A 55,316-nucleotide genomic window follows, 5' to 3' on the forward strand; every position below is an offset into this window, starting at 1 on the left:
GAATCTCTTCCCACAGCTCGGCCTCGGCGCCGACGGGGGTGCTGCTCTGCAAGCGCACGCCGTAGTACAGCACGACAGCCAGCAGCATGTGCATGAAGAGCGCGAACAGGAAGGAACGCAGGGTTCCCCGCTCCTTGACCGGCTGGTAGGGATAGGCGGCGACGGTCTTCATCAGGCGCAACGGCAATCAGATAGGCGCTTCAATGCGTCAGGAGGTCTTGGACTTGACCATCAGGCCGACGCGCTTGACGCCGTCGGCTTTCAGGATCGACATCACGTCCAGCACCGCCTCGTACTTGACCGCGCGGTCGGCGGCAATCACCACCGGCTGGTCGGGATTCTCGTTCTGGCGCTGGTGCACGAAGTCGAGCAGGCCCTGCTTGTCGAGCTTGCGCTCGAAGGCATTGCCGGCGCTGTCCTTGCCGCGCGCGGTCAGCTGGCCGCTCTCGTGCACGGTGACCACGATCGGCGGCGCCTTCTGCTGCGGCGTGGCGTTGGCCACGGTGGGCAGGTCGACGGTGGCGGGGCTCACGATCGGCGCCGCCACCATGAAGATGACCAGCAGCACGAGCATGACGTCGATGTACGGCACGACATTGATGTCGGCGCTGGCCCGGCGGCGCGAGCCGCCGCGGCGCTGAATGGCTGCCATTGCAGGACTCCTGGAAACGCCGGCCCGGGCTTGCGCCCGGACCGTCTGGATTAGATTCGATACGTTGCAGTTAACGCGCCTGCCGTTGCAGGATGTTCAGGAACTCCTCCATGAAGCTCTCGAACCGGATCGCCAGGCGGTCGATCTCCGTGGCATAGCGGTTGTAGGCGATCACGGCAGGAATGGCAGCAAACAGGCCGATCGCGGTCGCCACCAGCGCCTCGGCAATCCCGGGGGCCACCGATGCGAGCGTCGCCTGCTGCACATTCGACAGGCCGCGGAAAGCGTTCATGATCCCCCAGACCGTGCCGAACAGGCCGATATACGGGCTCACCGAACCCACCGACGCCAGGAACGGCAGATGCGATTCCAGCACATCCATCTCGCGCTGGTAGGCCGCGCGCATCGCGCGCCGGGCCGCATCGAGCAGCGCGCCGGCTTCGTTGCCGCGCTCGCGCGCCTTCAGGAACTCGCCCATGCCGGATTCAAAGATCCGCTCCAGCGCGCCGGTGTTGTGGCGGTTGTTGACGGCACTGTTATATAGCGCCTGCAGGTCGCCGCCGGCCCAGAAGTCGCGTTCGAACCCCTCGGTCTGGGTGCGCGCCGAGCGCAGCGCCAGGTGCTTGCGGAAGATATAGGTCCACGAAAACAGCGACATGACGAGCAACAGCGCCATGACGGCCTGTGCCAGCAGGCTGGCGTGGAGCACCAGCGTTACGATCGACATGTCTTGCGTGACGGTCACGGGATTCATCGTGCGGACTTGATGGTAGCTAGAACGGGGTCGGGAATCGGGGCGGGACGGAAAGTGCTTCGATCGACACACCCAACACGGATCGCGCCAGAGGCCAGCATCAGCTCGCCACGCCAGGCTTCCTGGGTGAACTGGACCGACGCCGGGCCGACCCGGTCGATGCGCGTGCGGATTTCGAGCTGGTCATCCAGCCGGGCGGGCGCATTGTAGTCCACCGCCGTGCTGCGGACGATAAAGACCACGCCCGCCTCGTCGGCGAGCGATTGCTGCTCGATGCCGAGCGCACGCAGCCACTCGGTGCGGGCGCGCTCGAAGAACTTCAGGTAGTTGGCGTAGAACACTACGCCGCCCGCGTCGGTGTCTTCCCAGTACACCCGCAGGGTCCAGACAAAGTTTGTCATGGCCGCGATTGTAACGGAGAGCGATAGCGGTTTCGTGTAAACCCGCATGACGACTTTGCAACAGCAAGTTGCTGGCCAGCCCTTGCCAGTGCTTGCCTGGCGGGGCCGACGGCTTGCGGCGGGCGCCCGCCTCGCGCTACACTGCGCGCAACCATTCCATCTTGCGCGACTGGCGAAGTCAGTGGGCACTACCACGAGGAAGCGCAAGTTCTCTGGCGTGACGTTCATTGCGCGTTCGCGTAACGTTCAGCACGCCTAGGCGTGAAGTTGCTTGCGCCTGCCGCTCGCCTGGGCAGCGAATGGGAAGCAGGGTGCGCCCTGCACCGACGGTTACAACGAGCCGCCGGTGCTGGTCGCCGCTAGCCTTCCCCGCGCGCCCTATCCCCGATGCGTGAATCGGATTCCCTATTTTTCAGACGAGTTTCGCCATGTTCGAACGCAGCCGTTTTACGATCGACCAGATCGACCCCGAGGTCTTTGCCGCCATCCAGCAGGAGAACCAGCGCCAGGAAGACCACATCGAGCTGATCGCCTCCGAGAACTACACCTCGCCGGCCGTGATGGCCGCCCAGGGTTCGCAGCTGACCAACAAGTACGCCGAGGGCTACCCCGGCAAGCGCTACTACGGCGGTTGCGAGTACGTCGACGTCGTCGAGCAGCTGGCCATTGACCGCGTCAAGCAGCTGTTCGGCGCCGAAGCCGCCAACGTGCAGCCCAACTCGGGCTCGCAGGCCAACCAGGGCGTGTACTTCGCCGTGCTCAAGCCGGGCGACACCATCATGGGCATGAGCCTGGCCGAAGGCGGCCACCTGACCCACGGCATGGCCCTGAACATGAGCGGCAAGTGGTTCAACGTGGTCAGCTACGGCCTGAACGCCCAGGAAGACATCGACTACGACGCGCTGGAAAAGCTGGCCCAGGAGAAGAAGCCCAAGCTGATCATCGCCGGCGCCTCGGCCTTCGCGCTGCGCATCGACTTCGAGCGCATCAGCAAGGTTGCCAAGTCGATCGGCGCTTACTTCATGGTCGACATGGCCCACTACGCCGGCCTGATCGCCGCGGGCGTCTACCCGAACCCGGTGCCGCACGCCGACTTCGTCACCACCACCACGCACAAGAGCCTGCGCGGCCCGCGCGGCGGCGTGATCCTGATGAAGGCCGAGCACGAGAAGGCCATCAACTCGGCCATCTTCCCCGGCATCCAGGGCGGCCCGCTGATGCACGTGATCGCCGGCAAAGCCGTCGCCTTCAAGGAAGCGCTGACGCCCGAGTTCAAGGAATACCAGCAGCAAGTGGTGAAGAACGCCGCCGTGCTGGCCGAGACCCTGATCGCGCGCGGCCTGCGCATCGTCTCGGGCCGCACCGAAAGCCACGTGATGCTGGTCGACCTGCGCGCCAAGAACATCACCGGCAAGGAAGCCGAGCGCATCCTGGGCGAGGCGCATATCACCGTCAACAAGAACGCCATCCCCAACGATCCGGAAAAGCCGTTCGTGACCTCGGGCATCCGCCTGGGCTCGCCGGCCATGACCACGCGCGGCTTTAAGGAAGAAGAAGCCCGCATCGTCGGCAACCTGATCGCCGACGTGCTGGACAACCCGCACGACGCCGCCAATATCGCCAGCGTGCGCGAGCAGGCGGCAGCCCTGACCAAGCGTTTCCCGGTCTACGGCTGATGCATCGAGGCCGCCCATGCGGATTTCGCATGAGCGGCCGGCAGCTCCGCAAGCCGGCGTCCTCGGGCACCGGCCTGCGGGCCTCGCCAACCCGCCCCGCCTCCGCAGAACGACAACACGGACAAGGCGACGGGGTTCAACTGAAGGTGGTCCGGCATGAAATGCCCCTTTTGCGGTCATTCCAATACCCAGGTACTCGACACGCGCATGTCGGAAGACGGCGATGCCGTGCGCCGGCGCCGCCGCTGCGAAGCCTGCGACCGCCGCTTCACCACCTATGAGCGGATCGAGCTGTTCTTCCCCGCCATCGTCAAGAAAAACGGCTCGCGCGTGGACTACACCCGCGCCAAGCTGAAGGACTCCATGCGCCTGGCGCTGCGCAAGCGCCCGGTCTCGGCCGAAGCCATCGACGAAGCCATCACCCGCATCGAAGAAAAGCTGCTGGCACTGGGAGAGAAAGAAATCCCAAGCAGCCAGGTCGGCGAACTGGTGATGCGCGAATTGCGCAAGCTCGACAAGATCGCGTATATCCGCTTTGCTTCGGTGTACCGGAGCTTTGAGGACGTGTCGGAATTCCGCGACGTGCTGGATGAGTTTGCGGCGTCCACCCCTCGGAAGGGGTAGCAAAAGTAACAAAATCGTTGTTTAATCCCCGTTGCATTTCCGCAAGGCCCGCTGTCGCATATTAAAAGGGCCCGGGATTGCAGACCAAAAAAAAGAAGTTAACGAAGTCGGACGTCTTTTGACGGGGGTCAGAATGGGTCAACGCTGCCGCGGGGCAGCCGGCTTTGCCATGCTCGAAGCATTGGTGGCAATTGTCGTTCTGGCGGTTGGCGTGCTCGGCGTCGCCAGCCTGCTGCTGAATTCATCCCGCTTCACGCAACAAGCTTCCTACGACACCACTGCCATGCAGCTGGCCACCGAGATGGCCGAGCGCATGCGTGCCAATCCGGCCGTCTCGCAAACCGGCGCGGCGGCGGAAGCCATCACCCCGAACCGCTACTTCATCGACACGGCCAGCGGGCAGCCGCCTGCGCTCACGGCGGCAAACAGCCCGTACGCTGTCGCCTGCCCGGGCACGGCGGCCGGGTGCGCACAGCAACTGGCGGATTTCGATGTCGCCGAGTTCTGGGAACGTGTCAGCACAGGCCTGCCTGGCGGACGCGCCGTGATTTGCCGGGACATGGTCGCCTACGACCAGGCCACCGGCTTCTCATGGGGATGCACGCCCTCGGCCACTGGCCGCGCGGACGACGCCCCGATAGTCATCAAGATCGGCTGGATCTCCCGGCTTGCAGCCAAAACAGTCGCGGCACGGGTCGACATGTCCGATATGGGCACGCGCCCCCAGGTGGTCATCGTGGCCACGCAGGGTACGGTGAACTGACATGCGCAACGCCAGGACGTATCCCAACGCCGGTCGGCATCGTCAACTGGGGCTGTCGCTGGTGGAGCTGATGGTGGCGATGACGCTGAGCCTGCTCCTGATCATGGCTGCCGCGGCGCTCTACCTGACCGGGCGAGCCAACTACAACAGCATCGACGACACCACTGCGCTGGATGAGAAAGGCCGCTTTGCGGTGGATACCGTGGTGCGGATCGTGCGCCAGGCCGCCTGGAGCAACTATGCGGGCAACAGCGCCGCGGCCTCGCCCGGCGCCAGCGGGCCACCGGCGCCCAGCCCTGGAGGCGTCATGCTCACCACCACGAGCCTGTCGCCGACCATCAGTGGGCTCGACAGCTGCGGCGCCCCCACGCAAGACCTCGGCAATCCGGCGCAAAACCTCGCGTGTCCAGCCCAGGCGGGCGCCGTGAACAAGAGCGACGTGCTGCAGGTCCGCTTCTTCGGCTCCGGCACACAGCAGGACCGCACCGTTCCGGACAACAGCATGATCGACTGCTCCGGCAATGGCGTCGCCGAGCCGCAGGCCTGGGAAGACGCAGACCTCGCGCGCGGCATGGCGGTCTTCTATGTCAGCAACGATGCCAGCGGCATGCCTCAGCTGATGTGTGGCTATCGTCCACGGGACGCCGCCAACAAGGAAATCCTCACGGCCGGCACGGCATATCAGGCTGTTTCGCTGATCTCAGGCGTCGAAGTCTTCCAGGTGCTCTACGGCGTGGATACGAATTTCGACCAGACCCCGGACCGCTTCCTGTCGGCCACCGAGGTGCTGGCCCTGCCCACCACCTGGCAGAACGTCGTCGCCATAAAGATGGCCATGGTGCTGATGGGCGATACCGCCAGCGCATCGCCTCGGGATCCACCAACCTTTCGCCTGTTCGGGCGCTTGTTCCCGGGCTCACCGGGCAACGACACGTCCTTCACGCCGGCCACGCAACTGCAGCGGATGCGGCGCCTGTACACCGTCACCGTACAGCTCCGGAACATGGCCACCTGCACCACCTGCTCGCCGACATGAACGTCCGCACCGCGCACCCCAGCCCACGTGGCATCGCGCTGATCACCGCCCTGGTGATGCTGCTGATCATCAGCGTCATCGCCATCGCCGGTGCCCGGCTGGCCATTGGCAGCAAGCGCATGGCATCGAACCAGCGCGACCGGGACCTGGCTCAGCAAGCGGCCGAGGCAGCCTTGCTGGATGCAGAAATCGACATCCAGGGTGTTTCCGCCCCAACCAGCCGGTCGGCCATCTTCTCCGGCACCACGATGAATGTGCTGCCGTTCGTGGCGGGCTGCAATACGGGCGTGACCGGCGCCTCACCCTTCCAGGGATTGTGCGACCCGGTGCTCGACGGCACGCCGAACTGGCTTGCCGTTGACTTCAGCCAGACGGGCGCCAACGCACGCACCACCGCCTACGGCACCTTCACCGGCCGCAGGTTCCCGACCGCGACAGGCGGGCTGCTGCCTGCGGCCTTGCCGCGCTACATCATCGAGCCGATCAGCGACATGTCGCCAGGCGCGAGCGAGGGCGCATACATCTTCCGCGTCACGGCCGTCGGCTTTGGCGCTAACCCGGCGACCCGGGTCATGTTGCAGTCGTACTACCGGAAGGGGGAATGAATGGCAACGTCCATGCCTGTCGCGGAGCACGGCAAATGAGCCGCATCCGGAAATTCATTTTCGCGGCAATGGCTGCGCTTCTCAGCCTGCCCGCGGGCCCGCTGCTTGCCGCAACGGAACAGAGCAGCCTCGCGACCGTCAAGATCGCGCAGGCGCCGCTGTACGGCCGCAACCAGAATATCCATCCCAACCTGCTGCTGACGCTCTCGGTGGAGTTCCCCACGGTTGGGGCAGCCTATCGCTCCGGCTCGTATTCGCCGACCACCGAATACATTGGCTACTTCAATCCGCTCAAGTGCTACACCTACAGCGGAAGCGCCAGCAATGGCTATTTTGTCATTGCCGGCGACGCCAACACGGCCGATCACACATGCGCGGGCCAGTTCAGCGGCAACTTCATGAACTGGGCCACGGCCTCGGCCATCGATATGCTGCGCTACGCGCTGACCGGGGGCGACCGCGTCGTTGACACCGCCACGCAGACCATCCTGCAACGTGCTGTGCTGCAGGAGAGTTTTTTCAACAGCAACTCCTACTTCCCCCGCAAGACCTACGACAAGGCGTCCTCGGTCACGCCTTTCAGCAGCAGGACCTTGTACATCACCTCATGTGGCAACAAGGTGTTCTTTGGGGACAGCACCGAATCCGGCGCCAGCTGCTCGAGCCCCGGCAAGTACAGGAACCAGGGCACCTACCTGGTACGGGTGCAAGTCTGCGACGCAAGCGAAGCCAGGTCCCGCACCGATCTCTGCAAGCTGTATCGCACCGGGTACAAGCCGGTTGGCGAAATGCAGCGCAATGCCGACAAGGTCCGCTTTGGCGCGTTTGGCTACCTGAACGACAGCGCCAATACCCGTTATGGCGGTGTCCTGCGGGCGCCCCTGAAGTATGTGGGGCCGAACACCGTCGACAGCAATTTCAACCAAGCCAGCAACCTGCGCCGGGAATGGGATGACGACGGCGTATTCATCCAGAACCCCGAGAGCGCGTCAGAGAATATCAGCGGCGTCATCAATTACCTGAATCAGTTCGGGCGTTCCGGCGCCTACAAGTCATTGGATCCGGTCGGCGAACTCTACTACGAGAGCATCCGCTACCTGCAAGGCCGGCAACCAACGCCCGAAGCCATCGACAATGCCAGCGCCTACAAGGATGGATTCCCGGTCTACACGCAATGGACAGACCCCATCCTTGCCAGCTGCCAGAAGAACTACGTCCTTGCCATTGCCGATATCAATACGCACTGGGACCGATACATCCCAGGCAACATCAGGACGACCTACCTCTCCGGTGGCAAGCCGGTCTCTGCCAACGATTCGGCCCGGCCAGCTGACGCGATATCGAAATACAGCAAGTACAGCTTCGATGTCACGACCTGGACGCAGGCGGTGGCCGATCTCGAGAGTTCGGGAACATCCGGCAACAGCCGCCCCGACAGCTCGCTCGCCAACCTGGCTGGCGCCGACACCGGCTCCGGCGGGCACGGCACCTACTATATGGCCGGCGTCGCGTATTGGGCGCATACCTACGGCTTCCGCCCGGATATGCCGGAATTGCGCGTCACCACGTTCAGCATCGACGTCAATGAGAACGGGAACGGCAGCGTCGGCGACGAACAGCGCCGCAGCCAGATGTACCTGGCGGCAAAGTACGGCGGCTTTGACGACCAGAACGGTGATGGCAATCCGTTCCGCACCAAGGGGGCCAGCGGCGCCACCGTCACCAGCAATGCCGAATGGGAATCGTCGGGCGGATCCAACGTCCCCGCCAATTGGTTCCTGGCCGGGCAGCCGGCCGCCATGATCGCTTCCATCAAGAGGGTCTTCGCGCAAATCGTCAACGCGGCCGGCACATTGTCTGGCGTGGCACTGACCTCTTCCCAGGTGGCGAGCGACACCCTCTTGTTCACTCCCGGATTCGACCAGCGATGGAACGGGCGCCTGTCGGCACTGGCGGTGATCAATGATCCCAATACCGGCGTTCAGATCTCCAATACCGAAACCTGGGAGGCCGGCAAGGTGCTGACTGCCCGCACCGCTGCCCGCAATCTGCTGACCTGGGTCCCGTCGGGCACGGCCGACAATGCGGGAACCGGCGCGGGTGCGGGCGCCACCTTCGAGTGGAAATCCCTCAACGCCGCGCAGAAGGCCGCACTGAAGCTCGCGCCGACAGAGACTGACACCGTGGCCCAGGGCCGGCTCAGCTATTTGCGCGGCGAACGCAGCCAGGAGCAATCCACCGGCAGCACGGGGACCATGCGCTTGCGCGACTCACTGCTGGGCGACATCGTCAACTCGGGCCCCGTCTACATGGCGGCCCCGTCCAGCACCATCGCCGAACGCGACTACACCGCCTTCTACAAGGCCCACAGCCAGCGTACCGCCGCCGTTTATATCGGCGCCAACGATGGCATGCTCCACGCATTCAATGCCGCCAATGGCTCTGAACTGTTTGCCTACGTGCCAAACGCGGTGTTCGCCAGCCTGGCCCAGCTGACCTCGCCGAGCTATATCCATCGTCCGTACGTGGACGCCACGCCTGCCGTGGCGGAAGCCCGGGTCGGCAACGCCTGGCAGACCGTGCTGGTTTCTGGCATGGGTGGCGGCGCGCAAGGCCTCTTTGCGCTGAATGTCAGCGATCCCGCCAGCGTCGGAAGCGGCAATGTCTTGTGGGAGTTCACGGACAAGGATGATGCCGACATGGGCAACGTCATGTCGCCGCCCCAGATCGTCAAGCTGTTTGCCGGCAAGGACTCCGACAACAAGCCTGTGTACAAGTGGTTTGCCATGACGGGCAACGGCCTGAATGCCAACGATGCGGATGGCGCGAGCAATCCGGCCGCGCCTTCGGTGCTGTTCATCGTGGCACTGGACAAGCCGGCCGGGACGCCGTGGCAACTGGGCGTCAATTACTGGAAGATCTCGATGGCGGCGGACGCCACCGCAGGCATTGCCAACGGGCTGAGCTCGCCGGCGCTGGTGCGGCTTACCGACGGACAGACCGTCGCCGCCTACGCCGGCGACCTCCAGGGCCGCCTCTGGAAGTTCATCCTCAATGGCGGCCCATCCACCTGGAACGCTGCCGGGGCCCTGCCCTACTACGGCGGCGGCAACTACGGCCGGCCGCTGTTCCAGGCTCGCGATGCCAGCGGAAAACCGCAGCCGATCACGGTCCAGCCCAAGTGGGTCTACGCGCCCGGCGGCTACATGGTGGTGTTCGGCACCGGGAAGTACCTGGAGCCTGCCGACACCATCACCACCGGCACGCTGACCCGGAACGCCATGTACGGCATCTACGATGCGGGGGGCTCCCAGTCGATCGCAGACCGCAGCATGCTGAACCCGGTCACCCTGACCCGCAACAGCAAGGGCGCTTACGAATATTCGTCACGCAGCTATAGCCTCGGCTCAAAGACTGGGCAGAAAGCGGGGTGGTACTTTGATTTCCCGGGCAACGGAGAACGCCAGGTCACCGCGCTCGTGCCAGCCTACGGAAAGATCTGGTTCAACTCGCTAATGACCGGCGATGACCTTTGCGGTGCCTCCAGCAACAGCGGCCGCTACCAGATCAATGCGCTGACCGGCATGCCCGCCACGGGGACATCGACCGGCGATCTCTCCACCTTCGGCATCCTGGGAGCGCCGGTGCTGATCCAGACCAAGACCACGGTGGATCCACAGCGCAATGCAGTCGGCCAGATCACCACGCTGAAGTTCATCGACGTGTTTTCGTTCGGTGCATCGGGTGGCGGCCGCAGCGGAGGCGCGTCGTTGTCCAGCAGGCCGCTTGTGTCCGGCAACACAGCCACCGACGGGGGGCACCCCGCCACCGGGCGCCTTGGCTGGCGCGAGATTCGTAATTTCGGAGCCGCAAAATGACGCTCTGCCACCGTGACCGGCGTCGCCACGCCAGCGGCTTCACGCTGATGGAGATGCTGATTGCCATCGCCATCCTTGGCATCCTCGCCGGCATTGCCTATCCCAGCTACGCCGAACATGTTGCCCGCGGGCGCCGCACCGAAGCCAAGGCCGCATTGATGACGGCCATGCAGGCACTGGAGCGTCGGTATGCACAGGCCAACTCCTATGTCGACCCCGCCGACAGCACGCGCGCCTGGCGCGGCTTCCCGCAAGCCTCGGAAAGCGGCAACTACACGATCGCATCCGGCGCGTGCGCAGGCCTGGCATTCAACGAATGCGTGCAGGTCAGCGCCACGCCCGCCATCGCCGACAACCGGTGCGGCACGCTGCTGCTGCGCAGCACCGGCGAGCGCGGCGTGCTGATCAACAATGTCGCCGCCTTCGCGAACCTGCCCCAGGAGTGCTGGTGATGCGCGCCCAAGCCCCCCGACCCCAGACCGGGTTCACGCTGATCGAACTGCTGGTCACGCTGGTCGTGCTGGTCATCCTCGCCGGCATGGCGGCACCCGCCTACACCTCCTTCATTCAGCGCAACACGCTTGCCACTGAAGCAGACGCGCTGGCTTCCTCGCTTTCCCTGGCACGGGCCAATGCGCTATCGCGCAATAGCTGGGTTACCGTGGCGCCGGTCAGTAATGACTGGCGCAACGGCTGGACTGTCTGCCTGAACCCAAATCGAAGCGCGGACTGCACGGGCCAAACCGTGCTGGTTCAGCATGTACCCTCCGCCCAGGGATTGACCGTAGCATTCTCCAGCACGCCGCAGTCGGGGGTCCTCTCCTACTCGCCCGTAGGCTATACCCGCACGCTGGCAGATGCGATGCAGTCTGCCCAGGTGCTGATGGGACTGGGCACCGGCAACCAGAAACTCATCGATATCAGCCAGTTGGGCAGGGTCCGCGTATGCGCGCCCGTGCCGACACAAGCCACGGTGTGCCAGTAAGCGAGGCTGCCTGGTAGCTGTTCCCAGGAAGACCGAAACAACATTCTGCAAATCCTCCACGCTTAGGCACGTATTCGCCTGCTCGCGACAGCTAGTCTGACGGTCCCTGCCAGTCTCGGTGACCGCCCATGCCGGATCTTCGCAAGCCAGCACATCAACCTGCCCGCCCGCGCCGCAGACCGCGCTGCGCCGGCCGCCCCGCGGGATTCGCGCTGCATGAAACGCTGTGCGCGCTGATCGTCCTTGGTGCCGGGCTGATGCCAATGATGGGGCTGGCGCCGAAGGCGCTGGCCCAGCTGCGCGAACTCGACGCGCTGGCCCGGTCCGCCCGCCTTGCCGTGGAGATAGCAGAGCTGGATACAGCGCAGCCGGCACTGCAAAGCGGGCGACCAGACCTCTGGTCGAGCCGGTGCGGGAACAACCCGGCGTTTCCGTGCCCGGAAGATTCGCCACTGATCATGGCAGGATGGCTTGGCGGGCAGGCCGGCATACCCGCGATCGCCTTGTGGAGGCAGCCATGAGGCGGGACGCATCCAGGGCATTCTCGCTGGTCGAGCTGCTGGTCGGAATGATACTCGGCCTGATCGTCACCGCGGCAGCCGTTGCGGCATTCCATGCCACTCGTACCGCCTACCTCACCGCCACCGACCGCATCCTGCTCGAAGAACGCGGCCAGCGCGCCCTGACGATCATCGCCGCGCTGCTGCGCCAGTCCGGCTGGCCGGGCGAGCCCCTTTCCGCCACCTCCTACCCTGCGCTACCGGCCGTCAGCGGCGCCGACGACTGCGGCCAGCCTGCCATCGGTGCGGTGCCGTCCTGCGGCAGGGCCGGCGTCGGCCGCAGCGATGCGCTGCTGGCCCGCTTCAGCGGCAGCGGCCTGCCGGCGGCGCCGTCGCAGCCCGATGAAACCATGACCGACTGCAGCGGCTACGCCGTCGCCGCGCGCGTGGCCAGTGCTGACGCGCGCAGTGGCTACGTCGCAGCCAACCTGATCTATGTCGCGGCGGGCAGCGATGGCGTGCCGCAGCTGCTGTGCCGCTACCCGGCACGCCGCGGTGGCGTGATCGACGGCACTGGCTGGACCTCCGGCGCGCTGGTCCGCGGCGTTGAATCACTGCAAGTGCGCTACGGCCTGGATACGGACCGCGACGGCCGGGCCGACCGCTTCGAGACGGCATCCGCGATCCACTCGCTGGATGAATCCGCCTGGCATCGCGTGGTGGCCGTGCAGATTGCCATTGCCGTGCGCGGCGAACGCCCGGGTTCGGCGGCGGCGGCAAGCCCGGGCAAAGGCGACGACCCGTTGCCAGCACCCGGCACCGCCGCCGGCGATCTGGCGCCGGTGCCGCCGTCGCAGGCCAGCACCGCCCGCCGCGTCTTCGCCACCACGGTGCGGCTGCGCAATGCGCCACGCTGCCAGGAGACGCTGTGCTAGCCCGCCGCCTTCCACGTCGCCACAATGCAGGCGCCGTCACGCTGCTGCTCTGCGCCACGATGCTGCTGCTGATAGTGCTGACCGCTGCCGGCACGCTGCACATGCTGCTGTCCGCGCGGCAACTTGCCGTCATGCAGCTCGAACGCGAAATCGCATTCCGGGCCGCCGAGGTCACGTTGCTTGATGCCGAGTCGGACCTGCTTGCGGCCGCCATATCGCAAGACATGATGGGCCGGCTTGGCATCTGGCCGGCACCGGGACACTGCGGCAGCGGCCAACAGGCTGGCGTGTGCCGGCCAGCGGTGACCGGCCCGCCCGTGTGGCAGCCCTGGCTGCTGGCCGACACCAGCGCGGACACCGTCGGCGTGCCATTCGGCCGCTTCACCGGTGCGACGCTGCCGGTGCTGCCCGCGGGTGCCGCCGGCACGCGCGAACTGCCGCGGTATGTCGCCGAGATTCTGGAAGAGCCACCGTCCGGCTACAGCGCTCCGGATGTCCCTTCCGCTACCACACCGGCACCACGGATCCGGATCACGGCCATCGGCTTCGGCCGCAGCCGTGCGACACGTGCCGTGGTACAGAGCGTGATCCAGCCGTGAATCGCCTCGTTGCCTTTGCCCTCGCCTGCCTGGCCATCGCCATTGCACCAGCGTCCGCCGCCACCGGATCCGAAACAGGCCGGCTGCCCCTGGCTTACCGGACCGCGGCGGGCGCATATCCATGGACCGGGCGCTTGTTCGCTGTCGGCTGGCAAGGACCGGCGCCAGTGCTGTCGCCTTATCTATGGGAGGCCGGCGCAAGCCTCGACCATCGGCCTGTCGGATCGCGTCGCATATTCACGTCGTCAGCGCCGCCGCAGCGCGTCATCGCGCTGCAATGGGATGCCATCGATGCCGCCTTCCGGAATACGGATAGCGCCGACATGCTTGGCCGCCTTGACCGCGCTCACCTCGAATGGCTGCGCGGCGACCGCACCGAGGCGGCCCTGCGCCAGCGCGACACGCGACTCGGCAATGCCGCAGGCGCGCGCGTGCGGGTGGTGGCGCCTCCGGCCTGGGCGCCTGGCAAACCCGGGCACGCCGGCTTTCGCACGCGCTACAGCCTGCGCCCGCATGTCGTCTGGCTGGGCACCAACGACGGCCTGCTGCACGGGTTCGACGCCGTGACCGGCGAGGAGCGCGCCGCCTATCTGCCCGGCGTGCTGTTGCCCCATGCCGCCGCCACGCCGGCGAACGACGCGCCGCTGGCGCCCGCGCCCTGCCCTCGCCCCGAAGCGCAGGATGTGACGATCCATGGCGAGTGGCGCACGGTCTTGCTGTGCGGCATCCCTGGCAGCGCCAGGACCGGCAACCCCGCTGCGGCATTCGCGCTAGACATCTCGGATCCCGACGGTCCGATGCCCTTTGCATTGCTGTGGGAGATCGCCGCCGCGGACACATTGCCACTATCAGCGCGCGGCCCGGTGCGTGCCGCCGGCATTCCCGGCCAGGACGGATTGCGCTGGTACGCAGTCGTGACGCTGGCTGCCTCGACCCATGACAAGTCGGAGGCAGCCCGCTCCGGCCTTGCGCTGCTGCCATTGGACAAGCCTGCCGGCGCGGCATGGGCCGGGCAGTACGCCGTCCGCACCTTGCCATTGCCGGAGCACGACTGCCTGGGCCGGCCGGCAAGCGGCAACCTGGTGGCGGCCAGCGTGCTGTCTGACATGACAGGCACGGCACGCGCTGCCTATGCGACGGACGATGCCGGCCAGCTATGGCGCTTCCCCCTCACGGAGGCGCCCCAGCCGGGCGGTGCGCCCGCGGTGTCATGCCTCCACCGGATGCAGGCGTCGGCGCAACCGCTCATGCCCGAAGCGCCCGTGCTGCTCGGATCGCCGACTGCGCCGGTCGTGGTCTATGGCGCGGGCAACGAACTTGCAGCGGTGCCCGACCTGTCGTCCACGCGCGCCGCCACGGCGGGCCCGTTGGTGGAAGTCGCGGCGCAGGCCGCAGATGGCGGGCACATCCTGCGCGCGCAGCCTGCCGGCGCCGGTGATGCCGGCTGGCATCTGACCCTGCCCCATGCCGGCGAACAGGTGGTGGAGGTCCAGCCGGTCTTCCCCGGCCATCTGCTGTTCGTGACGCGCACGCCCGATGGCGCGCAACGCAGCTACCTGGTGCTGGCGGCAACCGGGGAATCGGTCAGCCAGAGCGGAACCGGCGAACGCCTGCACGTGGCCACCGGCCAGTTGCTGCCTCCAGGCGCCAGCGTGTTCGTGACCGCTGCCGAATTGCCCGCCGCACCGGTGCAGCCGGGCCGCACCGCGCACCAGGCTTATGAGCTGTCGCTGTGGGCTGTCGATGGCAACTCGGTCACGCGGGTGTCGCAAACCATGGCCAGCCGGCGCACCGGGCGCCTGCGCTGGCGCGAGCTCGTCGGACCGGCACGGGAGGATTTGCCATGACTGCCGCGGCGCCTGCCTCCCGGCCCCGGGCCGGGTTCAGCCTGGTCGAGCTTGCGGTTGCGCTGGCCGTCCTCGCCATCCTCGCGGCCGTCGCCGTGCCCGCTTGGCACGGCCACCTGATGCGGGGATGGCGGGCGCAGGCGCGTACCGCGCTGACCGAGGGAATGCTGCAACTGGAACGCCATGCCGTCGGCGCCATGACGTTTGCCGCCGAACCCGGTGCCGGAGTGGCCGCCGGGGAATGGCCACTTCCCGTACCGGACACCGGGACCGTGCGTCATGTCGTGACAGCTGCGGCATGCCCCCAGGCCGGCCTGGATACCTGTGTTGAATTGCGTGCCGTGCCGCAGCGGCCCGATCCGGAGTGCGGCGTGCTGATCCTGCGCAGCACCGGACAGTGGCTGACGCTGCCCGAAGGTGAAGCCGTGCCACGGCCGCTTCCGTCCCATTGCTGAAGGCGCGATGAACAGCCACGCACCCCGCCGCAACCATGGCCTGACCCTGGCCGAACTGCTCGCCGGCCTGGCCATCCTGGCACTGCTGGCGGCGGCATCCTATCCGGTGTTCAGCGGCCTGCTCGCCCGGCAGCAGGTCACACTGGCGGCCGACCGGCTGGCGGCATCGCTGGCGCTGGCGCGGGCCACCGCACTGGCGCGCCGCCTCGAGGTGACGCTGCAGCCGCTGCCGGGCGAGGCCACGCTGGGCCCTGGCTGGCAACTGGTCGCGGCAGACGGCGACCCGGAGCGCCGCGCGGTGCTGGCCGTGGTCGAACCGGCCATGCCCTGCCTGTGGGTGACGCTGCGCCAGACCGCCCGCGGCACGAATGTGCTGAAATTCCTGCCTGTGGGATACTCTCGTTCTGAGCAGGGCGGTTTCCAGGCCGCCACTTTCACGCTCGGCTGCCGTGGCGAGCAGCGGCAAGTCAGGCTGGGCGCGCAGGGACGTATCCGACTCTGCACCCCCGGCCGCGACGCTGACTGCGATGCGACGGAGTCCTCCGGACCACCATAACCCGGCAGCCCTGTATTCCAGATCGCTGCGCCAAGGCAAACGCAACCGCCGAATGTTTTCCGATACCGACCACGCCGCCATGGAACAGGCCCTCGCGCTCGCCGCGCGGGGCATGTTCATCACCACGCCCAACCCGCGCGTCGGCTGCGTGCTCGTCAAGGATGGCCAGGTCATCGGCCAGGGGTTCACCCAGCCGGCCGGGCAGGACCATGCCGAGATCCAGGCGATGAAGGACGCGCTGGCGCGCGGGCTGGACCCGGCCGGCTCCACCGCCTATGTCACGCTGGAGCCGTGCAGCCATTTCGGACGCACGCCGCCGTGCGCCGAAGCGCTGGTGCGCGCGGGCGTGGCGCGCGTGGTGGCGGCCATGGAAGATCCCAACCCGTCGGTATCCGGGCGCGGCCTGCAGCGGTTGCGCGAGGCCGGCGTCGACGTGCGCTGCGGCCTGCTGGAGAAGGAAGCGCGCGACCTGAATATCGGCTTCGTCTCGCGCATGACGCGCGGGCTGCCGTGGGTGCGCGTCAAGGTGGCGGCATCGATGGATGGCGGCACCGCGCTGCATGACGGCACCAGCCAGTGGATCACCGGCCAGGCCGCGCGCGACGACGGCCATGCCTGGCGCGCACGTGCGTGCGCGATCCTGACCGGCATCGGCACCGTGCGCGACGACAACCCCGCGCTGACGGTGCGGGCCATCGCCACGCCGCGCCAGCCCCAGCGGGTGCTGGTCGATTCGCGGCTGGAGGTCCCGCTGGACGCGCAGATCCTGACGCCGGACACCGGCGAGTTCGCCAAGCCGGTGCTGGTGTTCTGCGCGGTGGAGGACCGGGAACGCCAGCGCGCACTGGAAGGCCGCGGCGCCGAAGTCGTGGTCCTGCCCAACCCGCACGGCAAGGTCGAGTTGCGCCGCATGCTGGAAGAACTCGGCCGGCGCGGCATCAATGAGCTGCACGTGGAAGCCGGCTTCAAGCTCAACGGTTCGCTGGTGCGCGAGAATTGCGCCGACGAGCTGCTGATCTACCTCGCACCCAAGCTGCTGGGCGATGCCCAGGGCATGTTCAACCTGCCGCCGCTGGCGCGGCTGCAGGACGCCGCGCAGTTCCGCTGGCATGAGATCCGGCAGATCGGCGACGACCTGCGCCTGATTGCCCGGCGCAACGACGCGTAGCGCGCCACCCACCGGCACCGCGTATCCAGATTCCAAATACCCAAAGCAGAAGACACCACCATGTTTACAGGCATTGTCGCGGCAGTCGGCCGCATTGATTCCGTAACCCCGCTGGGCGCCGCCGATGCCGGCGTGCGCTTGCATATCGCCGCGGGCGGGCTGGACCTGTCGGACGTCATCATCGGCGACAGCATTGCCATCCAGGGCGCCTGCATGACCGTGATCGCCATGGCGCCCGACAGTTTCGACGTCGAGGTCTCGCGCGAGTCGCTGGACAAGACCGTGGGGCTGGAGAGCACCGGCCGCGTCAACCTGGAAAAGGCACTGCGCCTGGCCGACCGCCTGGGCGGCCACCTGGTGTCCGGGCACGTCGACGGCCTGGGCGAAGTTGTGCACTTCGCGCCGGTGGGCGAATCGCATGAACTGCGCATCCGCGCCCCGCGCGAGCTGGCGCGCTACCTGGCCTACAAGGGCTCGGTCGTGGTCAACGGCGTGTCGCTGACCGTCAACCGCGTCAATGACGAAGCCGACGGCTGCGTGTTCTCCATCAACCTGATCCCCCACACCGTGGAAGTCACCACGCTGCAGGAACTGAAGCCGGGCGCGCGCGTGAACCTGGAGATCGACCTGATCGCCCGCTATGTGGAGCGGATGCTGTCGACCGCGCAGGCCCCCGCGTAATAGCGCGGGCTACCTGCCCTCGTCGGGCACGTTATAGGCCTCGCGCAGCTTGTCGGTGAAGGGGCGCAGCGCTTCCACGCAGGCGCTGCTGTTGCCGCCTTCCATCGTGGACAGGCTCCAGTTGCAGCCGCCGGCGTCCGGCGCGTGCCAGACCACGTCGCCAAAGCAGGCGCCCTCGCAAGCGGCGAACTTCGATTGCTCGGCGCGTACCAGGGCACGCAGTTCGGCCTTGTGCTTGATCTGCCTCGACATGGTTGTCTCCCTTTGTAGTGCAAAGTCCGCGGGCGCGATCGGGCCGGCGCCCTGATTTGAAGTCCGGGCCGCCGCTTGCCAGCACGGCGGCATTCAGGGCGGGGCGTGCCCTTTTGTCGCGAGCATACGCTGACAAACCCCTCCTGTGGCAATTTGCTTGCACCGCCGGCCCCCTGGGAGGTGCGCCGCGCGGGGCCTGGCAGCTTTGTTGTAAGTCAGCTGGTGCCTGCAGCGCCCGAAGCCTAGAATGGTTGAGCAGCGCTTGCAGTCCATGTATGCCCACAGGCGCTCGCCACTCGTTCCCGGGCCTCCCCCCTCGACAACGTCTAGCACCGGTGACTGCTGAAGTCACTCACGGGGACCACCTGGACCTTCATGCTCCCCTGCCCGCCGCGCCGCGCGCTCGTCCGCGAGCTGGCGCTCCCGCCGTTGCTTTCAACTGCCGGCCGGATTGCTGCCCGGCACCCATGAAGGAACTCACTGTGCCCGATCCCACCGCCAGAATCCTGTATCAGCGACTTCCGGCCACGCGCCTGCTGCGTGACCGGCATCCCACTGCGCCGATGCGCGCGCGCCTGGGCTTTGTGCGCCTGGCCGCGACCCACCTGCACCGTGCCGCAACGCTGCTGATCGACTGGGACCAGGCCGTGGGCAACGGATGGCCGCGGCTGCAGCCGCCGTCCTCCCCCCTGGCGAAGACATTCCGGCGCCCAGGCGCCCGGCGCTTCGCAGGCTTTCCGTGGTCCAGCGGCAAATGGACCTGACACCAAGCGAGGCATGACCATGCTCACCCTGTTGTATTTCCGGCTGAACGACATTGCCGCGGCAAGGCACGCGCACGCGCAGCTTGGCGAGCTGGCCGCGACTCCCGCACGCATCGACGGGCCATGGTTCTTCCAGCGCGACAACCAGCCGGCCGAAGGCCTGCCCGCGCCCCACGCGGCGCAGATCACCTATCGCAATGAAGTCGCGGCGGCCGGCATGGCCGCCGGCGCGCTGCTGGTGGCCTGGATCGTGTTCCGCTACGGCACGCCGGTCAACGCGGCCACGGGCTTCATGGCCTACCTCGGCGGCATGGCGCTGGGCGCCGTGGTCGGCCGGTGGCTGGGCAGCGTGATCGGCGCCGGCATCATGCGCGCCGGCCTGAGGCGGCAGAAGCGACAAATGACCGCAGGCCAGCTGATGATGATCTGCGCATGCGACCCGCACGCAAAGGGGCGGCTCCGCGAGATCGCCCAGGATGCCGGCGCCGCCGCCATCGACCCACAGGATGGCCGGCTGCCCCTGCGCGGCTGGCTGACAGACCGCCACTGGCCCGCATGGCTTGCAGGCCATGGCCAGCGCGCTGTCCCACACAGGAAACAAGCATGAGCGAGAGTTTTTTCTATCAGCATTGCCACGTTGTCGTGACACTGGCCGAGGTCACCTTCGGCAAGTGGGAATGGACCTATGCGCTGGATGCGCATGCCAGGTTCACCAAACCCAACGCCGGCTTCCTCACGCGCGAGCTCGCGCTGGCTGACGCGACCCGCGCGGCCAGGGCGCGCATCGCCAGGACCTCGCGGCTGCGTGCCGCAGGCCACGACGGCACCGCGCTGGCCGCCGCCGCATAGCCCCGGCCGGGCCAGGCGCCGGCACCCTGCCGGCAACGGGGCGGCCCATGCAGCACCGCGCTCCCCACCCGCTTCAGGCAGGCGCCGTACTTTCCGGCGCCGTCGCCTCACGCCTTGCCTGCCTTGGCGTACAATACCCGGCTTGACTGGGCAACCTGCCGGGCGTATATGGCCTGGCCGGCCCGGCCCGACGCCCCGCCTCAGTCCGGCCGCTTTCAACCGCGGCCATGTTTCCTGCCCCAGCTATTCGCCGGTTTTTCGCTCGATTCGCCCCAATTTGCCGTTCAGCACGCCATGAAAATCGCCCGTACCGAAGACATCATTGCCGACATCCGCGCCGGCCGCATGGTCATCCTCGTCGATGAGGAAGACCGCGAAAATGAAGGCGACCTGGTGCTGGCTGCCGATTTCGTCACACCGGAAGCGATCAACTTCATGGCCAAGCACGGCCGCGGGCTGATCTGCCTGACCCTGACCGCCGAGCGCTGCCGCCAGCTGGACCTGCACCCGATGGTCAGCCGCAACGGCACCCAGCACGGCACCAACTTCACCGTGTCGATCGAGGCTGCCGAGGGCGTGACCACCGGCATTTCCGCCGCCGACCGCGCCCGCACCGTGCAGGCCGCCGTCGCCCGCGACGCCAGGCCGGCCGACCTGGTCCAGCCCGGCCATATCTTCCCGCTGACGGCCCAGCCCGGCGGCGTGCTGATCCGCGCCGGCCATACCGAGGCCGGCTGCGACCTGGGCGCGCTGGCAGGCCTGACGCCGGCGGCTGTGATCTGCGAGATCATGAAGGACGACGGCACCATGGCGCGCCTGCCGGACCTGATCGAGTTCGCGCAGGAACATGACCTGAAGATCGGCACCATTGCCGACCTGATCCACTACCGCAGCCGCACCGAGAGCATTATCGAGCGTGTGGGCGAGCGCGCCATGCAGACCCCCTACGGCACCTTCCACAGCATCGCCTACCGCGACAAGCCCACCGGCCAGGCGCACCTGGCGCTGGTCAAGGGTTCGCCCGCGCCGGACCAGGAAACGCTGGTGCGCGTGCATGAGCCCTTCTCGGTGCTGGACCTGCTGGAAGTGAAGTGCACCACGCATTCCTGGAGCATTCCGGCGGCAATGAAAGCCATCGCCGAGGCCGACAGCGGCGTGATCGTGCTGCTTAACTGTGGCGACTCGGCCGACCAGCTGTTCACGCAGTTCAGCGCGCTGGACGCGCCGCAGTCGCGCCCGCGCCGCAAGCCGGACCTGCGCACCTACGGCATGGGCGCGCAGATCCTGAAGGACGTGGGCGTGGGCAGGATGCGCGTGCTGGCGTCGCCGCAGCGCATGCCCAGCATGACCGGGTTCGACCTTGAAGTCACCGGCTACCAACCCATGAACGGCCAGGCCGACTGAGCCTGCGCCACCCGGACACCCCGGCAGCGCGCACCAGCGCCGTTGCCGCCCCCGAAAACTGGAGAACTGAACAATGGATCACGGCTTCTACCCCAGCAACCTCGACGGTGAAGGCCTGCGTATCGGCATCGTGCAGGCCCGCTTCAACGAGCCGGTCTGCGCCGAACTGCTCGAAGCCTGCGTGGCCGAGCTGGAAAAGCTCGGCGTCGAGGGCGAAGACACCCTGGTGGTGACCGTCCCCGGCGCGCTGGAAATCCCGCTGGCGCTGCAGAAGATGTGCGAGAGCGGCCAGTTCGACGCCCTGGTCGCCCTGGGCGCCGTGGTGCGCGGCGAGACCTACCACTTCGAGCTGGTCTCGAACGAGTCGGGCGCCGGCATCACCCGCGTCGGCCTGGACTTCAATGTGCCGATCGCCAATGGCATCCTGACCGTGGATACCGACGAGCAGGCCCACGCCCGCACCCGCGAGAAGGGCCGCGACTGCGCCCGCGCCGCGGTGGAGATGGCCAACCTGGTCGCCGCGCTCGATTCGCTGCGCGGCCAGGAAGATGAAGACGAGGACGACGATGAGTGATACGTCGAACACCCCCGACAACGACGGCGTCAAGGCAGCCGGCGGCAAGCCCGCCGCAGCCCGCACCGAGGCCAAGGCACCGCCCAAGAGCGCGCGCCGCCGCTCGCGCGAGCTGGCGCTGCAAGGGCTGTACCAGTGGCTGCTGAACCGCAATGACATCGGGGCGATCCAGGCTCACCTGCATGATGCGCAAGGCTTCAACAAGGCCGACCGCGAGCACTTCGACGCGCTCCTCAACGGCGCCGTACGCGAGGAAGCCCGCCTGACCGCCGCCTTCGAGCCGTTCCTGGACCGCAAGGTCGAAGAACTGTCGCCGGTGGAGCGTGCCGCCCTGCTGGTCGGCAGCTATGAGCTGGTGCACTGCCTCGACATCCCGTACAAGGTCGTGATCAACGAAGCCGTCGAGCTGACCAAGACCTTTGGCGGCGTCGAAGGCTACAAGTACGTCAACGGCGTGCTGGACAAGCTTGCCGCCCAGGTGCGCGCGGCCGAGGTCGCGGCGCGCCGCTGAGTTGCCAACTGAGCCGCCCGCGGGCCGGCCCACGCCATCACGGCTGGCTTGCGCCGGCAGTGATGAGGACGGCACCCGCCCCGGCGGGTGTTTTCATTCCTACCTACCCTCTTGCTGAACGGGCCCCAGGCCCGTCCCGGACCACCATGGACATGCAGCGCCTGGCCACCGCCTCCCGCCTCGCCAATATCGACGCCTTCCACGTGATGGAGCTGGCCAAGCAGGCCGCCGCGCTGGAGCGCGCCGGACGCCACATTGTGCACATGGGCATCGGCGAGCCGGATTTCACCGCCGCCGAGCCGGTGGTGCGCGCAGCCGAAGCCGCCATGCGCCGCGGCGTGACGCAGTACACCGGTGCGCTCGGCATCCATCCGCTGCGCGAGGCCATCGCGGGCTATTACAAGACGGCCTACGGGCTGGATATCCCGGCCCGGCGCGTGATCGTCACGGCCGGCGCCTCGGGCGCGCTGCTGCTGGCGTGCGCGGTGCTGGTCGAGATCGGCGCCGAGGTGCTGATGCCCGACCCCAGCTACCCCTGCAACCGGCACTTCGTCGCCGCCTTCGACGGCGCCGCGCGCATGATCCCGAGCGGCCCGGCCGAGCGCTTCCAGCTGACCGCCGCGCAGGTCGAGGCCAACTGGGGCGAGCAGACCCGCGGCGTGCTGCTGGCATCGCCCTCCAACCCCACCGGCACCTCGATCCTGCCCGACGAGCTCGCCCGCATCCTGCAGGCCGTGCGCGCGCGCAACGGCTTTGCCATCCTCGACGAGATCTACCAGGGCCTGTCCTATGACGCGCCGCCGGTCTCGGCACTGAGCCTGGACGAGAACGTGGTCACGGTGAACAGCTTCTCCAAGTACTTCAACATGACGGGCTGGCGCCTGGGCTGGCTGGTGGTGCCGGAGGCGCTGGTGGAAGCCTTCGAGAAGGTCGCGCAGAACCTGTTCATCTGCGCGTCGGCCGTGGCGCAGTACGCTGCGCTGGCCTGCTTTACCCCCGAGGCCCTGGCGATCTACGACGAACGCAAGGCCGAGTTCCGCCGCCGCCGCGACCTGATCGTGCCAGCGCTGGAGGCCCTTGGCCTGCGCGTGCCGGTGCGCCCGGACGGCGCCTTCTATGTCTACGCGGACTGCCGCGGCGTCAACCACCCCGCCGCCGGCGATGCCGACCGGCTGACGCAGGCAATGCTGCACGATGCGGGCGTGGTCATGGTGCCGGGGCAGGATTTCGGCCCGCATACGGCGAAGGACTACATCCGGATCTCGTACGCGACCTCGCGCGAGAATATCGAGGAGGCGATGGCGCGCCTCGGCAAGCTGTTCCGCTGACCGGCCTCTGCCGCGGCTGAAGCAGGCAAAAGAAAAGCACCCCGCGGGGTGCTTTTCTGATTGGCGGTACCGTTCCGAGCTCAGGCGTTATGCGGACCGTTGTTCGCTTCCAGCTTCTCGGTCGGGGCCAGCTGCTCGGCCGGGGCCTTGACCTCGACCGGCTTGTCGGCGTTGGCGGGCGCGTTGCGCACGCCCAGCAGCTGGCGCAGGCGGGCACGCTCGGCCAGCACCTTGGCGCCGTAGCCGCCATCGGTAGCCGTGGTGGCACCGACGTAATACTTCAGGCCGCCTTCGATCGAGCCGGCGCGGGCGATGCAGTCCTTGAGCACCAGCGCGCCGATCTTGATATTGGCGTACGGGTTCAGTGCCGCGGCAACGCCGCCTACGGCCTCGTACTTGTCCTGGTGGACCTTGGTCATGACCTGCATCAGGCCCTGCGCTCCCACGCCGCTTTCAGCGTACGGGTTGAAGCTGGACTCGATCGCGATCACGCCCAGGATCAGCAGCGGGTCGATGCCGACCTCGCGGCCGGTCAGGTAGGCCGCCTTCACCAGCTGCGCGGTGGCCTGCGCCGCCACGCGGTACTTGCGGGCGATATAGTCGGCCACGGCCGCCTGCTCGCGCGCGCTGCCCAGCGTGGCGGTGCTGCGGGCGTCTTGCGCCACGCGCGTGACCGGGATCCGCGCGGCGAGGTGCGCGACCGACGGCACCTTGGCGGATGCCGCCAGGCTCCATTCGTCCACGCCCGACACCGTCGGCAGGCCGGCCTTGCCAAAGGCAAGCTTGGCCGCGGCGACGTCCGCCGAATGCGGCGGCACGGCAGTGCTGGCCACGGCAGGCGCGGCCGGCATGGCGGCGCCAACCAGCACCGCGGGCGCTTCGTCACCCGCCAGCAGCGCGGCCAGCGTGGTGCGCCATTCCTGGCTCAGCGACAGCGACACGGCCGAAACGACCGCGACCACGCCCAGGCTGTTCAGGGCGTACTTCAGCGTTGTGCGGCCACCGCGCAACGCGCGGCCCGCGACCGGATGCGCAAGACGGACCTGCAATGCCCGACTCACTCCGGGTACCGGCTGTCGGAGACGGACCTGCAAGGCCCGCCCGATGCCGGGAAGATGAAGGGTTTTCCAACCGCTCATGCTTACCTCCATCCGTTGCCCGCTTCGCGCGCCCGACTGCGGCACGCGCCCGATCTCAACGTACTCAAGTAAGGATGCCGCGCCGTCCAGCAGTGACGACCAAGCATCTGTTGGCAGGCGCTCCCCGTGCGCCCAACTGGAAACAGGCTACGCTCTGGGGGAGCGCACCCTGCCACGACTAAACTCACTACGCTCCGGCAAGTCGCCGGAGGCGACCGGTCGGCCCGCTTTGCTTCGGGTCCATACATCGGTCCTTGCTGGAGGGACTTTCTGGCACATTTTCTTTATGTGCACCCCTTGACACAGGGGGAAAATCCATGTTGCGACGCAACACTCCATGGAGCAAGACCGGATTGTAGGAACGGTGTTATATCCCGTCAAGAATAATAATTTCGATTTCTACTACTTACAGTTATTTGTAACAATGGTTGCCATGTCGCCATCGGATCACCCGATTGCCCGCAAACGCAGGCGTGGCCTTGGCTGGTCGCCCGGAAAAGTACGCTGTCAGCGACAAAAAACTTACAATTTGCGTGGCTTGATTTTGATGATTTTTTTGCCGCGGCGCCGGTGAATGTGTATCGTCACCGACTTCGACGCCGCCTTGCAGAGGCTTTCCCCCAGCCCCGCACCACAACAGAATTCACTATGCAATACAAAGACTTGCGCGACTTCATCGGCCAACTCGAAGGCATGGGCGAGCTGCGGCGCATCGCCCGGCCGGTCGCGCCCAACCTGGAAATGACCGAAGTCTGCGACCGGCTGCTGCGCGCCGGAGGCCCCGCGGTCCTTTTTGAGAAACCTTCCGGAGCCAGCACCGATGGAGGTATCTATAGCGTCCCCGTGCTGGCCAATCTGTTCGGCACGACACACAGAGTCGCACTTGGCATGGGCGCCGAATCGATGGAGGACCTGCGCGACATCGGCCGGGTCTTGTCGGCACTGAAGGAACCGGAACCGCCGCGCGGCCTGCGCGAGGCCGGCAAGCTGTTCACGCTGGCCAAATCTGTGTGGGACATGGCACCAAAGCGCGTCAGCAGCCCGGCCTGCCAGGAGGTGGTGTGGGAAGGCAACGACGTCGACCTGGCGCGCCTGCCGATCCAGACCTGCTGGCCGGGCGACGCCGCGCCGCTGATCACCTGGGGCCTGGTGGTGACCAAGGGCCCGCACAAGAAGCGCCAGAACCTGGGCATCTACCGCCAGCAGGTGATCGGCCGCAACCAGGTCATCATGCGCTGGCTCGCGCACCGCGGCGGCGCGCTGGATTTCCGCGAGCATGCGCTGGCCAATCCCGGCAAGCCCTTCCCGATCGCGGTGGCGCTGGGCGCCGACCCCGCCACCATCCTGGGCGCGGTGACGCCGGTGCCCGATACGCTGTCCGAGTACCAGTTCGCCGGCCTGCTGCGCGGCAGCCGCACCGCGCTGGCCGGCTGCCTCACGCCGACGCTGTCCGAGCTGAGCGTGCCGGCTTCTGCCGAGATCGTGCTCGAAGGCCATATCCAGCCCGACCCGAACCACCCGTCCGGCTACCAGCATGCGCTGGAAGGCCCGTTCGGCGACCACACCGGCTATTACAACGAGCAGGACTGGTTCCCGGTGTTCACCATCGACCGCATCACCATGCGGCGCGACCCGATCTACCACTCCACCTACACCGGCAAGCCGCCCGACGAGCCCGCCGTGCTGGGCGTGGCGCTGAACGAGGTGTTCGTGCCGCTGCTGCAGAAGCAGTTCCCGGAGATCACCGACTTCTACCTGCCGCCCGAGGGCTGCAGCTACCGCATGGCGCTGGTGCGCATGAAGAAGCAGTACGCCGGCCATGCCAAGCGCGTGATGTTCGGCGTGTGGAGCTTCCTGCGGCAGTTCATGTATACGAAGTTCATCGTGGTGGTCGATGACGATGTCGACGTGCGCGACTGGAAGGAAGTGATCTGGGCCATCACCACCCGGGTCGACCCCAGCCGCGACACGGTGCTGGTCGACAACACGCCGATCGATTACCTGGACTTCGCCTCGCCGGTGTCGGGCCTGGGCTCCAAGATGGGCATCGACGCGACCGACAAGTGGCCGGGCGAGACCACGCGGGAATGGGGCACGCCGATCTCAATGGATGCGGCCGTCAAGGCAAAGGTCGACACCATGTGGGAAACGCTGTTCGAGCGCCCCGCCAACCGCTGATGAACCGCTGACGGGCAACCGCGCCCGTCCCCCGCTATCATGTCAGGCTGATGCCGGGTGTCGCCCCAAGCGCCCCCGGAACGACCATCGGACCATCCCATGCCCGCGACAGACGGGCGCAAGGAGGAGACATGACGACCGCCGCCCCGCTCACCGAAGGCAACCTGATGTGGACGCCGTCCGAGGCGTTCCGCGACAGCAGCCAGATCGCCGCCTTCATGGGCTGGCTGCGCGCCGAGCGCAGCCTGGCCTTTGACGACTACGACAGCCTGTGGCAGTGGTCGGTCACCGAGCTGGAAGCCTTCTGGGATGCCGTGCGCGCGTATTTCGACGTGCATTTCGACACGCCCGCCACGCAGGTGCTGGACCGCCACACTATGCCGGGCGCGCGCTGGTTCGAAGGCGCGACGCTGAACTACGTGCAGCAGGTATTCCGCCATGCCGGCACCGGCAGCGCCCGCCAGCGCGCCGCGATCCGTTATGCCGGCGAAGCGCAGCCGCTGGCCGAAGTGAGCTGGGCCACCCTCGAAGCCCAGGTCGCGTCGCTGGCGCATGCGCTGCGCCAGATGGGTGTGCAGCGCGGTGACCGTGTCGCCGGCTACCTGCCCAATATCCCCGCCACCATCGTCGCCTTCCTCGCCACCGCCAGCCTCGGCGCGGTGTGGTCGGGCTGCGCGCCCGACATGGGCCAGGTGGCAGTGATCGACCGCTTCCGCCAGATCGAGCCCAAGGTGCTGATAGCCGTCGATGGCTACCGCTATGGCGGCAAGGTCTACGACCGGGCCCCGGTGGTGGCAGACCTGGTCGCCACCCTGCCCTCGCTGACCGATCTCGTGCTCGTGCCACAGGTCGGCAGCAATGCGGCGCCGCCCGCTGGCGTGCGCACCCATGCCTGGCAGGAGGTGCTGGCGCACGACGTGCCGCTGGCGATCGAGCCGGTGCCGTTCGACCACCCGCTCTGGATCGTCTATTCGTCCGGCACCACCGGCATGCCCAAGCCGATCGTGCATGGTCATGGCGGCATCGTCATCGAGCAGCTCAAGCTGATGGCCTTCCATAACAACCTGGGCCCGGACGATGTCTTCCACTGGTACAGCAGCAGCGGCTGGATCATGTGGAACGCGCAGGTGGCCGGGCTGCTGCTGGGCACCACCATCGCGCTGTATGACGGCAACCCGGCTTTTCCGGATGCCGGCGTGCTGTGGCGCTTCGTCGACGATGCCGGCGTGACCATGTTCGGCGCCGGCGCGGCCTTCTTCACCAACTGCATGAAGGCCGGCATCGAGCCGGCGCGCATCGCCGACGTGTCGCGCCTGCGCGGGCTCGGCTCGACCGGCTCGCCGCTGCCGGTCGAGGCCTACGACTGGATCTACCGCCATGTGCGCGAAGACATCTGGCTGGTGCCGATGTCGGGCGGCACCGACTTTGCCGGCTCGTTCGTCGCCGGCTGCCCGCTGCTGCCGGTCTATTCCGGCGAGATGCAGTGCCGCTGCCTGGGCGCCAGGGTGGAGGCCTTCGACGACCACGGCCAGCCGCTGCTCGACGCGGTGGGCGAACTGGTCTGCACCGAGCCGATGCCGTCGATGCCGCTCTACCTGTGGGGCGACACCGACGGCAAGCGCTATCGCGACAGCTATTTCGACACCTATCCCGGCGTCTGGCGGCATGGCGACTGGCTCAAGATCACAAAGCGCGGCGGCGCTGTGATCTACGGGCGCTCGGACGCCACCATCAACCGCCACGGCATCCGCATGGGCACCAGCGAGCTGTACCGCGTGGTGGAAGACCTGCCGGAGGTGCTCGACAGCATGGTGGTCGACCTGGAATACCTGGGCCGCGAATCCTATATGCCGCTGTTCGTGGTGCTGCGCGAAGGCCTGGTGCTGGATGATGCGCTGCGCGACACCCTGCGCGCGCGCATCCGCGACGCGCTGTCCTCGCGCCACGTGCCCAACGAGATCGTGCAGGTGCCCGGCGTGCCGCGCACGCTGTCGGGCAAGAAGATGGAGGTGCCGATCAAGAAGCTGCTGCTCGGCCATGCGCCGCAGGGCATCGCCAACCGCGATGCGATGGCCAACCCGGACACGCTCGACTGGTACTTCGACTACGCCGCACGCTTCCTGAAAGCACGGCAGGCCGACTCCGCCACGGCGTAGCGCCGGCGGACGCGGCGGTTGCCAGCGAGGACATCAGAACTCCACATCCAGCTCGCTGATTTCGTCGGGTTCCTCGCGCGCCGCCGCGATCCACTCCTGCAGTTCCGGCATCGACAGGATCTGCTTGCAGTAGGCAACCGGCACGGGATCGAGCATCACGCCATAGGTGACAAAGCGCGTCACCACCGGCGCGTACATGGCGTCGGCCATGGTGCGCGTGCCGAACAGGTACGGACCGCCATAGCGCGTCAGGCATTCGGTCCAGATCGCCGTGATGCGATCGATGTCCGCCTGCGCGCGCGACCACACCTTCATCCCCGGGAAATGCCCCTTCAGGTTCATCGGCAGCGCCGAACGCATCGCGGCAAACCCGGAATGCATCTCGCCGCAGATGGCGCGGCAGTGGGCACGCGCGGCGCGGTCTTCCGGCAGCAGGCCAGCCTTGGGGTGGATTTCATTCAGGTATTCGGCGATTGCCAGCGTGTCCCACACCGTCACGCCGTGGTGGCGCAGGCACGGCACCAGGATCGACGGGGACAGCAGCAGGATTTCCGCACGCGCCGCGGCGTCGTCCGGCGGCACCAGCACTTCTTCGAATTCCAGGCCGGCAAAGCGCGCCAGCAGCCAGCCGCGCAGCGACCATGAGGAATAGGTCTTGCTGCTGATGGTGAGTGTGGTCTTGGACATCGCGCCTCCTTTACTGCTTGTTGCCGCCCGTGGCCGCGCACCTATGCAGTGCATCCGGCAGGCACCAGTCTGAAGCCGCTGCGCGCAACGCGCCGCGAAGCGGCGTCATGCCCATGCGCCAGGCGCATGCCTCGCTACTTGCGCGGCATGGTCCGCCCGCTCACAGCACAAAGCGCAAGGCGCGTGCCAGGCATAAACTGATGGCATGCATATTGCGGCTTGCAAGAGCCAGAATAGCGGGGACCGAGCCATGCTGTACCACGCCTACCAGATCTACGCGGACATGATACTGCCGGCCTGCACGCTGGCGGAGCTGGCTGCCGCGACGCTGGCGGCAAATCCCAGGTCCGGTGGTTTCGACGCGGTGCCCCGCCTGCGTGCCGCCTGCGAGCTCATCGCGCTGGTGCGGCTCACGCACCACCGGCCGGCCTTCGGCATCGACCACGCTACCGTCGGCGGCCAGCCGGTGCCGGTCACCGAGGAAGTCGTCGCGCGCACGCCGTTCTGCTCGCTGCTGCACTTCCGCCGCCACGGCATCGTCGGCCAGCCGCGCGTGCTGCTGGTGGCGCCGATGTCCGGCCACTTCGCCACGCTGCTGCGCGGCACGGTCCAGACCATGCTGGCCGACCACGACGTCTATCTCACCGACTGGCACAACCCCCGCGACATTCCGCTGCTGGCCGGGCGCTTCGGTTTCGACGAATTCGTGCAGCACCTGATCGGCTTCCTGCAGACGCTGGGCGGCGGCACGCATCTGGTGGCGATTTGCCAGCCTACCGTGGCGGCGCTGGCGGCAGCGGCACTCATGGCCGAGGACGGGGACCCCGCCCAGCCGCCCAGCCTGACGCTGATGGCCGGCCCCATCGACGCGCGCGTCAACCCGACCAAGGTCAACGCGCTGGCCATGAGCCAATCCCTCGAATGGTTCGAGCGCACCCTGATCGGCATGGTGCCGCTGCGCTTTGCCGGCGCGATGCGGCGCGTCTACCCGGGCCATGTGCAGCTGCTGGCCTTCATGAGCATGAACCCGGAGCGGCACGAACAGGCGCTGCGCGAGCTCTACGCCCTGCGCGAGCGCGGCGAGCACGACAAGGCCGATGCCATCCGCGACTTCTACATCGAGTACTTCGCCACCATGGACCTGACCGCGGAGTTCTACCTGGAAACCGTCAGCCTGGTATTCCAGCGCTTCCTGCTGGCCCAGGGCCTGCTTGACGTGAGCGGACGCCGTGTCCGCACGCACGCCATCCACCGCACCGCCCTGCTCACCGTGGAGGGCGAACGCGACGATATCTGCGCCATCGGCCAGACCGTGGCGGCGCAGGACCTGTGCGCCAGCCTGCGCCCCTACATGCGCATGCATCATGTGCAGACCGGGGTCGGGCACTATGGGGTGTTCAATGGCAGGCGGTGGGAAACGCAGGTGTACCCGCTGGTGCGCAACACCATCTACACCAGCAGTTAGGACGGCCGCAGCCAGCGCGCTGGCCTGGCTTATCATGGCAGCTGCGCCAGGCGGCACGCGAACGGCGCGGCACCAACAATCAACATGCCATTGCTTCCGACACAAGACTTCCAGGGCCAGCCACTGGTCCGGGTCGGCGCTGCCGACACGTTCCTGCTGCTCGCCCCGCAACACGGCGGGCGGCTGGTCCGCTGGGTGCACCGCGGCCAGGACATCCTCTACTGGCCGGACGCTGCCGACTGGTCCCGCCCGGCCAAGGTCCGCGGCGGCAACCCGCTGCTGTTTCCGTTTATCGGCCGGCATTTTGCCGATGGCAGTCCCGGGCAGTGGCGCGACGGACAAGGGACGGTGCACACGCTGGCGCAGCACGGCTTTGCGCGCGACCTGCCCTTCGACGTCAGCGCCGTCGACGCGCAAGGCGCGATCACGATGACGCTGCGCGACAGCGATGCAACGCGCGCCGGCTACCCCTTTGCCTTTGTCTTCGACGCCATCTACCGCTTGCTGCCCGACGGCCTCGAAGTCACGCTGCGCACCACCAATACCGGCGCGCAACGCCTGCCCTGCTATCCCGGCCACCATTTCTATTTCGCGCTGCCGCACGCGCAACGTGCCGCCGCGTCGCTGGCATTGCCGGGCACGGACCGCATGCGCCAGCTACCCGATGGCAGCCCCGGGCCCGCAGAGCCGGGCGAGACGACTTACCGGCTGGACGACGCACGCCTGCAGGACACGTTCCACGTCTTGCGCGACAGCCCGTCCGCCGCGCTGGCGATGCCGGACCGCCGCGTCACGTTCGAACTCGACCTCGCCGGCAGCGCGCCATGGCATGCCGTGACGACCTGGGCCGAAAACGAAACCTCTGACTTCTATTGCGTGGAACCGTGGGTAGGCCTGCCCGATGCGATCCACCACGGCCAGGGGCTGCGCTGGATCGAGCCGGGGCAAACGGAAAGCGCGATATGCCGGCTGCGGGTGGCTGGCTGAGTCAGTGCATCAGGCTCAGTGCTCGAAATCCAGCCCGCCGATCAGGATCGCCGGGTCAGCCTGCGACAGCGAGCGGAAGTCGATCCCGCGCGGCTCCTGCCAGGCGCGCAGCTTGGCCGGCAACGCCGCCAGGTAACCGGCAAAGCGCGTCTCGCCCCCTGCGGCAAACAGCCGTTGCACCTCCAGCCCGTCCCACGCCAGCGTGATATCCAGCGCATAAGGGTGGCGCCGCAGGTCCGGCGGGCCATCCCCGGTCACGCGCAGGCGCGGCGGCCGGCCGGGGGCTTCGGCGGGCAGGGACTGGAGTTGCACGCGCCGGTCATGCTGGCCAATCGCGGCGGCGATGCGCGGCAGGCATTCCGCTTCAAAGCGGGCGAAGAAATCGGTGGTCAAGGTGGCGGCGTCCTGACGTTGCGAGTTGAAGCGATGGCGGCACACAACCGTGCGCCATCGTGCCAGCAACTATACGCCGCCGGGTGTCATACCGAGCGATAGACCTGGAAGCCCAGCCCCGGCGACAGCACCGCGGTCTCCCCTTCCTGCAGCGCCACCGGCCGCAGGCTGCCATTGGCCATCGACTCCCCCGCAAACTCAGCAATATTGCGCAGGCGGGCCGCCGGGATCCCCAGCGCGCTGAGGCGCAATTCCAGCTGCTCCGCGGTGCCCACCGCCACCGCGCCCGCAATCGCCCGCTTGAGCGCGGCCGGATCGAGCGAGCGCACGAAGGCAGGCAAGGCGCCGGCATCCAGCGGCGTCTCGAACAAGGCTGGATCCTGCGCAAGCCCGCCCAGCCCGAGTGCGTCAAGCAGCGCCAGCAACTGCTTCGGCGTATTCGCGCCGATTGCCAGCCAGCCATCCTGCGTGCGGAAGAAATCGGCCGACGGGCTGCCCGAATAGCCCTGGTTGCCCTGCCGCGCCGGCACGCCGCCGGTGGTCATGGCATCGCATGTCATCGGATACATCAGTTGCAGGCCGGCGGTGGCCATCGATACGTCGAGCAGCATGCCCCGCCCCATGCGTTCGCTCTCGCGCACGCCGGCCAGGATGGCAAAGGCGGCCAGCATGCCGGTGGCCGAGTCGATCGCCGGAAAGCCGGTCTTCATCGGCGGATCGCCCTCGGTGCCGGCCATCCAGGCCATGCCGGTGGCGGCCTGCACCACGTGGTCGTAGGCAGGCCGGCCATGCCACTGCGCCGCACCGCGGCCAAAGCCCGAGATGCTGCAATAGACCACGCGCGGATTGCGCGCGCGCACGGCTTCATAGCCCAGCCCGAAGCGCTCGAGCACGCCCGGCCGCAGGTTGTCGACGAAGACGTCGCAGCGGCCGGCCAGTTCCAGCGCGTGTTCGCGCCCGGCCTCATCCGACAGGTCGAGCGCCAGCGACGACTTGCCCGCATTGAGCGCGACAAAAGCGGCATGCCCCTTGCCCGCGCGGCGCATCACGTCGCCACCGCCGGCGCTCTCGACCTTGGTGACCTGTGCGCCCAACTGGGACAGCAGGAAGGTGGCAAACGGCCCGGCGATCACGTGCGAGAAATCCAGCACGCTGATGCCGGCCAGCGGGGCAAAGTCCGGTTGTGGAGCGAGGGTCATGGGATGGCCTATTCGATGGTGATGCGGTTCTTGTCGATAACCTGGCGGATGCGGGTGGTCTCGTCGGCCACCAGCCGCGAGAAGGCTTCAGGCGTGGGCGTCGGCGCAAGCACCGCGCCCATCTCGGCATAGAGCCGGCGCAGGCCGGGATCAGCCAGCGCCTGCATCACCGCGGCATGCAGCCGCGCCACGATCGGCGCGGGCAGATGCGGCGGCGCCCAGATGCCGCTCCATGCATCGAGATCGAGATCCTTGCGGCCCAGCGCCTCATTCAGCGTAGGCACCTGCGGCAGCACCGCGGCGCGGCTGGCCGAGGTCACCGCCAGGGCCCGCGCCTTGCCGCTGGCGATCTGCGGAATCGCCGTCGCCGCCACCGGGAAACCGAACTGCGTGTCGCCCTTGATCAGCGCTGGCACGATCTCGACCGAGCCCTTGTACGGCACATGCACCACGTCGATGCCGGTGGCCGACGCAAACGCCGCACCCGACACATGCGCGGCCGAGCCGATCCCGCCCGAGGCGTAGTTCAGCGTGCCGGGCGCGCGGCGCGCCGCGGCGACCAGGTCGGCCACGTTCCGGTACGGCGAGCTGGCGCTGACCACCAGCACCGCCGGGCTGACGCCAACGCGGATGACGTGGGTGAATGCCATCGGGTCGAACTTTGCGCCGGGCTGCAGCAGCTTCTGCGTGACATGGGTCGAGGCACCCAGCATCAGCGTGTAGCCATCCGCCGGCTGCTGCGCGACAAACTCCGCGGCCAGGATGCCGCCTGCACCGACCTTGTTCTCGACCACCACCGGCTGGCCGAGCGCGCGCGCAAGCAACTCAGCCAGCTTGCGGGTCTGGATATCCGGACCGCCGCCGGCGGCGTAGGGCACCACCAGCCGGATCGGCCGGTTGGGATAGGGACTGGCCGCACCGACCCTGCCCAGCGCGGCAGCGGCCGGCAGCGCCAGCAGGGACTTCAGCAGCAGGCGGCGCCCGACGTTGGCATGCATCGCATGTCTCCTCCATGGTTTGCCCCGATTGTCCGGCGCCGGGCCATTCGAAACAATTATCCAGTTTTGATGGAGCCATCACGCTTTGTTATGAGTCCCGCCTCCCCTACGCGCCCGAGCGCCGCCACCCCTTCTCCCAACCGGATCGACCGGCTGCGCATCCGGCACCTGCGCCTGCTCGACCTGGTGGCGCGCAGCGGCTCGCTGACCGCGGCCGGCGAAGCGCTGCATATCAGCCAGCCCGCGGTCACCAAGATGCTGCAGGAGCTGGAGCACGCCTTCGGCTGCAAGCTGATTGAACGCACCACGCGCGGCGGGCGGCTGAGTCCCGCGGGCGAACGCGCGCTGGAGCGGCTGCGCGTGGTGCTGGGCGTGATCGACGCCGCCGGCGAGGCGCTGCAGGCGCGCCCGGAGGTACCGCTGGTCCGGCTGGGCATGCTGCCGCTGGTGGGCGTGGACGTGCTGCCGCAGGCGGTCGCGCTGCTGCTGCCCCAGGAAGCGCTGCCGCGGCTGGCAGTGCGCGAACATACCGTCGGCGGCCTGACCGCAATGCTTTGCGAAGGCGAACTCGACTGCATCGTGGGCCGGCTGCAGAAAGACGATACCGACCAGCTCAAGGCCAAAGTCCACATCACCCCGCTGCGCGATGAATACCTGGCCGTGGTCTGCGCCCCCGGCCACGCGTTGGCGCGGCGCCGCGAGGTTGCGCTGGCGGACCTGCATGAAGGCCCCTGGATCCTGCCGCCGCGCGGCACCCACACGCGCGACGTGTTCGAGCAGCCCTTCCTCGACGCCGGCCAGCTGCCGCCCGTTCCGCGTATCGAATCGGCCTCGTTCCACAGCAACCTGGCCATGACCGCCGCCGGCGGCTTCCTGACGGTGGCGCCGGCCACGGCGCTGGCCCACTACCAGGCCATGTCGATGGTGCGGGAAGTGCGGCTGCGCACACCGTTTGCCTCGGGCCGGCTGGTCTTCATCACCCCGGCGGAGATCGAGGCGCCGCCCGCCGTGATCCGGTTGCGCGAAGCCCTCGAAACGGTGACAAGGCAGGACACCGGCGCACCGCCGGCACGCGCGCGGCGCCGCTGACGGGTCACGGGCTGGCTGCCGCACTACACTGGAAATGGATGCACCGCCATTTCCGGCCCAAGGGAACCGGCCGCCTTTCCCCGGCCCCAGCCAGTGCTGATCACCCGATGAACCGCCTCAGGTACGCAGTAAGCCTGTCCTATGAGGTCATGGATCCCATGGCGGACTTCCTGCTCAATATCGAAGCCGCCCGCACGCCCCGGCAGTTCGTCGTCTCGGAGCAGCTGACGCTGCCGCCCGGCCTCGAGACCACCCGCTACACCGATCCCGTGCTGGCCAACCGGCTGCTCAGGCTGCGCGCGCCCCGGGGCCGCCTCGGCATCCGCTATGAGGCGATCATCGACATCGATCACTACCTGGAAGACGGCGACAGGCTGGCAGAAGTGCCCGTTGCCGAACTGCCCTTCGATGTCCTGCCCTACCTGGCACCAAGCCGCTACTGCGAATCCGACCGCCTGATGGAATTCGCCAGCCGCGAGTTCGGCGGCATGCTGCGGGGCTATGTGCGCGTCTACGCCATCCGCGAGTGGGTGCGCAATCACGTGCGCTTCCTGTCGCGCTCCACCAACGAACGCACCTCGGCTGCCGACACCGTCGTGGAGCGCACCGGCGTCTGCAGGGATTTCGCCCACCTGATGATCGCCCTGTGCCGCGCGCTGAGCATCCCGGCACGGATGTCCAGCAGCCTCGACTATGGCGCGGACGCAGGCATGGGCGCACCGGATTTCCACGCGGTCGTGGAGGTCTACCTGTCGCACCGCTGGTACCTGCTGGACCCTTCGGGCATCTCGATCCCCACCGGGCTGCTTCGCATCGGCACCGGCCGGGATGCCGCGGACATACCATTTGCGGCCATCTTCGGCCAGGTAAGGTCGGAGCGGCCCGCGGTGGAAATCGAGCCGTTGACGGATGCGGCGGCTGGTATCGGGATGCCGGAGTTTACGCCGCAGGCGATTTCGACGTGGTAGCGGATAAGGGCGTTAGTGCTGGCACAGGCACTTAATTTGCCCGCACCGCAGCTGGCGGCTTGCGTCCGCGCCAGAAATCCGCATAGAATCGCGGGTTCGCGGGCGTCGTATAATGGCTATTACCTTAGCTTCCCAAGCTAAAGACGTGGGTTCGATTCCCATCGCCCGCTCCACTTCCAGTCGAGACAAGCCGCCTTTGCCACCATTACGGTGATCTGCCCGGCGGCTTTTTTGTTGCCATGCTTCCCCAAGACCCCAGCACCGAACCGACGCCGGCTGACGACGCCGCGCCGGTAGACAGCGCCGGACAAGCGTCCGCTCCCTCTCCTGCCGATCCTGAAGGCGTTGCGCATCCGCGCCGGATCCGTTCGTTCGTGCGCCGCGCGGGGCGGACCTCGACCGGGCAGCAGCGTGCCATCGACGAAGTCGGGCCGCGCATGATGGTGCCGTACGCACCGCAGCCACTGGACTGGGAGGCAACATTTGGCCGCAAGGCGCCGTCGATCCTTGAGATCGGCTTCGGCATGGGCGAGACCACCGCGCATATCGCCGGCCTGCGGCCGCAAGACAACTTCCTGGGCTGCGAGGTGCATGAGCCCGGCGTGGGCGCGCTGCTCAAGCTGATCGACGAGCGCGGCCTGGCCAATGTGCGGATCCTCCAGCACGATGCGGTGGAAGTGATCGCGCATATGCTGACCGATGACTGCCTGGACGGCGTGCATATCTACTTCCCGGACCCCTGGCACAAGAAGCGCCACAACAAGCGCCGGCTGGTGCAGCCGCCGCTGGTGAAGGTGCTGGCCGCGCGGCTGAAGCCGGGCGGCTATATCCACTGCGCGACCGACTGGGAAGAGTATGCGCACCAGATGGTGGAAGTGCTGTCGGGCGAGCCGTTGCTGGAGAACACCTCGACCGCTGCGGACGGATTTGCCGAGCGGCCCGATTACCGGCCCGTGACCAAGTTCGAGCGGCGCGGCGTGCGCCTCGGGCATGGCGTGTGGGACGTGGTCTTTCGCAAGCGCGCCTGAGCGCTGGCGACGGAGAAACAAAAAAGCGTGGCAACTGCCACGCTTTTTTGTTGCCTGCTGCAATCCCGCTCAGGCGTGCCAGGACACCAGGCCGGAGTACGCGGTCAACAGCACCACGATGCCGAAGGCGATGCGGTACCAGGCAAACGGCTTGAAATCATGCGTGGCGACGAAACGCAGCAGCCAGCGCACGCACAGGAAGGCGGACAGGAAGGCAAAGACGAAGCCCACCGCGAAGATGCCGAGGTCGTCGGCGTTCAGCAGCGCGCGCGCCTTGTACAGCTCGTACACGGTGGCGCCGAAGATCACCGGGATCGCCAGGAAGAACGAGAACTCGGTGGCCACCTGCCGCGACAGCCCGAACAGCATGCCGCCGATGATGGTGGCACCGGAGCGCGAGGTGCCCGGCACCAGCGCGAAGCATTGCGCCAGGCCGACCTTGAGGGCATCGCGCCAGTTCAGGTCATCGACCGATTCAATCCGCGGCGCGCCGGCCTTGGCGGCCTCCAGCAGCGCATTGCCCTGCGGATGCGAGACCGTGCCGCGGCGCGCGTCGCGCCATTCGGCCAGCAGGATGACCACGCCGCCAACGATAAAGGCCAGCGCCACCGAGATCGGGTTGAACAGGTGGGCCTTGATCCATTTGCCGAAAATAAAGGCCAGCACGATGGCCGGCACCGAGGCGATCACCACGTTGGCGGCAAAGCGTTGCGCGAGCGGCTCGGCGCGCAGGCCGCGCACCACGTTGCCGATGCGCGCGCGGAATTCCCAGCAGACTGCCAGGATCGCGCCGAACTGGATCACGATTTCGAAGATCTTGCCCTTCTCGTCGTTGAAGTCGAGCAGCTGGCCGGCCAGAATCAGGTGGCCGGTGCTGGAGATGGGGAGAAACTCGGTCAGTCCTTCGACGATGCCGAGTATCACGGCTTTCAGGGCAAGTGCGATTTCCATGCGGAACGGAGAAACGTGGTCATGGGCGTTGCCCGGCATGCGCGCCGGACCGCCTGGATTGTTATATGAGCGCCCCGGTCAGGGGCGGTTGATCTTGACGTTGATGCCGTCAGGCAAAACGGTGATTGTACCGGGTGCCACATTCATGCCGGCAACGCGCAACTGGTCTTCGCGGAAGGTATAGAGCGGATAGTCCTGCAGCAGCTGCTCGGCCAGGATGCCACCCAGCGCGTTGAGCTGGCGCGAAAACTGCGCGGGCATGCCCTGCACGTCGAAGCGCTGCACCTCGGGGTCCTGCAGCACCACCGAGCGCGTGGGCTCGTCATAGCGCAGGCCGCTGTCCAGCGCAAAACGCCCTGACAGGGCCCGGCTGAAGAACAGCTTGTTGTCGACCACGGCGTCAAACTGCACGTTGACGCGGTTGCGCGCCGGGTCCAGCGTCAGCTGCGGGTTGGCCAGCTGGATGTCGAACAACTCCATATAGCGCTTGTTGAACGGAAACTTGCGCTCCAGCGCCGCCTGCAGCTGGCTTTGCGAGAAGGTGTATTCGTTGCGGAAGGCGCCGCAGGCGGCCAGGCCCACGGCCAGCGTGGCCGCGGCAGCCGCGGCGAGCCAGCGCCGTCGGGAAGTCCGGATCATATTGCCTCCGATTGCGGGATAGTCAGGTCGCGTACCAGGCGTCATGCGAGCGGACCGGGCCGCCCGGGCCCGGCCTGCGGCGCGGTCAGGATTTCCAGCCGGGTCAGCCAGTGCAGCGCGGCTTCGCGCGAATCGCCGCACATCTCGGCCGACGGCTTCAGTCCGCCGCAGAACGCGGGCCGGTCCGGCCTGCCGAACACTGCGCAGCGCATATCCGGCAGCAGCTGCGCGCACGGCTCGCCCGCCGGCTTGCCGGCAGGCATGCCGGGCAGCGGCGAGGCGATCGACGGGGCGATGCAGCAGGCGCCGCAGCCCGCGCGGCAGGAAAGGTCTGACCGGCAACTCATGACGATGGTTCAGGATGGGCAATGGACAGCCGCAAGGCGGCCGGCACAAAACGGACATTGTGCCCGAAGGGCCGCTGTCGTCCTGTAAGAAAAGGAAAACGCCGTAAGCCGCGGCCGAGCGTCGCCGGAAAAAGCGCACAACAAGCCACACGTAGCAAATCAGCCTCAGTGCCGCCTCGGTGTGTACCCGAGGGTCGCCGGCCTGCGCTTGACCCCCTCATGGCGCTCATCTACATTACTGACCCACAAGTTATTAACTTCCTGACCCGCCTCCACGTGCCCCGCAGGACCCGCAAGACATCCGTGAAAACGCCCGCCGATCCGCACAAGGACGCCGACACCCCGCGCTGGAGCCGGCGCAAGGCCGCCCGCCCGCAAGAGCTGGTGGCCGCGGCGCTCGACCTCTTCGTTGAGCGCGGGTATGCGGCCACCCGGCTGGAAGACGTGGCCGCGGCGGCCGGCGTGTCCAAGGGCACGGTCTATCTTTACTTCGCCAACAAGGAAGAGCTGTTCAAGTCGGTGGTGCGCGAGAACCTGGTGCCGGCACTGGCGCGCGGCTCGGACCTGGTCGACGCCTACGACGGCAGCACGCCCGAGCTGTTGCGCGAGCTGCTGCGCGGCTGGTGGGGCCTGATCGGCGCCACGCCGGTGGCGGGGCTGACCAAGCTGATCATGGCCGAGTCGGCCAACTTCCCGGACATCGCCCGTTTCTATAACCAGGAAGTGATGATGCCGGGCGACGAGTTGTTCGCCAAGGTGCTGGCCCGTGGCGTGGCGCGCGGCGAATTCCGCGCGATGCCGGCCAACCCCACCACGACGCTGGTCTGTGCGCCGCTGGTGTTCCTGATGCTGTGGCAGCGCGCGCTGCGCGCCACCGCCGAGAAGGACATCGACCCCGAGGCCTTCCTGGACGGCCTGCTGGACACGCTGCTGTTCGGGCTCACCACCGGCGATGCCCGCAATCGCCCGCTGCCGCCGCAGACCGGCCCCTATATCTGGGAACGCATCCGCGACGACATGCTGGCGCAACGCGCCGCCGCCATGGAAGCCGACGCCGAGCCCGATCCCCCTGCGCCGCGACCCGGCCCCTGAACATGAAGCGCAAGACCCTGCTGATCACCGCCGCCTGCATCGCCATCGCGCTGACCGCCACGGTCGCCGTGCGCAAGGCCGTCAGCGCGCGCCAGCCGCAGGCGCCGGCCCAGGCCGCCGTCAACGTGGTGGAATTCCTGCAGACCGACCTGGTCAGCGTGGCGCGCCAGGACCTGCGGGTGTCGCTGCCGCTGTCAGGCAGCCTGCGTGCGCTGAACCAGGCCTCGGTCAAGGCCAAGGTCTCCGGCGAGGTCAAGGCGGTGCTGGTACGTGAGGGCGAGCCGGTGCGCGCCGGCCAGGTGATCGTTCGCATCGATCCCACCGAGTACGAGGCCAGGGTGGCGCAGGCGCGCGGCCAGATGCTGGCCACGCGCGGGCAGTTCGAGAACTCGCGCCAGACCTGGGAGCGCAACCGCGAGCTGGTCGGCAAGGGCTTTATCTCCAGGACCGCGTTCGACAAGTACCAGGCCGACCTGGATGTCGCCCGCGCCAACCTTGACGCGGCCCAGGGCGGCCTGGCGGTGGCGCAGAAGGCGCTGGCCGACACCGTGGTCAAGGCGCCGCTCGATGGCATGGTGGCCGCGCGCGCGGTGCAGCCGGGCGAGAAGGTCTCGCCGGATACGCGCCTGGTCGACGTGGTCGACCTGCGCGTGCTGGAACTGGAAGCGCCGATCCCGATGGCGGACGTGGCGCGCGCCGCGGTCGGCCAGCCGGTGGCGCTGGACGTGGAAGGCGCCGGCCGCTTCACCGGCAAGCTGGTGCGCATCAACCCGGCAGTCAGCCAGGGCACGCGCAGCATCATGGTCTATATCCGCGTCGAGAATGCAGATCAGAAGCTGCGCGCCGGCATGTTCGCGCGCGGCGCGCTGGTGCTGGGCGAGCGTGCCGGCGTGGTGGCGGTGCCGGCCTCGGCGGTGCGCACCGAAGGCGAGCGCGCCTTCGTCTATGCCATCGACAAGGACACGCTGGCCGAGCGCCCGGTGCAGCTTGGCATCCGCGACGAGGCCAGCGGCATGGTGGAAATCGTCTCGGGGCTGGACGCCGGCACCGAGATCGTCCGCAACAACCTCGGCACGCTGCGCAGCGGCAGCCAGGTCAAGCGCGTCAAGGCGTAAGGGCCCGCGCCATGTGGTTCACCCGCCTGTCGATCCGCAACCCGGTGCTGGCCACCATGATGATGATGGCCTTCATCGTGGTGGGGCTGTTCTCTTACCAGCGGCTGCCGGTCGACCAGTTCCCCGACATCACCTTCCCGGTGGTGGTGGTGCAGACGGAATATCCCGGCGCCGCGCCGGAGTCGGTGGAGTCCGACGTCACGCGCAAGGTCGAGGAGATCGTCAACACCATCTCCGGCATCGACGAGATCTTCTCGCACTCCTACCAGGGCACTTCGGTCGTCGTCATCAAGTTCGACCTGAGCGTCGACGTCGGCCAGGCCGCGCAGGACGTGCGCGACAAGATCGCGCTGATCCGCCCGCAGTTCCGCGACGAGGTGAAAGAGCCGCGCGTGCTGCGCTATGACCCGTCCGACGCACCGATCTTCTATCTCTCGGTCTCCAACGCACCGGGCGCCACCCGCAGCCAGCGCGAGCTGACCACCATCGCCGACCAGATCGTGCGCAAGCGGCTGGAGACGGTGCGCGGCGTGGGCGCCATCAATATCGTGGGCGGCACCAAGCGCGAGGTCGAGATCCGCATCCGGCCGGCGCAGCTCGAGGCGCTGGGGATCGGCGTGGACCAGGTGATGAGCGCCATCCGCAACGAGAACCAGGAACTGCCCGCGGGCGAGCTGCGTTCCTCGGCCACGGAAACGGTGGTGCAGATCAAGGGCCGCGTGCCCACCCCGGACGCGTTCCGCCAGATCATCGTGGCGCGCCGCGCCGGCCAGCCGGTCACGCTGGGCGAGATTGCCGATGTGCGCGACGGCCAGGAAGAGCAGGAAAGCCTGGCGCTGCTGGACGGCAAGCGCGCGCTGTTCCTGTCGGTGGTGAAGGCACAGGGCCAGAACACCGTCGATACCGTCGACGGCCTGGTGCGCATGACCGAAGAAACACGCAAGCTGGTGCCGGCCGGGGTGCAGCTGAACGTGGTCAACGACACCGCGCGCGGCATCCGCAGCAGCGTCAAGGAGGTGCGATCGACGCTGCTCGAAGGCGCCTTCCTGACGGTGGCAATCGTATTCCTGTTCCTGGGCTCCTGGCGCAGCACGGTGATCACCGGCCTGACGCTGCCGATCGCGCTGATCGGCACCTTCGGCGTGATGTATATGTGCGGCTTCACGCTCAACGTGATCACGCTGATGGCGCTGTCGCTGTGCGTGGGCCTGCTGATCGACGATGCCATCGTGGTGCGCGAGAACATCGTGCGCCACAACCTGATGGGCAAGGACCACCGCAGTGCGGCGCTTGACGGCACCAACGAGATCGGGCTGGCGGTGCTGGCCACCACCTTCTCGATCGTGGCGGTGTTCCTGCCGGTGGGCTTCATGGGCGGCATCATCGGGCGCTTCTTCCACCAGTTCGGCATCACCGTGGTCGCGGCGGTGCTGATCTCGATGTTCGTCTCGTTCACGCTGGACCCGATGCTGTCGTCGGTCTGGCACGACCCGGACCTGCACGGCACCGGCAACAAGAAGAGCTGGTACGGGCGCACGGTGGGGCGGTTGCTGGACTGGTTCTCGGCAAAGATGGACAAGCTTGGCAACGGCTACGCCGGCATGCTGGGCTGGGCGCTGAAGCACCGGCTGGCCACCGCCATCATCGCCGCGGTGACCTTCTTCGGCAGCTTTGCGCTGGTGCCGCTGATCGGCACCGAATTCGTGCCCAATGCCGACCTGGGCGAGACCCAGGTCGGCTTCACCACGCCGGTCGGCACCTCGATCGAAGTCACCGAAGCCAAGGTGCGGCAGGTGGAAGCCGCGCTCAAATCGTTCCCCGAAGTGGCCTACACCTACGCCACCATCAACTCGGGCAATGCCTCGGGCCGCAACAATGCGCTGGTGTCGGTGCGCCTGACCGAGCGGCGCTCGCGCCAGCTGTCCACCGCGCAGCTCAACCCGCTGATCCGGCAGCGCCTGGCGGGCATTGCCGGCATCACGCTGACCATGGTGGGCATGCCCGACGGCGCCGGCGGCCAGAAGGCGATCCAGGTATCGATCCAGGGCGACGACCTGGACGAACTGCGGCGCCTGTCGAAGGAAGCCGGCACGCGCATGAAGTCGATCCGCGGCCTGGCCGACCTGGATTCGAGCATGAAGGACGACCGCCCCACCATCGAGGTGCGCATCCGGCGCGAGCTGGCCTCTGACCTGGGCGTGGGCGTGGCGCAGATCGGCAATGCCCTGCGCCCGCTGCTGGCCGGCGACGCCATCAGCTCATGGCGCGCGCCCGATGACGAGAACTACGACGTGCGCGTGCGCCTGCCCAGGGACGCGCGCACCGGCATGGCCGACCTGAGCGCGCTGATGATTGCCAGCAGCCAGACCAACGCCGACGGCTCGCCCAAAATGGTGCCACTGCGCCAGATCGCCGAGCTGGTGCCGACCACCGGCGCCAACCAGATCAGCCGGCGCGATTTGAACCGCGAGGTCGAGCTGACCGCCAACGTGGCCGGGCGCTCGGCCGGTGAAGTCGCACGCGATGTCAAGGCCGCGCTGGACGGCATGAGCTGGCCGGCCGGCTACAAGTACCGCTTCGGCGGCTCGACCAAGTCGATGAACGAGTCCTTCGGCTACGCCGTGTCAGCGCTGGCGCTGGCGGTGATCTTCATCTACATGATCCTGGCCTCGCAGTTCGCCAGCTTCTTCCAGCCGATCGCCATCATGACCTCGCTGCCGCTGACGCTGGTCGGCGTGTTCGCGGCGCTGCTGCTGTTCCGCTCGACGCTGAACATGTTCTCGATCATCGGCTTCATCATGCTGATGGGGCTGGTGACCAAGAACGCGATCCTGCTGGTGGACTTCGCCAACCAGGCACGCCAGGGCCATGTGGACGGCGCCGACGGCCGCCAGCCGCTGTCACGCGAGGCGGCGCTGGTGGAGGCCGCGCGCGTGCGGCTGCGCCCCATCCTGATGACCACGCTGGCGATGATCTTCGGCATGGTGCCGCTGGCCTTCAGCCTGGGCGAAGGCGCCGAGCAGCGCGCGCCGATGGGCCAGACCGTGATCGGCGGAATCATTACCTCGTCGATCCTGACGCTGGTGGTGGTGCCGGTGATCTATACGTATCTTGATGATTTCGGCGCCTGGCTGCGCCGGCTGTGGCAAGGCAAGCCCGCCAGCGAGCCCGCAGCGCACGCGCAGCCCGCGCGCGTCCGGCAAGCGGCACCGGATCGGCCGGCACCGGCGGAGGCCAGCGCGGAATGAGCCTGGCGGCGTCTGCAAGGTTAAAATAAAGGGTTTGATAAGACTGTCCGGCCGTGGCACCGCGCGGCCGGCGCACAGACCGACAGCGGTTGGCATTGGTAAGGAATGGCAAGATGGATCTCGAAAAAGCCCGATTCAACATGATCGAACAGCAAATCCGCCCGTGGGACGTGCTGGACCAGGAAATCCTGGACCTGCTGGCGGTGGTCAAGCGGGAGCAGTTCGTCCCGGCCGCGTACGCCTCGCTGGCGTTCGTCGACATGGAGATTCCGCTGCCCGCCGGGCAGAACATGCTGGCGCCGCGCGTGGAAGCCCGCATCCTGCAGGACCTGGCCGTGCGCAAGCATGAGAACGTGCTGGAAATCGGCGCCGGCTCCGGCTACATGGCCGCCCTGCTGGCCAACCGCGCGCGCCACGTGCTGACCGTGGACATCGTGCCCGAGCTGGTCGAGCTGGCCCGCACCAACCTGGCCAACGCCGGCGTCACCAACGTCGACGTGGCCGAAGGCAACGCCGCCGACGGCTGGAGCGCCGCCGCGCCCTACGACGTGATCTGCATCTCGGGCTCGCTGCCGGCGATTCCGCAGTCGATCCTGTCGCAGGTCAAGGTGGGCGGCCGCATCGCCGCCTTCATCGGCGAGCTGCCGGTGATGGAAGCGCGCCTGGTCACGCGCGTGTCCGAGACCGAATACCAGGTCGTCAACCTGTTCGAAACCGCGGTCAAGCCCCTGCAGGGCGCGGCCCGGCCGTCGCAATTCCAGTTCTGAGGACGGATCCACCATGCAGGTCATCAAAGCGACCGAACTGGCCCAGTGGCTGGCCGATGCCAGCCGCGCCAAACCGGTCCTGCTCGACGTGCGTGAAGGCTGGGAGGTGCAGACCTGCGCCATGCCCGGCATCACCCACATCCCGATGCGGGACATCCCCGCGCGCGCGGCCGAACTCGACGAAGACGCCGACATCGTCTGCATCTGCCACCACGGCGCACGCAGCATGCAGGTGGCGGCCTACCTGGAGCGCCAGGGCTATGGCAAGGTCTACAACCTGACCGGCGGCGTCGACGCCTGGGCCAGCGATGTCGACCCGGCCATGCCGAAGTACTGAAGCGGCAGTCCAGCACAGCAACACCAAGAAGAATCGACTGTAGCCGCGGCCCGCGCCCGGCAACCTGGAGCTTTCATGACGTTTGCGCCCAACGCCCTGGCCGGAGTGATCCGGACACGCCTGGCGATCGCGGTTTCCCTGCTTGCCCCGCTGCTGGCCATGATGCCGGCGGCACCGGCAAGCGCGGCCGACCTGCTGCAGGTCTATCGCGATGCGCAAGCCAATGACGCGCAGTTTGCCAGCGCGCGCTCGCAGCTGCTGGCCACGCGCGAGCGGCTGCCCCAGGGCCGTGCCGGGCTGCTGCCGCAGGTGGTCGGCACCGCGGGCGCCAACCGCACCAAGCTCGACCAGACCGCTTCGCTGCCGGTCGGCGCCGGGGCCAGCGCCTCCGGCACGCGCTTCTTCAACAACAACAACTGGCAGCTGCAACTGAGCCAGCCGCTGTTCCGCTGGGACCGCTGGGAAACCTACAAGCAGGGCGAACTGGCGTCGCTGGCTGGTGAAGTCAGCTTCCACCAGGCCGAGCTCGACCTGATCACGCGCAGCGCGCAGGCCTACTTCGACGTGCTGGCGGCACAGGACAACCTCTACCTGGCACGCGCGCAGAAGAAGGCCATCTCCGAGCAGCTGGAGCAGGCCAAGCGCAATTTCGAAGTCGGCACCGCCACCATCACCGACACCAACGACGCCCAGGCCCGCTATGACCTGGCCACCTCGACCGAAATCGCCGCGCAGAGCGACCTTGAGATCAAGCGCGCCACGCTGCAGCAGATCACCGGCAAGCCGGTCGACGAAGTGCTGGGCCTGCGCCCCGAAGCACCCATCCCCGGCCCGCAGCCGCCCGACGTCAACGCCTGGGCCGCGCAGGCAGAGACCAGCAACCTGCAGGTGAACCTGGCCAGCTACAACCTGGAAACCGCCCAGCGCGAAACCAACAAGGCCAAGGCCGGCCACCTGCCCTCGGTCGACCTGGTGGCCTCGTACGGCTTCACCAACCAGACCGGCAGCGCCACGCAGGCCATCTCCACCCATTACAACGCCTCGCAGATCGGCGTGCAGCTGACCATGCCGATCTTCGCCGGCGGCCAGATCCAGTCGCGCGTGCGCGAGACCCTGGCCCTGGCCGACAAGGCCGCCAGCGACCTGGAATTCGCGCGCCGCACCGCCGCGCAGACGGCCCGGCAGACTTACTCCGGCGTGTCCAACGGCCTGGCCCAGGTCAAGGCCCTGGAAGCCGCCGAACGCTCGGCCACCAGCGCAGTGGAATCCAACCAGCTCGGCTATGAAGTGGGCGTGCGCATCAATATCGACGTGCTCAACGCCGAAGCGCAACTGTTCTCCACCCGGCGCGACCTGGCCAAGGCCCGCTACGACACCATCATGAACGGCCTGCGGCTGAAGGCCTCCACCGGCGTGCTGCAGGAAGCCGACGTGGTGCAGATCAACACCCTGCTGACCTCCTCGCCGGGCGCGCTGTACAAACTGCCCGCGCCAGCACAGGCCGGCGCCAGGGCCCCGGCAAACCCGCGCGCCGCGGTCGAGCGCCGCGGGACGCGGCGCGAAGCCACGCCCGCCGGCGCACCGCGCACCTGATCCTCCGCAGCACGCCGCAAAGCAAAACGGGCCGCAATTGCGGCCCGTTTGCGTGAACGGCGTCGCACTACTTCGCCCGCGTACGCGACTCCACCTTCAGCAGCTGCCAGCGGATCGACGATGCATCCGCCGGCGGGTTCGGCACCTGGTACTCGCGCACGCGCAGCATATAGGCCACGCCCGGCTCAAAATCCAGCCCCTCGATCGGGCCGTACCAGAGCTGCCACGGCGCCTCCGGCGATTCGCGCCAGCGGTAGCACGTCATCTTGCCCACGCCCGAGCATTCCACGCGCTGCGAATCGATATAGACCACCTTCTCCACGCCGCCGGCTTCCACGCTCGCACCGCGCCTGCCCACGCCTTCGCGCTCGACGAATTGCAGCAAGTCGCCGCCGGCAGTCTTCCAGATGATCTGCCGGCCCGTACTGCCCGCCGACGGCTGCGTGCCGACCGTGGCAAACGGCGTCTGCATCGCCTTGAGCAAAGCCGATTCCAGTTCCATGCGCGGCGGCGGGCAAGCCATGCGCGTGCCGGCGATGCGGTCAAAGCGGATGCCGGTGTCGGTCTTGCCATAGCTGCCGGTAAAGCGGTTGCAGCCACTGGTGCCGCTGACCGTGCCCTGCGCGGCATCGATGCCCTCATTGAACTCAAAAATGATGGGCTGGCCGTTGTCGCCGTGCGGGATATCGCGCAGCGCGCCGTCGGGCTGCTGCCAGCGCACCAGTTCCCAGCGGCTGGGGCCGGAGGGTTGGGTCTGGTTGAGGTTGGTACCGGCGGAGGGGAGGTCAGGCGCCGCCGCGGTCGTGCAGGCACCTAGCGCGGTTGCCACCAGCAAGGCGGCCGCGCTGCGGGCAGCCAGGGAGAAGGGGAACAGGCTGGTACGGCTGTGCATGAAGGACTCCTGTAACAGGGCCGCTCAAGACGGCCGCATGGTGCAATCGACAGATCTGACAAAGGGCATGCCGAAAAGTGCACCCCACTGATACATCAGTTTAGCAAGGCGGTTGCGCCAAAGCGCCGGTCCAGCATCGATTAAATCACATACATTCTGTAACGTCCCAACGGGTTCGGCGGGCTAGGATGCGGAACATCAAGATATCCCACCCTGACCATCCGATATAATTGCCTCGCCCGGCGCAGCAATGTGACCGACAGGCTCCGCTGCTCAACAGGCGGCGACAAAATAATAAGAAGGATGGATCGGCCCGCATCCCGAGTGCACAACCCTTCCTCCGGAAACCTCTCTCCATGCTCTTGATGACGAGATTGCAGAGATCCCAATCGTATGGGGTCGACAAAGCTCTGTACCTGGCCGCCTGTGCCGTTCTGGCAGCGTTCCCTGCGCTGATGTTTGTCAAGCCGACGGTTAGCAACCTCTGCTACGGACTCCTGCTCGGCTGGAGCGCCATCACTCTCGTTGCCGGCGGGCGCGAGGGCCGGGCGGAATGTGGGGGGCTGTTGCGCAGGTACTGGTTCTTCATGCTGGCCATGGCGGCGTTGCCGCTGGCAGTGCTGTTGCAGCAACTGCTGTCGGGGGCGGAGGAGCCGCATGTTTCTTACCTTTACCTGCGCTTTGCTTTGTTCATTCCGTTGGTTTTTGGGATGGTACGGCTTGGCAGGGGTGGGATGCGGAATGTGCAGTGGGGTTTCGTGGTCTGTGCGCTCCTTTCCGCGGCCTGGATCCACGAGGCGACAGCTGCCGGTCGCCCAGCTCACGTAGGGTCCTCCAATATCATTCCCCTTAGCAATCTTTCCATGCTGATGGGAATACTCGCCCTGATTTCAATTGGATGGGATCGTCCCAGGGACTACCTGCAATCGGGCCTGAAGCTGCTGGCAGGCTTTGCCGGCCTGTACGCTTCATACATGAGCGGCACGCGCGGCGGCTGGATCGCCATCCCCGTGCTGGCACTCATTGCACTAGCTGCATCACACAGGCTGACGCGGATGCACAAAGCGGCGGCCATGCTTGGGCTGGCTGGCCTCATGAGCCTCGCGTGGCTCGGCAGCGCCCGCGTGCAGCAGCGCACGGCAGACGTTGTTTCCGAAGTGTCTCAATTCGCTCAACATGTAACCCTGGACACCCCAACCGGGATACGGCTACAGCTCTGGCGGGCCTCACTGGAAATGATACAGGCTCACCCCTGGACCGGCGTAGGGCCAGAGAAGTTTGAGTGGACCCTGCAAACGCTTGCGGCGCGGCATGTAATCACCCCAATGGCTGCCACCATGCCGCATTCACACAATGAACTCCTGCATGCTACGGCCACGCTCGGCATCCCGGGCCTACTGGCAATCCTTGCCCTGTATCTGGTACCGGCCGCCTTCTTCCTGCGCCATCTTGGCAATGCAGACCGGGGCACGCAGGTCGCCAGCGCCATGGGCCTGGCCCTGTGCTGCGGCTTCATGGTGTTCGGCCTGACCGAGGTCATGTTCGCCACGACCCTGGTCAATGCCTTCTACAGCCTGACCATGGCCGTGTGCTTTGCCTATGTGGTTGCGCGCAAGGACGCCTTGCCCGCGCGGGCGGCCAGTTGAGCCAGGACTCACGACGCCACATCTGCTTCCTGACCGGTACCTTGAATGCGATGGCCGGCGCGGAGCGGATGACCGCAACGATCGCCAATGCGCTGGCCGATCTTGGCCATCGTGTCACGATCCTGAGCCTCTGGGATGCTGCCAGCCAGTTTCCGTTGCACCCACGCGTGCGCCATGAAGCGCTGTTCGCGCAACGGCCCTCCTTCAAACGCGCCTATTTCGCCACGGTCGCCGGCATCCGCAGGCACTGCACCGCGCATCGCATCGATGTGCTGGTACAGGTCGACACCATGCTCGAACTCTTCGTGCTGCCTGCCACCCTCGGCCTGGGCCTGCACCATATCGCGTGGGAGCATTGCCATTTCGACGAGGATCTCGGCAAGCCGGCACGCAAGGTGGCACGTCGACTGGCCGCGCGGTTCTGCCGGCAGGTGGTCGTGCTGACAGAACGGGACCGCCGCCGCTGGCTTGAGGCACTGCGGCCGCGCAGCGAGGTTGTCTGCCTGCCGAATCCGTTGCCATTTCCGACGCCGGCCGAACCCGCGCCACGCATGCAGAAGACCGTGCTGGCCATGGGCCGGCTGGTCCCGGCGAAAGGTTTCGATGTCTTGCTGCGCGCCTGGCAGAAGGTGGCGCAAGCGGAACCGGAATGGCATCTGGTCATCCACGGCGAAGGCGAAGCGCGCCCTGCCCTCACTGCACTGGTCAGCCAGCTGCAACTGCAAGGCCGGGCCAGCCTGCCGGGTATCTGCCAGGATCCGGCGCACGCCTACGGGCGTGCATCGGTCTTCTGCCTGAGTTCGCGCTATGAGGGATTCGGGCTGGTGCTGATCGAAGCGATGGCCTTTGGCCTGCCGATCGTATCGACCGATTGCGAGACCGGGCCCCGCGAACTGCTCGTTCCAGGACAGGATGCGCTGGTGGTCGCAGCGGAGGATGCCGATGCGCTGGCCAAGGCGCTGCTGACGGTGATCCGCCAGCCGGAACTGGCGAGCCGCCTTGGCGCCGGTGGCCGCCACAAGGCAAACCACTTCACGCTGGAGCGGCTTGCCCTGCAGTGGGATGCCCTGGTCAAGGCACCAGGGTAAGCACCGGATCAGCCTTCCAGCGCCGGGGCCAGCGCAGCGAGGGTGCGCACGGTGGCGCCCCGATGCAGGCCTGCAAAGGTCTGCGCATGCGCGCGCATATCCGCCAGCCGGGCAGGATCGGCCAGCACGCTTGCCGCGGTGCGCATCAGCGCATCGGCATTGTCGACGCGCAGGCAAGCGCCCGCGGCAATCGCGTCTTCCGTCGCCTGCGCAAAGTTGAAGGTATGCGGGCCAACCAGTACCGGCGTGCCGACCGCGCAGGCCTCGATCAGGTTCTGCCCGCCCAACGGCAACAGGCTGCCGCCGATAAAGGCAAGATCCGACGCAGCAAAGTACATGGCCATCTCGCCCATCGAATCGCCGAGCACGATGTCGGCAGTCAGCGGCGACTGGATGCCGTCAAGATCCAGTGCACTGCGGCGCTCGACCGAGAACCCCGCACGCGCCGCCATCGCGGCGACTTCATCGAAGCGCTGCGGATGGCGGGGGATCAGCAGCAGAGCGGGACGCGGGACATTGCCCGCCAGTGATTGCCAGTGGGAGAAGGCATCGAGCAACATCGGCTCTTCTCCCTCACGCGTGCTGGCTGCGGCCAGCACCGCACGCGTGCCAAAGACCTTGCGCAACTGCTCGCCCAGCGCAACGCCTGCCGGCGCCGGCTGCATATCGAACTTCAGGTTGCCGGTGATCTGCACCGCCGGCACGCCCAACGCGTGAAAGCGCTCGGCATCACCCGCCGTCTGCGCCAGCACGCCCGCAAAATCCCCATACATGACCGCCGCCGCACGCCCAAACCTCGCCGTGCGCCGGAAGCTGCGCGGCGACAGGCGCGCGTTGACCAGGAACAGCGGCACACCGGCCTTGCGCGCGCCGCGCACCAGGTTGGGCCACACCTCCGTCTCCATCAGCATGCCCGCCTGCGGCCGGAAATACCGCATGAAACACCCCACCAGCCATGGCAGGTCATACGGCAGGTAGCACTGCAGGATGCGCGGCTCCTTGCCGAACAGCTGCGCACCGGTCTGGCGGCCGGTCGGCGTCATGTGCGTCAGCAGCAGGCGGTGGTGCGGATAGGCGCCGAGCAGCGCCTCGATCAGCGGCTGCGCCGCGCGGGTCTCGCCCACCGACACGGCGTGGACCCATAGCCACGGACCTTTCCGGGGCAGGCTGCCGTATATACCCAGGCGTTCGCCGACATGCTGCAAGTAGCCCGGCTCCTTGCGCGCACGCCAGGCCAGGCGCAGCAGCGCCAGCGGCAGCACCACCACCCACAACATGCTATAGAGCAAACGCAGCATCAGGCAGCCACTCCGCGCACGCGGCAAGCCGCGTCGTAGACCTCATCGACCGATGGCACCACGCCGTCGTCACCGACATTGGCGATGCGCCCGGACCAGTAGCCCTCAGTCTTCCAGCGCCACGTGGCCGTATAGATCTCTACCGTCGGCCGGCACAATGCCGCGGCGATATGGACCAGGCCCGTATCGACCCCGATCACCACCTCGGCCCGGTTGATCAGCCCGAAGCCCTGCATCACCGAGAAACGCGGCAACACTCTCGCCTGTGGCACACCGGCAGCAATCTCTTCGGCAGCCTGGCGTTCCTTGTCATTGCCCCACGGCAGCAACATCACCAGACCTTCATCCGCCAGCCGCCTGCCCAGCGCATGCCAGTTCTGCACCGCCCATTTCTTGCGCGCGCCAGCTGTCGCATGGAAGCACACGGCATAGCGCGCAGGCAGGTCGCCCCACAGCGGATCGTCCACATGCAGCGACTGCGCGGCAGACCCGAAAAACTGCGGTGGCTCCGCCGGCGCAAGCCCGGTCAGCGCAGCACCGAGCAAGCGTGAGCGCCGCACCGAATGCGTCTGGCGCGGCACGCGCACCGGCTCGGTGTACAACAGCCGCGCTGCCGGCTCATAGCCGGAGCCCTGCGTGGCATTGCCCAGCCCGATAATCGGCGCACCGGGCGCCCGCGTGGCCACGCGCGCGACCACCGCGGTCTTGAGCAAACCCTGGCTCTCGATCACCGCGTCGTAACGCTCCTGGCGCAACGCGTCACGCACCTCGCCTACCTCGCGCCAGGTGCCGCCCTGCAGGATGCGCTTGCGCCAGCGCCGCAGCGCAAACGGGATCACCCGGCGCACCTCCGGCAACAACCGGACAAGCTCGACGTAGCCCTCTTCCACCACCCAGTCGATCTCGGCACCCGGCCAGCGCGCGCGCAGGTCGTGCACCAGCGGCATGTTGTGCACCACGTCACCGAGCGACGACACCTTGACCAGCAGGATGCGCGGCCGATCCGGCAGTGTGAAAGGCACCGCGGCCGGCGTGGGCTGCGCCACACCGGCCGCGTCCGACGATGTCGCCGGCACTGTCGCGCGCTCAGAACGGGAGCTGAGCATCCGGCTTCTCTGCCAGGATCACGCGCTTGAACTCCGCCTGGATGCGCGCCAGCGCGGCGTCGTTGTCAGCCTCGAAACGCATCACCACCACCGGGGTGGTGTTGGACGGGCGCGCCAGGCCGAAGCCATCGGCATACTCCACGCGCACGCCATCGATGGTGATCACCTCACGCGCCCCTTCGAACTTCGCGTTCGCCTTGATCTGGTCCAGCAGCGTGAACGGCTCACCCTCGGCACACTTGAGCTGCAGTTCCGGCGTGTTGTTGGCATTCGGCAGCGCATTCAGCACCGCGCTCGGATCCGCGTGGCGCGACAGGATCTCCAACAGGCGCGCACCCGTGTACAGGCCATCGTCAAAGCCATACCAGCGGTCCTTGAAGAACACGTGGCCGCTCATCTCGCCCGCGATCGGCGCGCCCGTTTCCTTCAGCTTCGCCTTCACCAGCGAATGGCCGGTCTTCCACATCAGCGGCTCACCGCCATGCTCGCGAATCCAGGGGGCCAGCTTGCCGGTGCATTTCACGTCGTAAATAACCTGGGCGCCCGGATTACGCGACAGGATCTCTTCAGCGAACAGCATCAGTTGCCTGTCCGGGAAAATCACCTGACCGTCCTTGGTCACCACGCCAAGGCGGTCGCCATCGCCGTCGAAGGCCAGGCCGAGCTCGCAGTCAGTCTCGCGCAGGGTCTTCATCAGATCCTGCAGATTCTCGATATGTGCGGGATCAGGGTGGTGGTTCGGGAAGTTGCCGTCCACGTCGCAGAACAGCTCCGTCACTTCGCAGCCCAGGCCACGGAATAAGTCACCCACGAAAGCGCCGGCCACGCCGTTGCCGGCATCCAGGGCAATCTTCATCGGCCGGGCCAGCTTGACGTCGCTGATGATGCGGTCGAGATACTTTTGACGCACATCGACTTGCTTGTAGGTGCCGGCACCGCTGCTGAACTGACCGGCTTCGATCCTCTGGCGCAGCGCCTGGATCTGCTCGCCATAGATCGCCTTGCCGGCCAGCACCATCTTGAAACCGTTGTAGTCCGGCGGGTTGTGGCTGCCGGTGACCATGATGCCGGAGGTCGGGCGGACGCCGTCGATCTCGATGTTGGTGGCGAAGT

At 67.3% G+C, this 55,316-nt stretch carries 54 protein-coding genes, 1 tRNA gene, 1 pseudogene and 1 riboswitch (1 of these 57 running past the window's edge); of the genes and pseudogenes, 39 read left to right on the forward strand and 17 right to left on the reverse strand.

Annotated elements, in window-relative coordinates; genetic code table 11:
- The 4 genes and pseudogenes from AC3WON_RS06255 to ybgC form a co-directional block, all read right to left on the reverse strand.
- Positions 1-172: pseudogene (locus tag AC3WON_RS06255) on the reverse strand (cell envelope integrity protein TolA); the annotation flags it as partial.
- 36 nt (positions 173-208) lie between these two features.
- Complete coding sequence (gene tolR / locus AC3WON_RS06260; protein ID WP_010813739.1) at positions 209-652, reverse strand: protein TolR; 444 nt, start codon at positions 650-652, stop codon at positions 209-211.
- Positions 653-722: 70 nt separating this feature from the next.
- Positions 723-1,406 (reverse strand): protein TolQ, encoded by a 684-nt coding sequence (tolQ, locus tag AC3WON_RS06265; RefSeq protein WP_011615851.1) that lies wholly within the window; start codon positions 1,404-1,406, stop codon positions 723-725.
- Complete coding sequence (gene ybgC / locus AC3WON_RS06270; RefSeq protein ID WP_010813741.1) at positions 1,403-1,807, reverse strand: tol-pal system-associated acyl-CoA thioesterase; 405 nt, start codon at positions 1,805-1,807, stop codon at positions 1,403-1,405. The genes tolQ and ybgC overlap by 4 nt, the downstream gene beginning before the upstream one ends.
- 155 nt (positions 1,808-1,962) lie before the next feature.
- Positions 1,963-2,108, forward strand: a riboswitch (ZMP/ZTP riboswitch).
- A gap of 127 nt (positions 2,109-2,235) precedes the next feature.
- Here ybgC and glyA point away from each other — a divergent pair.
- The 16 genes from glyA to AC3WON_RS06350 all read left to right on the forward strand — a co-directional run bounded on the left by glyA (position 2,236) and on the right by AC3WON_RS06350 (position 18,115).
- Positions 2,236-3,483 (forward strand): serine hydroxymethyltransferase, encoded by a 1,248-nt coding sequence (gene glyA, locus AC3WON_RS06275; RefSeq protein WP_010813742.1) that lies wholly within the window; start codon positions 2,236-2,238, stop codon positions 3,481-3,483.
- A 156-nt stretch (positions 3,484-3,639) separates the two neighbouring features.
- Positions 3,640-4,107, forward strand: a complete 468-nt coding sequence (gene nrdR, locus AC3WON_RS06280; protein WP_010813743.1) for a transcriptional regulator NrdR — start codon at positions 3,640-3,642, stop codon at positions 4,105-4,107.
- A 133-nt stretch (positions 4,108-4,240) separates the two neighbouring features.
- The gene (pilV, locus tag AC3WON_RS06285; RefSeq protein WP_492318794.1) at positions 4,241-4,870 is read left to right on the forward strand and encodes a type IV pilus modification protein PilV; all 630 of its coding nucleotides are present in this window, start codon (positions 4,241-4,243) and stop codon (positions 4,868-4,870) included.
- A 1-nt stretch (position 4,871) separates the two neighbouring features.
- Positions 4,872-5,906 (forward strand): PilW family protein, encoded by a 1,035-nt coding sequence (locus AC3WON_RS06290; protein WP_492351396.1) that lies wholly within the window; start codon positions 4,872-4,874, stop codon positions 5,904-5,906.
- A complete protein-coding gene (locus AC3WON_RS06295; protein ID WP_492318796.1) occupies positions 5,903-6,511 on the forward strand; it encodes a pilus assembly PilX family protein in 609 nt (202 codons plus the stop codon). The genes AC3WON_RS06290 and AC3WON_RS06295 overlap by 4 nt, the downstream gene beginning before the upstream one ends.
- 35 nt (positions 6,512-6,546) lie before the next feature.
- Positions 6,547-10,389 (forward strand): pilus assembly protein, encoded by a 3,843-nt coding sequence (locus tag AC3WON_RS06300; RefSeq protein ID WP_492351467.1) that lies wholly within the window; start codon positions 6,547-6,549, stop codon positions 10,387-10,389.
- Positions 10,386-10,841, forward strand: coding sequence for a type IV pilin protein (locus AC3WON_RS06305; protein WP_492351397.1), 456 nt, complete (start codon positions 10,386-10,388; stop codon positions 10,839-10,841). Before AC3WON_RS06300 ends, AC3WON_RS06305 begins: the two co-directional genes overlap by 4 nt.
- On the forward strand, positions 10,841-11,374 hold the full coding sequence (locus AC3WON_RS06310; protein WP_492318799.1) for a GspH/FimT family pseudopilin: 534 nt from the start codon (positions 10,841-10,843) through the stop codon (positions 11,372-11,374). Before AC3WON_RS06305 ends, AC3WON_RS06310 begins: the two co-directional genes overlap by 1 nt.
- A gap of 128 nt (positions 11,375-11,502) precedes the next feature.
- On the forward strand, positions 11,503-11,895 hold the full coding sequence (locus AC3WON_RS06315; protein WP_492351398.1) for a type IV pilus modification PilV family protein: 393 nt from the start codon (positions 11,503-11,505) through the stop codon (positions 11,893-11,895).
- Positions 11,892-12,809 carry a PilW family protein gene (locus AC3WON_RS06320; RefSeq protein WP_492351399.1) on the forward strand — a complete coding sequence of 306 codons (918 nt, stop codon included), beginning with the start codon at positions 11,892-11,894 and terminating at the stop codon, positions 12,807-12,809. The genes AC3WON_RS06315 and AC3WON_RS06320 overlap by 4 nt, the downstream gene beginning before the upstream one ends.
- A complete protein-coding gene (locus AC3WON_RS06325; RefSeq protein WP_492351400.1) occupies positions 12,803-13,408 on the forward strand; it encodes a pilus assembly protein in 606 nt (201 codons plus the stop codon). Before AC3WON_RS06320 ends, AC3WON_RS06325 begins: the two co-directional genes overlap by 7 nt.
- A gap of 323 nt (positions 13,409-13,731) precedes the next feature.
- Positions 13,732-15,255, forward strand: a complete 1,524-nt coding sequence (locus tag AC3WON_RS06330; protein WP_492351401.1) for a pilus assembly protein — start codon at positions 13,732-13,734, stop codon at positions 15,253-15,255.
- Positions 15,252-15,710, forward strand: a complete 459-nt coding sequence (locus AC3WON_RS06335) for a type IV pilin protein (RefSeq protein WP_492318804.1) — start codon at positions 15,252-15,254, stop codon at positions 15,708-15,710. The genes AC3WON_RS06330 and AC3WON_RS06335 overlap by 4 nt, the downstream gene beginning before the upstream one ends.
- A gap of 7 nt (positions 15,711-15,717) precedes the next feature.
- Positions 15,718-16,266, forward strand: a complete 549-nt coding sequence (locus AC3WON_RS06340) for a GspH/FimT family pseudopilin (RefSeq protein ID WP_492318805.1) — start codon at positions 15,718-15,720, stop codon at positions 16,264-16,266.
- Positions 16,267-16,318: 52 nt separating this feature from the next.
- The gene (gene ribD, locus AC3WON_RS06345; RefSeq protein ID WP_492351402.1) at positions 16,319-17,434 is read left to right on the forward strand and encodes a bifunctional diaminohydroxyphosphoribosylaminopyrimidine deaminase/5-amino-6-(5-phosphoribosylamino)uracil reductase RibD; all 1,116 of its coding nucleotides are present in this window, start codon (positions 16,319-16,321) and stop codon (positions 17,432-17,434) included.
- A gap of 60 nt (positions 17,435-17,494) precedes the next feature.
- Positions 17,495-18,115 carry a riboflavin synthase gene (locus AC3WON_RS06350; protein WP_010813757.1) on the forward strand — a complete coding sequence of 207 codons (621 nt, stop codon included), beginning with the start codon at positions 17,495-17,497 and terminating at the stop codon, positions 18,113-18,115.
- Positions 18,116-18,124: 9 nt separating this feature from the next.
- Here the strand turns inward: AC3WON_RS06350 and AC3WON_RS06355 are convergent, their stop codons facing one another.
- Entirely contained in the window at positions 18,125-18,367 is a 243-nt protein-coding gene (locus AC3WON_RS06355) for a hypothetical protein (protein ID WP_492318807.1), read from the reverse strand.
- Between the two features lie 467 nt (positions 18,368-18,834).
- Here AC3WON_RS06355 and AC3WON_RS06360 point away from each other — a divergent pair, with 467 nt between their 5' ends.
- The 7 genes from AC3WON_RS06360 to AC3WON_RS06390 all read left to right on the forward strand — a co-directional run bounded on the left by AC3WON_RS06360 (position 18,835) and on the right by AC3WON_RS06390 (position 23,797).
- On the forward strand, positions 18,835-19,131 hold the full coding sequence (locus AC3WON_RS06360; RefSeq protein ID WP_010813759.1) for a hypothetical protein: 297 nt from the start codon (positions 18,835-18,837) through the stop codon (positions 19,129-19,131).
- A 13-nt stretch (positions 19,132-19,144) separates the two neighbouring features.
- Positions 19,145-19,738, forward strand: coding sequence for a hypothetical protein (locus tag AC3WON_RS06365; protein ID WP_492318808.1), 594 nt, complete (start codon positions 19,145-19,147; stop codon positions 19,736-19,738).
- Positions 19,735-19,980, forward strand: coding sequence for a hypothetical protein (locus AC3WON_RS06370; protein ID WP_492318809.1), 246 nt, complete (start codon positions 19,735-19,737; stop codon positions 19,978-19,980). The genes AC3WON_RS06365 and AC3WON_RS06370 overlap by 4 nt, the downstream gene beginning before the upstream one ends.
- 294 nt (positions 19,981-20,274) lie before the next feature.
- Positions 20,275-21,384 carry a bifunctional 3,4-dihydroxy-2-butanone-4-phosphate synthase/GTP cyclohydrolase II gene (gene ribBA / locus AC3WON_RS06375; RefSeq protein WP_010813762.1) on the forward strand — a complete coding sequence of 370 codons (1,110 nt, stop codon included), beginning with the start codon at positions 20,275-20,277 and terminating at the stop codon, positions 21,382-21,384.
- A 73-nt stretch (positions 21,385-21,457) separates the two neighbouring features.
- On the forward strand, positions 21,458-21,958 hold the full coding sequence (ribH, locus tag AC3WON_RS06380; RefSeq protein ID WP_010813763.1) for a 6,7-dimethyl-8-ribityllumazine synthase: 501 nt from the start codon (positions 21,458-21,460) through the stop codon (positions 21,956-21,958).
- Positions 21,951-22,469, forward strand: coding sequence for a transcription antitermination factor NusB (gene nusB, locus AC3WON_RS06385; RefSeq protein WP_492318810.1), 519 nt, complete (start codon positions 21,951-21,953; stop codon positions 22,467-22,469). Before ribH ends, nusB begins: the two co-directional genes overlap by 8 nt.
- 146 nt (positions 22,470-22,615) lie before the next feature.
- On the forward strand, positions 22,616-23,797 hold the full coding sequence (locus AC3WON_RS06390) for a pyridoxal phosphate-dependent aminotransferase (protein WP_492318811.1): 1,182 nt from the start codon (positions 22,616-22,618) through the stop codon (positions 23,795-23,797).
- 80 nt (positions 23,798-23,877) lie between these two features.
- On the opposite strand, the gene AC3WON_RS06395 is transcribed toward AC3WON_RS06390, so the two are convergent.
- Positions 23,878-24,936, reverse strand: a complete 1,059-nt coding sequence (locus AC3WON_RS06395; RefSeq protein ID WP_492318812.1) for a lytic transglycosylase domain-containing protein — start codon at positions 24,934-24,936, stop codon at positions 23,878-23,880.
- A 648-nt stretch (positions 24,937-25,584) separates the two neighbouring features.
- On the opposite strand from AC3WON_RS06395, the gene ubiD reads away from it, so the two are divergent.
- Entirely contained in the window at positions 25,585-27,114 is a 1,530-nt protein-coding gene (gene ubiD, locus AC3WON_RS06400) for a 4-hydroxy-3-polyprenylbenzoate decarboxylase (RefSeq protein WP_456804338.1), read from the forward strand.
- 131 nt (positions 27,115-27,245) lie between these two features.
- Positions 27,246-29,270, forward strand: a complete 2,025-nt coding sequence (locus AC3WON_RS06405; protein WP_492318813.1) for an acetoacetate--CoA ligase — start codon at positions 27,246-27,248, stop codon at positions 29,268-29,270.
- A gap of 33 nt (positions 29,271-29,303) precedes the next feature.
- Here the strand turns inward: AC3WON_RS06405 and AC3WON_RS06410 are convergent, their stop codons facing one another.
- Positions 29,304-29,957, reverse strand: coding sequence for a glutathione S-transferase family protein (locus AC3WON_RS06410; protein WP_018311213.1), 654 nt, complete (start codon positions 29,955-29,957; stop codon positions 29,304-29,306).
- Between the two features lie 250 nt (positions 29,958-30,207).
- On the opposite strand from AC3WON_RS06410, the gene AC3WON_RS06415 reads away from it, so the two are divergent.
- Positions 30,208-31,422, forward strand: coding sequence for a polyhydroxyalkanoate depolymerase (locus AC3WON_RS06415; protein WP_492318814.1), 1,215 nt, complete (start codon positions 30,208-30,210; stop codon positions 31,420-31,422).
- Between the two features lie 84 nt (positions 31,423-31,506).
- Positions 31,507-32,409, forward strand: coding sequence for an aldose epimerase family protein (locus AC3WON_RS06420; protein ID WP_492351403.1), 903 nt, complete (start codon positions 31,507-31,509; stop codon positions 32,407-32,409).
- 15 nt (positions 32,410-32,424) lie between these two features.
- Here the strand turns inward: AC3WON_RS06420 and AC3WON_RS06425 are convergent, their stop codons facing one another.
- The 3 genes from AC3WON_RS06425 to AC3WON_RS06435 all read right to left on the reverse strand — a co-directional run bounded on the left by AC3WON_RS06425 (position 32,425) and on the right by AC3WON_RS06435 (position 34,999).
- Positions 32,425-32,802: a DUF5594 family protein gene (locus tag AC3WON_RS06425; RefSeq protein ID WP_492318816.1), complete on the reverse strand. Its 378-nt coding sequence runs from the start codon at positions 32,800-32,802 to the stop codon at positions 32,425-32,427.
- Between the two features lie 86 nt (positions 32,803-32,888).
- Positions 32,889-34,001, reverse strand: coding sequence for a CoA transferase (locus AC3WON_RS06430; protein WP_492351404.1), 1,113 nt, complete (start codon positions 33,999-34,001; stop codon positions 32,889-32,891).
- An 8-nt stretch (positions 34,002-34,009) separates the two neighbouring features.
- Positions 34,010-34,999, reverse strand: a complete 990-nt coding sequence (locus AC3WON_RS06435) for a tripartite tricarboxylate transporter substrate binding protein (RefSeq protein WP_492351405.1) — start codon at positions 34,997-34,999, stop codon at positions 34,010-34,012.
- 90 nt (positions 35,000-35,089) lie between these two features.
- Between AC3WON_RS06435 and AC3WON_RS06440 the strand changes: the two genes are divergently transcribed.
- The 4 genes from AC3WON_RS06440 (at position 35,090) to trmB (ending at position 38,084) form a co-directional block, all read left to right on the forward strand.
- Entirely contained in the window at positions 35,090-36,088 is a 999-nt protein-coding gene (locus tag AC3WON_RS06440) for a LysR family transcriptional regulator (RefSeq protein ID WP_492351406.1), read from the forward strand.
- A gap of 107 nt (positions 36,089-36,195) precedes the next feature.
- On the forward strand, positions 36,196-37,056 hold the full coding sequence (locus AC3WON_RS06445; RefSeq protein ID WP_492318820.1) for a transglutaminase-like domain-containing protein: 861 nt from the start codon (positions 36,196-36,198) through the stop codon (positions 37,054-37,056).
- Between the two features lie 98 nt (positions 37,057-37,154).
- Positions 37,155-37,229, forward strand: a tRNA-Gly gene (locus tag AC3WON_RS06450).
- A 66-nt stretch (positions 37,230-37,295) separates the two neighbouring features.
- Complete coding sequence (gene trmB, locus AC3WON_RS06455; RefSeq protein WP_492318827.1) at positions 37,296-38,084, forward strand: tRNA (guanosine(46)-N7)-methyltransferase TrmB; 789 nt, start codon at positions 37,296-37,298, stop codon at positions 38,082-38,084.
- 69 nt (positions 38,085-38,153) lie between these two features.
- Here trmB and AC3WON_RS06460 read toward each other — a convergent pair whose 3' ends face one another.
- From AC3WON_RS06460 to AC3WON_RS06470, 3 genes are all read right to left on the reverse strand, one after another.
- The gene (locus AC3WON_RS06460) at positions 38,154-39,035 is read right to left on the reverse strand and encodes an undecaprenyl-diphosphate phosphatase (protein WP_492351407.1); all 882 of its coding nucleotides are present in this window, start codon (positions 39,033-39,035) and stop codon (positions 38,154-38,156) included.
- A 78-nt stretch (positions 39,036-39,113) separates the two neighbouring features.
- Entirely contained in the window at positions 39,114-39,674 is a 561-nt protein-coding gene (locus AC3WON_RS06465; protein ID WP_492318828.1) for a DUF1439 domain-containing protein, read from the reverse strand.
- Positions 39,675-39,715: 41 nt separating this feature from the next.
- Positions 39,716-40,021 (reverse strand): YkgJ family cysteine cluster protein, encoded by a 306-nt coding sequence (locus tag AC3WON_RS06470; RefSeq protein WP_492318829.1) that lies wholly within the window; start codon positions 40,019-40,021, stop codon positions 39,716-39,718.
- A 276-nt stretch (positions 40,022-40,297) separates the two neighbouring features.
- On the opposite strand from AC3WON_RS06470, the gene AC3WON_RS06475 reads away from it, so the two are divergent.
- From AC3WON_RS06475 to AC3WON_RS06500, 6 genes are all read left to right on the forward strand, one after another.
- Entirely contained in the window at positions 40,298-41,113 is an 816-nt protein-coding gene (locus AC3WON_RS06475) for a TetR/AcrR family transcriptional regulator (protein WP_492318830.1), read from the forward strand.
- A gap of 2 nt (positions 41,114-41,115) precedes the next feature.
- Positions 41,116-42,228: an efflux RND transporter periplasmic adaptor subunit gene (locus tag AC3WON_RS06480; RefSeq protein WP_492351408.1), complete on the forward strand. Its 1,113-nt coding sequence runs from the start codon at positions 41,116-41,118 to the stop codon at positions 42,226-42,228.
- A gap of 11 nt (positions 42,229-42,239) precedes the next feature.
- Entirely contained in the window at positions 42,240-45,476 is a 3,237-nt protein-coding gene (locus tag AC3WON_RS06485) for an efflux RND transporter permease subunit (RefSeq protein ID WP_492351409.1), read from the forward strand.
- Positions 45,477-45,589: 113 nt separating this feature from the next.
- A complete protein-coding gene (locus AC3WON_RS06490; protein ID WP_010813784.1) occupies positions 45,590-46,243 on the forward strand; it encodes a protein-L-isoaspartate O-methyltransferase family protein in 654 nt (217 codons plus the stop codon).
- Between the two features lie 13 nt (positions 46,244-46,256).
- On the forward strand, positions 46,257-46,580 hold the full coding sequence (locus AC3WON_RS06495; protein WP_011615877.1) for a rhodanese-like domain-containing protein: 324 nt from the start codon (positions 46,257-46,259) through the stop codon (positions 46,578-46,580).
- Between the two features lie 75 nt (positions 46,581-46,655).
- Entirely contained in the window at positions 46,656-48,173 is a 1,518-nt protein-coding gene (locus tag AC3WON_RS06500) for a TolC family outer membrane protein (RefSeq protein WP_492351410.1), read from the forward strand.
- Positions 48,174-48,240: 67 nt separating this feature from the next.
- Here AC3WON_RS06500 and AC3WON_RS06505 read toward each other — a convergent pair whose 3' ends face one another.
- The gene (locus AC3WON_RS06505; RefSeq protein WP_492351411.1) at positions 48,241-49,065 is read right to left on the reverse strand and encodes a DUF4377 domain-containing protein; all 825 of its coding nucleotides are present in this window, start codon (positions 49,063-49,065) and stop codon (positions 48,241-48,243) included.
- Positions 49,066-49,421: 356 nt separating this feature from the next.
- Here AC3WON_RS06505 and AC3WON_RS06510 point away from each other — a divergent pair, with 356 nt between their 5' ends.
- Together AC3WON_RS06510 and AC3WON_RS06515 are read left to right on the forward strand one after the other, a co-directional pair.
- Positions 49,422-50,711, forward strand: a complete 1,290-nt coding sequence (locus tag AC3WON_RS06510; protein ID WP_492351412.1) for an O-antigen ligase family protein — start codon at positions 49,422-49,424, stop codon at positions 50,709-50,711.
- Positions 50,708-51,799: a glycosyltransferase family 4 protein gene (locus AC3WON_RS06515; RefSeq protein WP_492351413.1), complete on the forward strand. Its 1,092-nt coding sequence runs from the start codon at positions 50,708-50,710 to the stop codon at positions 51,797-51,799. Before AC3WON_RS06510 ends, AC3WON_RS06515 begins: the two co-directional genes overlap by 4 nt.
- A gap of 8 nt (positions 51,800-51,807) precedes the next feature.
- Here the strand turns inward: AC3WON_RS06515 and waaA are convergent, their stop codons facing one another.
- The 3 genes in view from waaA to AC3WON_RS06530 are tightly spaced (each overlapping or abutting the next) and all read right to left on the reverse strand, a layout consistent with a single transcriptional unit that may run on beyond the window.
- Entirely contained in the window at positions 51,808-53,097 is a 1,290-nt protein-coding gene (gene waaA / locus AC3WON_RS06520) for a lipid IV(A) 3-deoxy-D-manno-octulosonic acid transferase (RefSeq protein ID WP_492351414.1), read from the reverse strand.
- Entirely contained in the window at positions 53,097-54,203 is a 1,107-nt protein-coding gene (gene waaC / locus AC3WON_RS06525) for a lipopolysaccharide heptosyltransferase I (protein WP_492351415.1), read from the reverse strand. Before waaC ends, waaA begins: the two co-directional genes overlap by 1 nt.
- On the reverse strand, positions 54,184-55,316 hold the 3' portion of the coding sequence (locus AC3WON_RS06530) for a phosphomannomutase/phosphoglucomutase (protein ID WP_492351468.1). It continues 253 nt past the right edge of the window; only the last 1,133 of its 1,386 coding nucleotides appear in the window; its start codon lies beyond the right edge, outside the window — the gene reads right to left on this strand; it ends in the stop codon at positions 54,184-54,186. The genes waaC and AC3WON_RS06530 overlap by 20 nt, the downstream gene beginning before the upstream one ends.

Source organism: Cupriavidus sp. FW305-46 (assembly GCF_058787075.1).

What these genes read in the sequence shown, in the direction of transcription:
- AC3WON_RS06305 (WP_492351397.1), top strand. Translation starts at nt 10,386, where the DNA reads ATGACGCTCTGCCACCGTGACCGGCGTCGCCACGCCAGCGGCTTCACG.
- glyA (WP_010813742.1), top strand. Translation starts at nt 2,236, where the DNA reads ATGTTCGAACGCAGCCGTTTTACGATCGACCAGATCGACCCCGAGGTC.
- AC3WON_RS06470 (WP_492318829.1), bottom strand. Translation starts at nt 40,021, where the DNA reads ATGAGTTGCCGGTCAGACCTTTCCTGCCGCGCGGGCTGCGGCGCCTGC.
- AC3WON_RS06485 (WP_492351409.1), top strand. Translation starts at nt 42,240, where the DNA reads ATGTGGTTCACCCGCCTGTCGATCCGCAACCCGGTGCTGGCCACCATG.
- AC3WON_RS06445 (WP_492318820.1), top strand. Translation starts at nt 36,196, where the DNA reads ATGAACCGCCTCAGGTACGCAGTAAGCCTGTCCTATGAGGTCATGGAT.
- AC3WON_RS06320 (WP_492351399.1), top strand. Translation starts at nt 11,892, where the DNA reads ATGAGGCGGGACGCATCCAGGGCATTCTCGCTGGTCGAGCTGCTGGTC.
- ribBA (WP_010813762.1), top strand. Translation starts at nt 20,275, where the DNA reads ATGAAAATCGCCCGTACCGAAGACATCATTGCCGACATCCGCGCCGGC.
- AC3WON_RS06310 (WP_492318799.1), top strand. Translation starts at nt 10,841, where the DNA reads ATGCGCGCCCAAGCCCCCCGACCCCAGACCGGGTTCACGCTGATCGAA.
- AC3WON_RS06500 (WP_492351410.1), top strand. Translation starts at nt 46,656, where the DNA reads ATGACGTTTGCGCCCAACGCCCTGGCCGGAGTGATCCGGACACGCCTG.
- AC3WON_RS06510 (WP_492351412.1), top strand. Translation starts at nt 49,422, where the DNA reads ATGCTCTTGATGACGAGATTGCAGAGATCCCAATCGTATGGGGTCGAC.
- AC3WON_RS06430 (WP_492351404.1), bottom strand. Translation starts at nt 34,001, where the DNA reads ATGACCCTCGCTCCACAACCGGACTTTGCCCCGCTGGCCGGCATCAGC.
- AC3WON_RS06355 (WP_492318807.1), bottom strand. Translation starts at nt 18,367, where the DNA reads ATGTCGAGGCAGATCAAGCACAAGGCCGAACTGCGTGCCCTGGTACGC.
- ubiD (WP_456804338.1), top strand. Translation starts at nt 25,585, where the DNA reads ATGCAATACAAAGACTTGCGCGACTTCATCGGCCAACTCGAAGGCATG.
- ribD (WP_492351402.1), top strand. Translation starts at nt 16,319, where the DNA reads ATGTTTTCCGATACCGACCACGCCGCCATGGAACAGGCCCTCGCGCTC.
- AC3WON_RS06370 (WP_492318809.1), top strand. Translation starts at nt 19,735, where the DNA reads ATGAGCGAGAGTTTTTTCTATCAGCATTGCCACGTTGTCGTGACACTG.
- AC3WON_RS06340 (WP_492318805.1), top strand. Translation starts at nt 15,718, where the DNA reads ATGAACAGCCACGCACCCCGCCGCAACCATGGCCTGACCCTGGCCGAA.
- AC3WON_RS06505 (WP_492351411.1), bottom strand. Translation starts at nt 49,065, where the DNA reads ATGCACAGCCGTACCAGCCTGTTCCCCTTCTCCCTGGCTGCCCGCAGC.
- AC3WON_RS06495 (WP_011615877.1), top strand. Translation starts at nt 46,257, where the DNA reads ATGCAGGTCATCAAAGCGACCGAACTGGCCCAGTGGCTGGCCGATGCC.
- AC3WON_RS06490 (WP_010813784.1), top strand. Translation starts at nt 45,590, where the DNA reads ATGGATCTCGAAAAAGCCCGATTCAACATGATCGAACAGCAAATCCGC.
- AC3WON_RS06460 (WP_492351407.1), bottom strand. Translation starts at nt 39,035, where the DNA reads ATGGAAATCGCACTTGCCCTGAAAGCCGTGATACTCGGCATCGTCGAA.
- AC3WON_RS06395 (WP_492318812.1), bottom strand. Translation starts at nt 24,936, where the DNA reads ATGAGCGGTTGGAAAACCCTTCATCTTCCCGGCATCGGGCGGGCCTTG.
- nusB (WP_492318810.1), top strand. Translation starts at nt 21,951, where the DNA reads ATGAGTGATACGTCGAACACCCCCGACAACGACGGCGTCAAGGCAGCC.
- AC3WON_RS06415 (WP_492318814.1), top strand. Translation starts at nt 30,208, where the DNA reads ATGCTGTACCACGCCTACCAGATCTACGCGGACATGATACTGCCGGCC.
- AC3WON_RS06315 (WP_492351398.1), top strand. Translation starts at nt 11,503, where the DNA reads ATGCCGGATCTTCGCAAGCCAGCACATCAACCTGCCCGCCCGCGCCGC.
- AC3WON_RS06435 (WP_492351405.1), bottom strand. Translation starts at nt 34,999, where the DNA reads ATGCATGCCAACGTCGGGCGCCGCCTGCTGCTGAAGTCCCTGCTGGCG.
- AC3WON_RS06300 (WP_492351467.1), top strand. Translation starts at nt 6,547, where the DNA reads ATGAGCCGCATCCGGAAATTCATTTTCGCGGCAATGGCTGCGCTTCTC.
- AC3WON_RS06290 (WP_492351396.1), top strand. Translation starts at nt 4,872, where the DNA reads ATGCGCAACGCCAGGACGTATCCCAACGCCGGTCGGCATCGTCAACTG.
- AC3WON_RS06295 (WP_492318796.1), top strand. Translation starts at nt 5,903, where the DNA reads ATGAACGTCCGCACCGCGCACCCCAGCCCACGTGGCATCGCGCTGATC.
- AC3WON_RS06330 (WP_492351401.1), top strand. Translation starts at nt 13,732, where the DNA reads ATGCTTGGCCGCCTTGACCGCGCTCACCTCGAATGGCTGCGCGGCGAC.
- nrdR (WP_010813743.1), top strand. Translation starts at nt 3,640, where the DNA reads ATGAAATGCCCCTTTTGCGGTCATTCCAATACCCAGGTACTCGACACG.
- ybgC (WP_010813741.1), bottom strand. Translation starts at nt 1,807, where the DNA reads ATGACAAACTTTGTCTGGACCCTGCGGGTGTACTGGGAAGACACCGAC.
- waaA (WP_492351414.1), bottom strand. Translation starts at nt 53,097, where the DNA reads ATGCTGCGTTTGCTCTATAGCATGTTGTGGGTGGTGGTGCTGCCGCTG.
- ribH (WP_010813763.1), top strand. Translation starts at nt 21,458, where the DNA reads ATGGATCACGGCTTCTACCCCAGCAACCTCGACGGTGAAGGCCTGCGT.
- waaC (WP_492351415.1), bottom strand. Translation starts at nt 54,203, where the DNA reads ATGCTCAGCTCCCGTTCTGAGCGCGCGACAGTGCCGGCGACATCGTCG.
- pilV (WP_492318794.1), top strand. Translation starts at nt 4,241, where the DNA reads ATGGGTCAACGCTGCCGCGGGGCAGCCGGCTTTGCCATGCTCGAAGCA.
- AC3WON_RS06465 (WP_492318828.1), bottom strand. Translation starts at nt 39,674, where the DNA reads ATGATCCGGACTTCCCGACGGCGCTGGCTCGCCGCGGCTGCCGCGGCC.
- tolR (WP_010813739.1), bottom strand. Translation starts at nt 652, where the DNA reads ATGGCAGCCATTCAGCGCCGCGGCGGCTCGCGCCGCCGGGCCAGCGCC.
- AC3WON_RS06390 (WP_492318811.1), top strand. Translation starts at nt 22,616, where the DNA reads ATGGACATGCAGCGCCTGGCCACCGCCTCCCGCCTCGCCAATATCGAC.
- AC3WON_RS06360 (WP_010813759.1), top strand. Translation starts at nt 18,835, where the DNA reads ATGAAGGAACTCACTGTGCCCGATCCCACCGCCAGAATCCTGTATCAG.
- AC3WON_RS06365 (WP_492318808.1), top strand. Translation starts at nt 19,145, where the DNA reads ATGACCATGCTCACCCTGTTGTATTTCCGGCTGAACGACATTGCCGCG.
- trmB (WP_492318827.1), top strand. Translation starts at nt 37,296, where the DNA reads ATGCTTCCCCAAGACCCCAGCACCGAACCGACGCCGGCTGACGACGCC.
- AC3WON_RS06410 (WP_018311213.1), bottom strand. Translation starts at nt 29,957, where the DNA reads ATGTCCAAGACCACACTCACCATCAGCAGCAAGACCTATTCCTCATGG.
- AC3WON_RS06480 (WP_492351408.1), top strand. Translation starts at nt 41,116, where the DNA reads ATGAAGCGCAAGACCCTGCTGATCACCGCCGCCTGCATCGCCATCGCG.
- AC3WON_RS06420 (WP_492351403.1), top strand. Translation starts at nt 31,507, where the DNA reads ATGCCATTGCTTCCGACACAAGACTTCCAGGGCCAGCCACTGGTCCGG.
- tolQ (WP_011615851.1), bottom strand. Translation starts at nt 1,406, where the DNA reads ATGAATCCCGTGACCGTCACGCAAGACATGTCGATCGTAACGCTGGTG.
- AC3WON_RS06335 (WP_492318804.1), top strand. Translation starts at nt 15,252, where the DNA reads ATGACTGCCGCGGCGCCTGCCTCCCGGCCCCGGGCCGGGTTCAGCCTG.
- AC3WON_RS06350 (WP_010813757.1), top strand. Translation starts at nt 17,495, where the DNA reads ATGTTTACAGGCATTGTCGCGGCAGTCGGCCGCATTGATTCCGTAACC.
- AC3WON_RS06440 (WP_492351406.1), top strand. Translation starts at nt 35,090, where the DNA reads ATGAGTCCCGCCTCCCCTACGCGCCCGAGCGCCGCCACCCCTTCTCCC.
- AC3WON_RS06405 (WP_492318813.1), top strand. Translation starts at nt 27,246, where the DNA reads ATGACGACCGCCGCCCCGCTCACCGAAGGCAACCTGATGTGGACGCCG.